The 54070-nt window shown below is 71.4% G+C and carries 62 protein-coding genes (1 of these 62 cut by a window edge); 34 read left to right on the plus strand and 28 right to left on the minus strand.

The window, feature by feature from the left end:
- Positions 1-63: 63 nt before the first annotated feature.
- Positions 64-399 (minus strand): RNA recognition motif domain-containing protein, encoded by a 336-nt coding sequence (locus IE295_RS23530; RefSeq protein ID WP_190065737.1) that lies wholly within the window; start codon positions 397-399, stop codon positions 64-66.
- A 244-nt stretch (positions 400-643) separates the two neighbouring features.
- Here IE295_RS23530 and IE295_RS23535 point away from each other — a divergent pair, with 244 nt between their 5' ends.
- Complete coding sequence (locus IE295_RS23535; protein ID WP_190065738.1) at positions 644-949, plus strand: cupin domain-containing protein; 306 nt, start codon at positions 644-646, stop codon at positions 947-949.
- 48 nt (positions 950-997) lie between these two features.
- On the opposite strand, the gene IE295_RS23540 is transcribed toward IE295_RS23535, so the two are convergent.
- Positions 998-1678, minus strand: a complete 681-nt coding sequence (locus IE295_RS23540) for a hypothetical protein (protein WP_190065739.1) — start codon at positions 1676-1678, stop codon at positions 998-1000.
- 157 nt (positions 1679-1835) lie between these two features.
- On the opposite strand from IE295_RS23540, the gene IE295_RS23545 reads away from it, so the two are divergent.
- Both IE295_RS23545 and IE295_RS23550 read left to right on the plus strand, forming a co-directional pair.
- Entirely contained in the window at positions 1836-2276 is a 441-nt protein-coding gene (locus IE295_RS23545) for a GNAT family N-acetyltransferase (protein WP_190065740.1), read from the plus strand.
- Positions 2277-2293: 17 nt separating this feature from the next.
- The gene (locus IE295_RS23550) at positions 2294-2776 is read left to right on the plus strand and encodes a DUF2867 domain-containing protein (RefSeq protein ID WP_190065741.1); all 483 of its coding nucleotides are present in this window, start codon (positions 2294-2296) and stop codon (positions 2774-2776) included.
- Positions 2777-2852: 76 nt separating this feature from the next.
- Here the strand turns inward: IE295_RS23550 and IE295_RS23555 are convergent, their stop codons facing one another.
- On the minus strand, positions 2853-3035 hold the full coding sequence (locus IE295_RS23555) for a hypothetical protein (protein WP_190065742.1): 183 nt from the start codon (positions 3033-3035) through the stop codon (positions 2853-2855).
- Between the two features lie 166 nt (positions 3036-3201).
- Positions 3202-3927: a hypothetical protein gene (locus IE295_RS23560; protein ID WP_190065743.1), complete on the minus strand. Its 726-nt coding sequence runs from the start codon at positions 3925-3927 to the stop codon at positions 3202-3204.
- 266 nt (positions 3928-4193) lie between these two features.
- On the opposite strand from IE295_RS23560, the gene IE295_RS23565 reads away from it, so the two are divergent.
- Complete coding sequence (locus IE295_RS23565; RefSeq protein ID WP_190065744.1) at positions 4194-4610, plus strand: hypothetical protein; 417 nt, start codon at positions 4194-4196, stop codon at positions 4608-4610.
- 19 nt (positions 4611-4629) lie between these two features.
- Here the strand turns inward: IE295_RS23565 and IE295_RS23570 are convergent, their stop codons facing one another.
- Together IE295_RS23570 and IE295_RS23575 are read right to left on the minus strand one after the other, a co-directional pair.
- Positions 4630-4851, minus strand: a complete 222-nt coding sequence (locus tag IE295_RS23570) for a DUF397 domain-containing protein (RefSeq protein WP_190065745.1) — start codon at positions 4849-4851, stop codon at positions 4630-4632.
- A gap of 11 nt (positions 4852-4862) precedes the next feature.
- Positions 4863-5714: a helix-turn-helix domain-containing protein gene (locus IE295_RS23575; RefSeq protein WP_190065746.1), complete on the minus strand. Its 852-nt coding sequence runs from the start codon at positions 5712-5714 to the stop codon at positions 4863-4865.
- A gap of 154 nt (positions 5715-5868) precedes the next feature.
- Here IE295_RS23575 and IE295_RS23580 point away from each other — a divergent pair, with 154 nt between their 5' ends.
- Both IE295_RS23580 and IE295_RS34485 read left to right on the plus strand, forming a co-directional pair.
- A complete protein-coding gene (locus tag IE295_RS23580; protein ID WP_190065747.1) occupies positions 5869-6435 on the plus strand; it encodes an ATP-binding protein in 567 nt (188 codons plus the stop codon).
- Positions 6432-6719, plus strand: coding sequence for a DUF6255 family natural product biosynthesis protein (locus IE295_RS34485; RefSeq protein ID WP_224322901.1), 288 nt, complete (start codon positions 6432-6434; stop codon positions 6717-6719). The genes IE295_RS23580 and IE295_RS34485 overlap by 4 nt, the downstream gene beginning before the upstream one ends.
- On the opposite strand, the gene IE295_RS23590 is transcribed toward IE295_RS34485, so the two are convergent.
- Entirely contained in the window at positions 6697-7884 is a 1188-nt protein-coding gene (locus tag IE295_RS23590) for a DUF1266 domain-containing protein (RefSeq protein WP_190065749.1), read from the minus strand. The two genes, IE295_RS34485 and IE295_RS23590, sit on opposite strands and share 23 nt — an antisense overlap.
- A gap of 253 nt (positions 7885-8137) precedes the next feature.
- Here IE295_RS23590 and IE295_RS23595 point away from each other — a divergent pair, with 253 nt between their 5' ends.
- The 4 genes from IE295_RS23595 (at position 8138) to IE295_RS23610 (ending at position 11028) form a co-directional block, all read left to right on the plus strand.
- On the plus strand, positions 8138-8629 hold the full coding sequence (locus IE295_RS23595; protein WP_190065750.1) for a hypothetical protein: 492 nt from the start codon (positions 8138-8140) through the stop codon (positions 8627-8629).
- 80 nt (positions 8630-8709) lie between these two features.
- On the plus strand, positions 8710-9066 hold the full coding sequence (locus tag IE295_RS23600; protein ID WP_190065751.1) for a histidine triad nucleotide-binding protein: 357 nt from the start codon (positions 8710-8712) through the stop codon (positions 9064-9066).
- Positions 9067-9070: 4 nt separating this feature from the next.
- Entirely contained in the window at positions 9071-9979 is a 909-nt protein-coding gene (locus IE295_RS23605; RefSeq protein WP_190065752.1) for a ribonuclease Z, read from the plus strand.
- A gap of 110 nt (positions 9980-10089) precedes the next feature.
- Positions 10090-11028, plus strand: a complete 939-nt coding sequence (locus IE295_RS23610; RefSeq protein ID WP_190065753.1) for a helix-turn-helix domain-containing protein — start codon at positions 10090-10092, stop codon at positions 11026-11028.
- A gap of 57 nt (positions 11029-11085) precedes the next feature.
- Here the strand turns inward: IE295_RS23610 and IE295_RS23615 are convergent, their stop codons facing one another.
- Positions 11086-11886, minus strand: coding sequence for an HAD family acid phosphatase (locus IE295_RS23615; protein ID WP_190065754.1), 801 nt, complete (start codon positions 11884-11886; stop codon positions 11086-11088).
- A 152-nt stretch (positions 11887-12038) separates the two neighbouring features.
- On the opposite strand from IE295_RS23615, the gene IE295_RS23620 reads away from it, so the two are divergent.
- The gene (locus IE295_RS23620; protein WP_190065755.1) at positions 12039-13124 is read left to right on the plus strand and encodes an S-(hydroxymethyl)mycothiol dehydrogenase; all 1086 of its coding nucleotides are present in this window, start codon (positions 12039-12041) and stop codon (positions 13122-13124) included.
- Between the two features lie 242 nt (positions 13125-13366).
- Positions 13367-13786: a hypothetical protein gene (locus IE295_RS23625; RefSeq protein ID WP_190065756.1), complete on the plus strand. Its 420-nt coding sequence runs from the start codon at positions 13367-13369 to the stop codon at positions 13784-13786.
- 120 nt (positions 13787-13906) lie between these two features.
- Here the strand turns inward: IE295_RS23625 and cyaB are convergent, their stop codons facing one another.
- Genes cyaB through IE295_RS33705 form a run of 3 tightly spaced genes read right to left on the minus strand, consistent with a single transcriptional unit; the run spans position 13907 to position 15339 of the window.
- Positions 13907-14470 (minus strand): class IV adenylate cyclase, encoded by a 564-nt coding sequence (gene cyaB, locus IE295_RS23630; protein WP_190065757.1) that lies wholly within the window; start codon positions 14468-14470, stop codon positions 13907-13909.
- 16 nt (positions 14471-14486) lie between these two features.
- A complete protein-coding gene (locus tag IE295_RS23635; RefSeq protein WP_224322919.1) occupies positions 14487-15125 on the minus strand; it encodes an XRE family transcriptional regulator in 639 nt (212 codons plus the stop codon).
- Positions 15019-15339, minus strand: coding sequence for a helix-turn-helix domain-containing protein (locus tag IE295_RS33705; protein WP_308437407.1), 321 nt, complete (start codon positions 15337-15339; stop codon positions 15019-15021). Before IE295_RS33705 ends, IE295_RS23635 begins: the two co-directional genes overlap by 107 nt.
- Before the next feature lie 155 nt (positions 15340-15494).
- Between IE295_RS33705 and IE295_RS23640 the strand changes: the two genes are divergently transcribed.
- Positions 15495-15821, plus strand: coding sequence for a hypothetical protein (locus IE295_RS23640; RefSeq protein ID WP_190066023.1), 327 nt, complete (start codon positions 15495-15497; stop codon positions 15819-15821).
- Positions 15821-16117 carry a DUF6255 family natural product biosynthesis protein gene (locus tag IE295_RS34490; RefSeq protein WP_224322900.1) on the plus strand — a complete coding sequence of 99 codons (297 nt, stop codon included), beginning with the start codon at positions 15821-15823 and terminating at the stop codon, positions 16115-16117. Before IE295_RS23640 ends, IE295_RS34490 begins: the two co-directional genes overlap by 1 nt.
- Before the next feature lie 277 nt (positions 16118-16394).
- Here IE295_RS34490 and IE295_RS23645 read toward each other — a convergent pair whose 3' ends face one another.
- The gene (locus tag IE295_RS23645) at positions 16395-16736 is read right to left on the minus strand and encodes a carboxymuconolactone decarboxylase family protein (RefSeq protein ID WP_190065758.1); all 342 of its coding nucleotides are present in this window, start codon (positions 16734-16736) and stop codon (positions 16395-16397) included.
- A gap of 87 nt (positions 16737-16823) precedes the next feature.
- Between IE295_RS23645 and IE295_RS23650 the strand changes: the two genes are divergently transcribed.
- Positions 16824-17687 (plus strand): LysR family transcriptional regulator, encoded by an 864-nt coding sequence (locus tag IE295_RS23650; RefSeq protein ID WP_224322917.1) that lies wholly within the window; start codon positions 16824-16826, stop codon positions 17685-17687.
- Here IE295_RS23650 and IE295_RS23655 read toward each other — a convergent pair.
- From IE295_RS23655 to IE295_RS23675, 5 genes are all read right to left on the minus strand, one after another.
- Positions 17678-18112 carry a DoxX family protein gene (locus IE295_RS23655; RefSeq protein WP_224322899.1) on the minus strand — a complete coding sequence of 145 codons (435 nt, stop codon included), beginning with the start codon at positions 18110-18112 and terminating at the stop codon, positions 17678-17680. The genes IE295_RS23650 and IE295_RS23655 overlap by 10 nt on opposite strands.
- A gap of 59 nt (positions 18113-18171) precedes the next feature.
- A complete protein-coding gene (locus tag IE295_RS23660; RefSeq protein ID WP_190065760.1) occupies positions 18172-19473 on the minus strand; it encodes a hemolysin family protein in 1302 nt (433 codons plus the stop codon).
- On the minus strand, positions 19470-19967 hold the full coding sequence (gene ybeY, locus IE295_RS23665) for an rRNA maturation RNase YbeY (protein WP_190065761.1): 498 nt from the start codon (positions 19965-19967) through the stop codon (positions 19470-19472). Before ybeY ends, IE295_RS23660 begins: the two co-directional genes overlap by 4 nt.
- Positions 19968-19979: 12 nt before the next feature.
- Positions 19980-20972 (minus strand): PhoH family protein, encoded by a 993-nt coding sequence (locus IE295_RS23670; RefSeq protein WP_190065762.1) that lies wholly within the window; start codon positions 20970-20972, stop codon positions 19980-19982.
- 105 nt (positions 20973-21077) lie between these two features.
- A complete protein-coding gene (locus IE295_RS23675) occupies positions 21078-22247 on the minus strand; it encodes a carbohydrate kinase family protein (RefSeq protein WP_190065763.1) in 1170 nt (389 codons plus the stop codon).
- Between the two features lie 77 nt (positions 22248-22324).
- Between IE295_RS23675 and IE295_RS23680 the strand changes: the two genes are divergently transcribed.
- Positions 22325-23671, plus strand: a complete 1347-nt coding sequence (locus IE295_RS23680; RefSeq protein ID WP_190065764.1) for a 6-phospho-beta-glucosidase — start codon at positions 22325-22327, stop codon at positions 23669-23671.
- A 78-nt stretch (positions 23672-23749) separates the two neighbouring features.
- Here IE295_RS23680 and IE295_RS23685 read toward each other — a convergent pair whose 3' ends face one another.
- Complete coding sequence (locus IE295_RS23685; RefSeq protein ID WP_190065765.1) at positions 23750-25204, minus strand: MFS transporter; 1455 nt, start codon at positions 25202-25204, stop codon at positions 23750-23752.
- Positions 25205-25351: 147 nt separating this feature from the next.
- Here IE295_RS23685 and IE295_RS23690 point away from each other — a divergent pair, with 147 nt between their 5' ends.
- Genes IE295_RS23690 through era form a run of 4 tightly spaced genes read left to right on the plus strand, consistent with a single transcriptional unit; the run spans position 25352 to position 27968 of the window.
- Positions 25352-26173, plus strand: coding sequence for a helix-turn-helix transcriptional regulator (locus tag IE295_RS23690; RefSeq protein WP_190065997.1), 822 nt, complete (start codon positions 25352-25354; stop codon positions 26171-26173).
- A 34-nt stretch (positions 26174-26207) separates the two neighbouring features.
- Positions 26208-26558, plus strand: coding sequence for a cytidine deaminase-like protein (locus tag IE295_RS23695; protein WP_190065766.1), 351 nt, complete (start codon positions 26208-26210; stop codon positions 26556-26558).
- Positions 26559-26561: 3 nt separating this feature from the next.
- On the plus strand, positions 26562-26981 hold the full coding sequence (locus IE295_RS23700) for a hypothetical protein (protein ID WP_190065767.1): 420 nt from the start codon (positions 26562-26564) through the stop codon (positions 26979-26981).
- A 45-nt stretch (positions 26982-27026) separates the two neighbouring features.
- The gene (gene era / locus IE295_RS23705; RefSeq protein ID WP_190065768.1) at positions 27027-27968 is read left to right on the plus strand and encodes a GTPase Era; all 942 of its coding nucleotides are present in this window, start codon (positions 27027-27029) and stop codon (positions 27966-27968) included.
- Between the two features lie 149 nt (positions 27969-28117).
- Here the strand turns inward: era and IE295_RS23710 are convergent, their stop codons facing one another.
- Positions 28118-28384, minus strand: coding sequence for a protealysin inhibitor emfourin (locus IE295_RS23710; RefSeq protein ID WP_190065769.1), 267 nt, complete (start codon positions 28382-28384; stop codon positions 28118-28120).
- 39 nt (positions 28385-28423) lie between these two features.
- A complete protein-coding gene (locus IE295_RS23715; protein WP_190065770.1) occupies positions 28424-29497 on the minus strand; it encodes a M4 family metallopeptidase in 1074 nt (357 codons plus the stop codon).
- 288 nt (positions 29498-29785) lie between these two features.
- Between IE295_RS23715 and leuA the strand changes: the two genes are divergently transcribed.
- The 7 genes from leuA (at position 29786) to IE295_RS23750 (ending at position 36345) form a co-directional block, all read left to right on the plus strand.
- Positions 29786-31555: a 2-isopropylmalate synthase gene (gene leuA / locus IE295_RS23720; protein WP_190065771.1), complete on the plus strand. Its 1770-nt coding sequence runs from the start codon at positions 29786-29788 to the stop codon at positions 31553-31555.
- A 199-nt stretch (positions 31556-31754) separates the two neighbouring features.
- Positions 31755-32480 carry a tellurite resistance TerB family protein gene (locus tag IE295_RS23725; RefSeq protein WP_190065772.1) on the plus strand — a complete coding sequence of 242 codons (726 nt, stop codon included), beginning with the start codon at positions 31755-31757 and terminating at the stop codon, positions 32478-32480.
- A 175-nt stretch (positions 32481-32655) separates the two neighbouring features.
- Positions 32656-33291, plus strand: a complete 636-nt coding sequence (locus IE295_RS23730) for a DUF4956 domain-containing protein (RefSeq protein WP_190065773.1) — start codon at positions 32656-32658, stop codon at positions 33289-33291.
- Positions 33288-34118, plus strand: coding sequence for a polyphosphate polymerase domain-containing protein (locus IE295_RS23735; RefSeq protein ID WP_224322898.1), 831 nt, complete (start codon positions 33288-33290; stop codon positions 34116-34118). The genes IE295_RS23730 and IE295_RS23735 overlap by 4 nt, the downstream gene beginning before the upstream one ends.
- Positions 34119-34184: 66 nt before the next feature.
- Positions 34185-34931 (plus strand): DNA repair protein RecO, encoded by a 747-nt coding sequence (recO, locus tag IE295_RS23740; protein WP_190065774.1) that lies wholly within the window; start codon positions 34185-34187, stop codon positions 34929-34931.
- Positions 34932-34963: 32 nt separating this feature from the next.
- A complete protein-coding gene (locus IE295_RS23745; RefSeq protein WP_190065775.1) occupies positions 34964-35785 on the plus strand; it encodes an isoprenyl transferase in 822 nt (273 codons plus the stop codon).
- Positions 35782-36345, plus strand: a complete 564-nt coding sequence (locus IE295_RS23750) for a YcxB family protein (RefSeq protein WP_190065776.1) — start codon at positions 35782-35784, stop codon at positions 36343-36345. Before IE295_RS23745 ends, IE295_RS23750 begins: the two co-directional genes overlap by 4 nt.
- A gap of 61 nt (positions 36346-36406) precedes the next feature.
- On the opposite strand, the gene IE295_RS23755 is transcribed toward IE295_RS23750, so the two are convergent.
- The 4 genes from IE295_RS23755 to IE295_RS23770 form a co-directional block, all read right to left on the minus strand.
- Positions 36407-36817 (minus strand): Fur family transcriptional regulator, encoded by a 411-nt coding sequence (locus IE295_RS23755; RefSeq protein WP_190065777.1) that lies wholly within the window; start codon positions 36815-36817, stop codon positions 36407-36409.
- A gap of 84 nt (positions 36818-36901) precedes the next feature.
- Positions 36902-37801 carry a metal ABC transporter permease gene (locus IE295_RS23760; protein ID WP_190065778.1) on the minus strand — a complete coding sequence of 300 codons (900 nt, stop codon included), beginning with the start codon at positions 37799-37801 and terminating at the stop codon, positions 36902-36904.
- Positions 37801-38568 (minus strand): metal ABC transporter ATP-binding protein, encoded by a 768-nt coding sequence (locus tag IE295_RS23765; RefSeq protein ID WP_190065999.1) that lies wholly within the window; start codon positions 38566-38568, stop codon positions 37801-37803. The genes IE295_RS23760 and IE295_RS23765 overlap by 1 nt, the downstream gene beginning before the upstream one ends.
- A 35-nt stretch (positions 38569-38603) precedes the next feature.
- Positions 38604-39602: a metal ABC transporter substrate-binding protein gene (locus IE295_RS23770; RefSeq protein ID WP_224322897.1), complete on the minus strand. Its 999-nt coding sequence runs from the start codon at positions 39600-39602 to the stop codon at positions 38604-38606.
- A gap of 164 nt (positions 39603-39766) precedes the next feature.
- On the opposite strand from IE295_RS23770, the gene IE295_RS23775 reads away from it, so the two are divergent.
- From IE295_RS23775 to IE295_RS23785, 3 genes are all read left to right on the plus strand, one after another.
- Complete coding sequence (locus IE295_RS23775; RefSeq protein WP_190065780.1) at positions 39767-41149, plus strand: glycine--tRNA ligase; 1383 nt, start codon at positions 39767-39769, stop codon at positions 41147-41149.
- A gap of 185 nt (positions 41150-41334) precedes the next feature.
- On the plus strand, positions 41335-42537 hold the full coding sequence (locus tag IE295_RS23780) for a sensor histidine kinase (RefSeq protein ID WP_190065781.1): 1203 nt from the start codon (positions 41335-41337) through the stop codon (positions 42535-42537).
- Complete coding sequence (locus tag IE295_RS23785; RefSeq protein WP_190065782.1) at positions 42525-43169, plus strand: response regulator transcription factor; 645 nt, start codon at positions 42525-42527, stop codon at positions 43167-43169. Before IE295_RS23780 ends, IE295_RS23785 begins: the two co-directional genes overlap by 13 nt.
- A gap of 12 nt (positions 43170-43181) precedes the next feature.
- Here the strand turns inward: IE295_RS23785 and IE295_RS23790 are convergent, their stop codons facing one another.
- From IE295_RS23790 to IE295_RS23800, 3 genes are all read right to left on the minus strand, one after another.
- Positions 43182-43763, minus strand: coding sequence for a TetR/AcrR family transcriptional regulator (locus tag IE295_RS23790; protein ID WP_190065783.1), 582 nt, complete (start codon positions 43761-43763; stop codon positions 43182-43184).
- A 106-nt stretch (positions 43764-43869) separates the two neighbouring features.
- Positions 43870-44874, minus strand: a complete 1005-nt coding sequence (locus IE295_RS23795; RefSeq protein WP_190065784.1) for an aldo/keto reductase — start codon at positions 44872-44874, stop codon at positions 43870-43872.
- A gap of 135 nt (positions 44875-45009) precedes the next feature.
- Positions 45010-46479, minus strand: coding sequence for an MFS transporter (locus IE295_RS23800; RefSeq protein WP_372478780.1), 1470 nt, complete (start codon positions 46477-46479; stop codon positions 45010-45012).
- 103 nt (positions 46480-46582) lie between these two features.
- Between IE295_RS23800 and IE295_RS23805 the strand changes: the two genes are divergently transcribed.
- The 4 genes from IE295_RS23805 to IE295_RS23820 all read left to right on the plus strand — a co-directional run bounded on the left by IE295_RS23805 (position 46583) and on the right by IE295_RS23820 (position 53429).
- The gene (locus tag IE295_RS23805) at positions 46583-47485 is read left to right on the plus strand and encodes a helix-turn-helix transcriptional regulator (RefSeq protein ID WP_190065785.1); all 903 of its coding nucleotides are present in this window, start codon (positions 46583-46585) and stop codon (positions 47483-47485) included.
- Between the two features lie 148 nt (positions 47486-47633).
- Positions 47634-48776 carry a tRNA dihydrouridine synthase DusB gene (gene dusB, locus IE295_RS23810; RefSeq protein WP_190065786.1) on the plus strand — a complete coding sequence of 381 codons (1143 nt, stop codon included), beginning with the start codon at positions 47634-47636 and terminating at the stop codon, positions 48774-48776.
- A 384-nt stretch (positions 48777-49160) separates the two neighbouring features.
- Positions 49161-51881 (plus strand): pyruvate, phosphate dikinase, encoded by a 2721-nt coding sequence (ppdK, locus tag IE295_RS23815; RefSeq protein WP_190065787.1) that lies wholly within the window; start codon positions 49161-49163, stop codon positions 51879-51881.
- A 498-nt stretch (positions 51882-52379) separates the two neighbouring features.
- Positions 52380-53429: an ArsR/SmtB family transcription factor gene (locus IE295_RS23820; RefSeq protein ID WP_190066001.1), complete on the plus strand. Its 1050-nt coding sequence runs from the start codon at positions 52380-52382 to the stop codon at positions 53427-53429.
- Positions 53430-53466: 37 nt separating this feature from the next.
- Here the strand turns inward: IE295_RS23820 and IE295_RS23825 are convergent, their stop codons facing one another.
- Positions 53467-54070, minus strand: partial view of a carbohydrate ABC transporter permease gene (locus IE295_RS23825; protein WP_190065788.1) — the 3' portion only. It continues 233 nt past the right edge of the window; only the last 604 of its 837 coding nucleotides appear in the window; its start codon lies off the right edge, out of view — the gene reads right to left on this strand; its stop codon occupies positions 53467-53469.

Below are 54070 nucleotides of genomic sequence, written 5' to 3' on the forward strand. Positions count from 1 at the left end.
TCAGTCAGCTCATGACGACGCACCACGACCAGACAACGCGCTCACCGACTTTGCGGACACGCCCTAGTAGCCGCGGCCGCCACCGCCGTAGCCGCCCTGGTGGCCACCGCCGCTTCCGCCGCCGTAGCCGCCCCTGCCTCCGCCGCCGCTGGGCTTGGCGTTGGCCACGTTGACCTTGAGGCGGCGCCCGTCGAGTTCCTGCTCGTTGAGGCCGTTGATCGCCGCGTCGGCCTCGCCGGCGGAGCCCATGGTGACGAAGCCGAAGCCCCTGGACCGGCCCGTGTCGCGGTCGCGCATGATGATGGCGTCGAGGACCTGGCCGAACTCCGCGAACGCCTGCCTGAGCGTGTCGTCCGTCGTGTTCCAGCCCAGGTTGCCCACGTACAGCTTTGTCGTCATGGCCGGTCTCTCCTCAGGTGATCCACGGGTGATCCACGTGCTGATCCACAGGGCGCCGGAGGCAACACTCCCAGGAGTTCGGCGTTCGCGCCACGGTGCGGTGCCCAACCGAACTCGTCGCACCCGAGAGGTTTTGCCGAACGGTCGACCACCCGTCGTCCCTGGCCGGATAGCGTCCAGGCATCCATTGATCGCGATGCGGACTCCTCCCGGATGACCGGAGGGGCCCGTGAGGAGGCATGCCATGAGTGTGGTCGACCTGGTCCGGACCGCGGACGCGCTGCCGGAGGCGTGGAGGTCCCGTGCGCTGGCCGAGGTGGGAACGGCCCGCGTCAAGGTGCTGCGCATGGACGCGCTGCCGGTCGAGGAGGAGGCGCACGGCGTCACCGAGGTGCTGCTCGTGCTCGACGGCCGGTTGGAACTGACGGTGGAAGGCCTCGAGGTGACGGTGGGGCCGGGGGAGATGTACGAGGTGGTGGCCGGCACCCGGCATGCCGTCCGCGCCGGGAGCCGAGGAACCCTGGTGATTGTGGAAGTGCCCGAGGAGTAGGGGCGGTTCAGGCCGGCCCGGCGGGCGCGGGCGCCGTTGGCGGACGGTCTATCGCGTCGGCGGCTTGGGGAAGTCGGTCGGGAAGCCGGTCGGAGCGCCCGGCAAGTCGGTCGGAAAGCCGGTGGGGAAGTCGTCCGGCGGGCCGCTGGGGAGCGGGGGAAGCGAGGGCATGGAGGGAGGCGCCGGGGCTGCCGGGGGCGCCGGAGACTCAGGTGACGTGGGGGACGAGGGTGACGCCGGCGGCTTCATGTCCCGGGTCCTCTCGAACACGTCCGTCATGATCTGCGTGGTCAGGGAGAACACGGCCGTAGCCGCCAAGCACAGCAGCGTGGCGAAGGCCAGAAAGCCCAGCTGCAGACGGAACTTGCCCCGGGTCCCGCGGTCGCCCGGCGGCAGGGCCGTCGCCAGGTCCGGCCGGCCCTGCGGGTAGCGCACGGGGACGACGTCCCCGTCGAAGACCGTCGAGGGCCCGTCCTCCTCGAAGCGCAGCGTCCGGCCGTCCGGGGTCGTGAACTCGTACGCGTGGCTGACCGTGCTGTTCGTGTGCTGGTGCAGGCCGCGTCGCCACGTCGCCGTGGTCACGAACGTCCGCAGGCAGCGCCCCTCGACGGTCACGCCCCTGTACCAGGCCTCATTGAGGCGTCGGCGCCGTACGATCACGCGGGCCGCGGCGGCGAGCGCACCGGCCGCCATGAGCCCGGGGACGGCCGGGAGGATGTACTGGATCACGAGCACCTCGATAGGCGGGACGGCGGCGCGCTGGTCCATACCAGGCTGTAAGTGATCTTGCCGTCCCGTGTCGTCGCGATCAAGGCATATCCGCGACGGCGTACGCCCGCTGAATTCGATGGCGATCGGCGCGCGGCGTGTGCGCATACTGCGGTTCATGACTGCTGTGGACAAGCCTTTGCTGACCGTCGGCGGAAATGACGCCGAGCTCACCGAGCGGCTCGAGAGCGAACTCGACGCGTTCAACGACGCGGCCACCGGCGGCGTCGCCCACGACGAGTTCTCGGTGCGGGCCACGGGCGACGACGGCGAGCTGATCGGCGGCCTCACCGCCTGGACATGGGGCGGGCTGTGCGGGATCCAGCTGCTGTGGGTGCGGGAGGACCGCCGCGCGGACGGCTGGGGCACGAAGCTGCTGCGCGAGGCCGAAGCCGAGGCCGTACGGCGCGGCTGCGACCGCATGACCGTCTCCTCCTACACCTTCCAGGCGCCGGGCTTCTACGAGCGTCACGGGTACGCGGAAGTCGGCCGCGTGCCGGGCATGCCCGGCGGGCACGCCGACGTCTACCTGTTCAAGGTGCTGACCGCCGGCCGGTGACGAAGGAGGGGCCCTCCATGACCACGACCACCTCGCACGTCCGTCGCGCGGAAGTCCCGCGCGAGACGCGGACCGGGAAGGACTTCTCCAAGCCGCACTACGCCTCGGCGTTCGAACTCCCCGCCCCCGGCGCCGCCACGTCCATGACGCCCGAACAATGGGCGCGGGCCGTCTTCGAGGGTGCTCCCCCTCCACTGCGAAGGGTGTTGTCGTTCGGGTGGCGACGGGCGCTGGGGCTCAGGATGGCGCCAACGTCCCCCCAGTGCGTCCTGGGGTGGCACGTCGCGGAATCCGGACCCCGGTCGGTCGTCCTCGAAGCGCGTTCGCCTCTCATGGCCACCCGTAACACCGTGCTGGTGCGGGAGGCGAGCGTCGTGTGGGTCACCCTCGTCCGCTTCCACCGGCCTCTCGCCCGCCCCGTCTGGGCCGTGGCCGCCCCGGTCCACCACACGGTCGTCCCCTGGCTGCTGAAGCGTGCCCTCGCCCGGGCGGCGGCCTGACAGAGGCCGGCGGGCCCGGCCGTCCCTGACGGGGCGTCCGGGCTGCCGGTCCGGCGCGCCAGAGCTGTGCGGGTCGCTACTCCCTGTGGTGCGCCGCCTGCAGCACCAGGGCGATCCTCGACCGTATCCAGCGGAACAACTCCTGACCTGGAGTCGTGGCAGCCGACTGCAGCACTTTGGTGATGTAGGCATCCGTGGATTCCTGGCCTGCCATCCAGCGATGCCCTGATGCGATGATCGCCGATTCACGCTCAGGCATGACGGTTCCCCCAACCTGTCTCTAGATGCCCATCGACTCTAGTGAGCCGCGAGCGGGGCTCGCTCGGTTTGCAGCATCTTCGCTGTTTCTTACCCTGCCCGGGCCGCCGTCACCCGGGCGTTCGCCGCCCGCCTGCGGCGATAAAGTGGAATATTCGCCGCCGTAGTCAATTCCTGAGGGCATTGGAAACGCCGAACAAGGATGCGAACACCCATACGTATGTTTCGGGCACCTTCGCCCTCGACAGATCCCCGGGATTCGGCGCGTCGATAATCAGGACCCCCTGGAGCTCGTCCCCCGCCCATGCCCCATGGGCGATGATGGATTTGTAGCCGCTCCCCAGCGTGAAGTTCAAATTCGCATCGGGATCCTGGATGTCCTTCGTATATACCGGGACTTTCTGCCCCATCGCATGTCGCAGGTTACGAAATTCATCGGAACCGTTGGCGAACTCCACCGGCGTCCCGTTCGGTCCGCCCGAGACCACCTCGCGCTTCAGGCGCTCGTTCTCCTGGTCGTACGAGTAGAACGAGCACCGCGCCCCGTCGCCCAGGCTCTCCGCCAGCAGCGGTGCCAGGCGCTCGTGAATCTGCCCCACCTTCGCCTGCGCATCGCCCGGCTTCGTGATGCTCTCGCCGATGTAATCGATGATCGGCGCCAGGAGTGCCTCCCGGCGCGCTCTCTCCTGGATCCGCGACTTCTTGTGCAGCCAGAACCCCCAGAGCGGAGGGGCTGTCGCCAGCAGCGCCATGAGGACAATCAGGGCAACCGTCACCGTGCCGTGGGTGCCCTTGGCTATCCAGCCGATGATCAAAATCGCGCCGGGGGGCAGGACGGTGAATGCAAGGATGAGCATGTCCTGCTTTTTGGAGCCGCTCTGGAGATCGGGCATTACACCTTCTTCGGGGGGTTTTCGATTATCCCTGGTGAGGATTTACGCTTCGGGCGGCATCATTATCCCGAACCCCTTCCCTGCCCAGTCGGTACAGTCACCGTTTTTGTGACGTGAGGGCCAGAGCTTGCAGCAATTTGGGGGCGCAATTCGTCGGCGGTGCGCCGTGGTCCCGAGGGTGCGCCCGGTCGGCAGGGCCATATGCCTCGCGGAGCGGACCGGACATAGGTGAGAATGTTCCCTGCTCACCCCTGACCAGGAGATTCATGCACAAGCGTCTTACCCCGCTCGCCCTCTGCCTCGTGGCTGCCGCCGTTCTCGGCACCTCGGCGTGCGACTCGTCCGGCGACAGCCGTGCGAACGGCCCCTCTGCCGCACCGTCCGGCGCGTCCGCGCCCGCCGGCGCCGCGCCCTCCGCGAGCCCGTCGTCCAGCCCCGCGAAGGTACGTACGTTGACCGGCATCATGTCGAAGCTCTACGTCCGGTCCGTCCGGAAGAACTACCCGGACGTGGACCACATCAGCGACGACTCGCTCATCACCTACGGCAATGCCATCTGTGTTGCCCGGAGCACGTCTCCCGACGCCTTCGGCAAGCAGGCCAAGAAGACCATGCAGGACCTCGGCACCACGCCGACGCAGACCGCGCACATCCTGGGCAGCGCGGACGCCTTTTGCCGGTAGGCGACTTGGCGCTCGGTGCTCAGGGGGCGGCAGCTACGGGTTGGGCTGCCGCCGCCCGCGCCAACGTTCCGGCCTTGATGCGGGATATGAGGGGGCGGAGTTTGGCTGGGGTGGTCGTGACGATCACGTTCGGGGCGTCGCTCTCGCGGAGGTGGATCGTTCCGGCTCCCACCGTGGCGATGTACAGGCAGGCGTCGCCCTCGCCGCTGTAGGAGGACTTCTGCCAAAGGAGGGTGGACATCATCATTCTCCTTACAGGGACTGCATGATGCTGCGGATCACGTCGCGTGACTGGCTCACCGGGAGAGCGATCGCCTCCATGCGATCGAGCACGACGCGATATCGCGCGAGTTGCGCATCCGAGTCGAGGAAGACGGAACCCACCTCGGTGTCGAGATGCACGGTGTCGAGCTGATGCACGGGTCCGGTCGCATACAGGATGGATTGACCGGCGCCGGGAAAGTCGCCGGCGTCGAAGGGGATGACACGCACTGTGATGTGTTCCTGCTCGGACATCTTGAGGATGTGCTGAAGCTGGCTGGCTGCCGTGGATGCCCCTCCAAAGCGCATGCGTAGCGCTGCCTCGTGGATCACCGTCGCGCAGGGAGTCGGCTTGTCCCGGTAGAGGACCGCCTGCCGCTTGATGCGGTGGGAAACGCGGTGCTCCACCTCGGGCGGTGAGAGCTCGGGGACGACCTGGCGAAAGATCGCACGTGCGTGTTCCGGGGTCTGGAGCAGGCCGGGTAGATGGGCCACGTATGCCCCGCGCAATGAGGTCGCATGGTGTTCGAGTTCAGCGAGGTTCAGCAGGCCGGCGGACAGAATGCCTCGGTACTGCTCCCACCAGCCGCGTTTGCGCTCACCCGTCATTCCGGCGAGTGCATCGATCAAGGCATGGTCGGAGCATTCGTAGTTCCTGGCCAGTGCTCGTACGCGGTCCGCGCTCACCCCGATACGGCTGGCTTCGATGTTGCTGATCTGCGCCTGGTTGGTGCCGAGCAGTCTGCCTGCCTCGGTCGAGGACATGTCCGCGCGTTCACGCAGCTTTCGTAGCTCGGCGCCGAGGCGGAGTTGACGTCCGGTCGGGTTGCTTCTGACGGGCATGCACTGTCCCTCTGTTCGTACGCGCTACGCAGGCGTCACCCATGGGAGTGGTGGCTGAATCAATTGGGCGCTTACGGCTCAATATCTTCAGCGGTAGCGCTACGGTCTCAGCCAACCGCTTCACGCCAACTCCACCTCCCGCCAGGAGACTTCCATGGCCACCGTATCGCCGTCACAGCCCTGGACGTACACCCTCGAACTGCCGCACGATCCCCGCTCGCCGGGCGTGGCCCGCCTCGCGCTGCGGGCCGTGCTCGACAGTCACGGCATGTCGGAAATCGCCGAGACGGCCGAGCTGTTGGCCTCCGAACTCGTCACCAACGCGTACGTGCACACCGAGGGCCCCTGCTCCCTCCGGCTGCGCGGGCGGGAGGGTGAACGCGTGCGCGTGACCGTGTGGGACACGAGTCCGGTCGTTCCCTCGGAGAGGGCGGCGGGGCCGGACAGTGAGGCCGGTAGAGGGCTGATGCTCGTGCGGGAGTGGGCCGACGACTGGGGGAACTCCACCTCTCATCACGACGGCAAGTCGCTGTGGTTCGAGCTGATGTGCCCGGGGCGCAGTGCGGCGTGCGGGGAGTGTGTGGCGCTGGGGGCCGCGCAGCGGCGGGCCGTGGATGGTGGGGGCAGGCGGAAGGCCGTGGACGCGACCGTCGCCGTGCGGCGGCACGTGCTCGACGCCCACCTCGAGGACGGGACCGAGACCGAGGGCGGTGCGTGGTGAGAGCCAAGTGTGCGCACCCGCAGGGGTGGACGCAGACCGGGGCCGGGGCCGGAGCGTGGCGGTGCGAGCGGTGCGGGACCCGGCGGTTCACGCATTACGCGTCGCTGCGGCCGCCGGGGTTGCCCGCCGCCGTCACGCCGAGCCCCGCCGCCCGCCGCGCCGCCGACCGTGCGGCGGCGCGGAACGTGGCCGGAGCCTGGGCCCGGCCCCGGCGGCCCCGCTGGGCCTCGTACGCCGGCAAAAATGCGTGGCACGCCTGCTTCACTGCCGCCACGGCAGGGTGAGCCAGGGGCTGTCCGGGTTCTCGGCGGCGTCCATGAGGATGCGGTGGGGTTCGAGGACGCTGGTGTACCAGGAGCCGAATTCCTCGGTGTCGAAGCGCATGACGCGCCCGAGCGCGTAGCCGGCCGAGAAGTCCGCCCACGAGGTGTGGTGTTCCCGGCTCAGCGCGCCTGCCCGCCGGATCGCCTCCTCCGCCGCGGCTTCCGAGCAGAGCCGGGCGCCCAGGCCCCAGCGGGCGAAGCTGACGGCGCGGCCGTAGTCGTAGGCGAGCGCGCTGCGTACGTAGCCGTCGGGCTCGATCAGGCCGTCGGCGCGGAAGCGGGCCTCGTAGCGGAGGATGCGGCCTATGAGGGGCTGGATCACGGCCTCGTCGAGGGGCCGTTCGTCCAGCTGGTCGAGTATTTCGGTGCAGGCGCGGCGCCAGGTGTCCGCGTCGAGGTGCGTGTCCGTGCCGCGGGAGAGCTCGCGGCGGACGCGGAGGGCGAATTCGGGTTCCCCGGGGCTGTTGCGGCCTTCCAGCAGGGCGTCCATCTGCTCCTGCCAGGCCTGAGGGGTGGTGGTGGCCCATCCGTCGCGCAGGATCTCGGCGTCGCGCTCGTAGTCGTCGTAGACGTCGCCGAGGTCGTTCCACAGCACGCCGTTGCGTACGGACAGGTGGGCTCCGCAGGCCAGCGCGTGGGCGAGGGGGCCGGTGCGGTAGCCGGTGGCCTTGGTGAGGAGGGAGACGGGGCGGTCGCCGAGCAGGTGGCGCTTCGCCGTGCGCTTCCAGCGGCGGACGTCCCAGGGGCCCGAGGTCAGGAGCATGGCGGCGGGTGTGCCGGGGTTGACGTGCAGGGAGAAGCGGCGGCCCGGCCAGTCGTGGGCGAGGTCGTGCAGCGACGTGCGGACGGCGACGAACTGGGCCCGGCGCGGCAGTCGTTCTCCCGCCGTGCGGACCACGATGCACCAGTTGCCCTGGCCGTCCTCGTAGGGGATCCACGCGGGCCGGCCGCCCGAGGCGTCCCTGTGGTCCTTCGGCAGGTACAGGAACAGGTCCGCTTGCGCGAGGACGCGCAGATAGCGCGCCCGGTCGCCGGCCTTCGCCGCGTCGTGCAGGTCTCGCTCGATCCGGGTCGGCGGCGACCACGACCGGGACGCCGCCATCGCACGTGGTTTCGAAGTGCTCACGGGCTCCGACTGTACGACCCCGCCGGTGACGGCATGTTCGCGGTTCTCCCACGCGCCGCCCGCCGCCTCCCGGGTATGGCCCAGAGGCGTTCTTCCCCATGGATCGGGCCAGTGGGACACTCCCGCTATGGGTGCGTTGAGGCGCATACGTCTTTCACGGCGTCATTCCCGGGGTCTTTCCCGGCGTCTTTCCGGACGTCTTTCCCGGGCGCGGTACGCGGCGGGTGCCGCCGCGCTCACCGGCGCGGCCGTCATGGCCGTCGCGGGCTGCGAGCCCGTCGGCGGGCTCGACGCCGTGACCGTCGCCGTCACCACGCAGAAGCTGGCCGCCGGCGCGCTCGACCACGAGGGCGTGAAGACGGCCTGGCTGAACTGCCACGGCAAGGCCGAGAACGGCGGCCCGGACGGCGGCGGTGCCACCCAGCCCGTGACCGTCGTCGGCGTCGACTGCGAGGGCCGCACGGACACCGGCAAGAAGATCATCGTCTTCGGCAGGGTCACCGGCATCACCGGCCAGTCCTGCGTACGCGGCCTGCTCACCGCCAAGGTCGACGGGCGCACGGTGTTCTCGCTGAGCGTCCTCGGCGACTGCGGTCACACGGGCGGGGACAAGCCGCCCGGTCAGCCGAAGCCGCCGGACGGGCCCAGGCCGCCGGACGGGCCGAAGCCCCCGTCGGGCCCGCACGTCCCGGCGCCCGGCCCCTCGGCGAGCTGCACCGACAAGGCGCCGGTGCAGGGCAAGTGACGGGCCGGGTCATCACGCCCGTACGGACGGACCGGTAACATCCGGACCGTACGAGCCGATGACCCGGGAGGAGCCCACCGGTGGCGGGAGAACCGCAGGCCGACTGCCTGTTCTGCAAGATCGTCTCGGGTGATGTGCCCGCGACGGTCGTCAAGGAGACCGAGACGACCCTCGCGTTCCGCGACATCAATCCCCAGGCGCCCGTGCACTGCCTGGTGATCCCCAAGGTGCACTACCCCGACGCCGGCTCCCTCGCCGCCGCCGCGCCCGAGATCGCCGCCGACGTGCTGCGAGAGGCCGGCGAGGTCGCCCTCCAGGAGAACGGCGACAAGGGCTTCCGCATCGTCTTCAACACCGGCGCCGGCGCCGGGCAGACCGTCTTCCACGCGCACGCCCACGTCCTCGGCGGCCGTGGCTTCAACTGGCCCCCGGGATAACCCCTTGTCCGTCCGCGAACTCGTCGTCCTCGGCACCGCCAGCCAGGTGCCCACCCGGCACCGCAACCACAACGGCTACGTCCTGCTCTGGGACGGCGACGGCCTGATGTTCGACCCCGGCGAGGGCACCCAGCGGCAGATGCTGCGCGCCGGGGTGGCCGCCCACGACATCAACCGGATCTGCGTCACGCACTTCCACGGCGACCACTCCCTCGGCCTCGCCGGGGTGATCCAGCGCATCAACCTCGACCGGGTGCCGCACCCCGTCACCGCGCACTACCCCGCCAGCGGCGAACGCTTCTTCAAGCGGCTGCGGTACGCCACGGCCTACCGCGAGACGGTCAAGCTGGTCCAGGAGCCGGTGGCGGGCACGGGCGCGGTGCTGGCCGACACGCCGTCGTACGTCCTCGAGGCGCGCCGGCTCTCGCACCCCGTGGAGTCCTACGGCTACCGCCTCGTCGAGCCCGACGGGCGCCGGATGCTGCCGGAGCTGCTGGCGGAGCGCGGCATCAGCGGTCCGGACGTCGGCCGGCTGATGCGCGAGGGCGCGGTCGGCGGGGTCAGCCTGGACGAGGTGAGCGAGGTGCGGCGCGGGCAGCGCTTCGCGTTCGTGATGGACACCCGGCTGTGCGACGGCGTCCACCAGCTGGCCGAGGGCTGCGACATGCTCGTCATCGAGTCGACCTTCACGGACGAGGACGAGGCCCTGGCCACCGAGCACGGCCACCTGACGGCGGGCCAGGCCGGCCGGGTCGCGGCCGCGGCGGGTGTACGGCATCTGGTGCTCACCCACTTCTCGCAGCGCTACGACGACCCGTCGGTCTTCGAACACCAGGCGCGGGCGGCGGGCTTCGACGGCGAGCTGACCGTCGCCCGGGACCTGATGCGCGTACCGGTGCCGAAGCGGCGCTGAGCGGTCCGCGTGACTCCGGCGTACTGGATGGCCGGACGGACGGCCGGGCGGCCGGGCGCGTGGCGGAAAGCGGGGTTGCGGCTTCGCGCGCGCCTGCCACCATGTGCACCATGAGCGAGCAGGGGGGACCGGATCCGGCCCGTGCGCGTGACGCGGCCGATCTGGTGGGGCTGATGCGAGAGCTGCGGGACCGTTCCGGGCTCACCTACCGCCAACTTCAGGAGCGGGCCGCCGAACAAGGGAGGGTGCTGCCGCGCAGCACCATCTCCGCCGCCCTCGCCAGGACCGCCGTGCCGCGCGCCGAGGTCCTCGAGGCCCTGGTGACGGCATGCGGCGACGAGCCGCGGCTCGGGGCGTGGCTGGAGGCCAGGGAGCGGATCGCCGGGCAGGAGCGGGGCGTTCCGGGTGGTGATGGTGATGGTGATGGTGATGGTGATGACGGCGGTGATGGCGGTGACCGCGGTCACGGCGGGACGGCCGTGGATACCGCCCCGGCGGTGGGACGGACCGGGCGCAGACGGAGATGGCGCGGCCTGCCGGGGGCGGCGTTACGGCCGCGGCTGATGTGGCTGCCGATGGCGGCGGCCGTGCTGGCCCTCGGCTACGGGGCGTTCGGCGTGGTGCTGCCGCGGACGAACGGCGACGAGCGGTCGTCCGCCAGGACGAGCGCGGCCGAAACGCTGCGGGACCACGGCGGCCCGTTCAGTCTCTTCGAGGCGCGGAGCACCAAGGGCGCGACGATCGCGAGCGTGGGGTACCGCTACTGGGACACCGGAGACGGGTGGTACGGCATCGAGTATGTGATGCCGCAGTCCCGGGACGACCGCGACGCGTACGACGACGGCTGGGGCGGTCGGCTGATCATGCACTACGAGGACAGCCGCGGCAGTCACACGGCCGCCCTGGTCGACAACCCCGACGGCGCACAGGACGTCGGCAGGAACGGCGTTCGTTACGGCCTGAAGAACGTGTGGTTCGAGGTCTGCGACTCCAACGGGCGGGAGCTGCACAGCTGCCAGCGGCTGCGCAAGGCCCGGACCCGGACCTGAGGTCCGGGCCGCGGGTCGCGGGCCGCTGGTCGCTGGACCGCGCCGAGCCGGGAGGGCTTACGGCAGGTAGTACATCGGGTTGGGGAGCTTGTACGTGCGGTCGGCGTAGCCGCCCTTGAGGTCGCTGTGCTGGTCGCCGAAGTTGGCGACGATGTCGAAGCCCTTGGACTCGATGTACTTGCGGGTGCCCGACTTGTACTCGACGGTGGTGCACTTCGCGCCGCACGGGAGGTAGGCGGGCGGGTTCTGCTTGTTCTTCAGGAAGAAGTGCCCGGTGTCGGCCACGGGCTTGTAGCCGACGTTCTTGAGGTTGCGGGCGCTCCACTCGCGCTGGTGCTCGCCGCGGCCGGTGACGTAGAAGACCTCGATGCCCTGGGACTTGGCCCAGTTGACGAGCTTCGGCATGCCGAAGACGGCCGCCATGTCGGTGGACTTCAGGTACGCGTCCTGCGACTCGGGCGTGAAGTGGAAGCCCACCTGGAGCTCGTAGTTGTACGTCAGCAGCGTGGTGTCGTCCAGGTCCAGCACGATGGCGGGCTTCTTCGCGCCCTTCTTGGCGTGGGCGCGGTTCTTGACGACCTTCTCGAGCTGGGCCTTGGCCTTCTTCTCGATGTCGGCGACCTGCTTGGCGTAGTTGCTGTCCGGCGAGGCGTAGTGCTGGCCGGAGGCGTCGACCGTGTCGCCGTAGAAGGCCTTGATCTTGTCCTGGACCTGGGTGAGGTTCGGGATCCCCTTGTCCGTGCGGGGCACCGAGTGGTCGGCCGAGGCCGCGCCGGCGGTGTAGAGGCCGGCGCCGACGGCCAGCGCGGCGGTGGCCGCGGCGATGCGCACGCGGGTGGACTTGAGGGAGAGCGACACTTTAGTGACTCCTGGGTAACAAGGAAGGTGCAGCGCGAAGCTAAGGCGCTCGACACGTGCCGGTCAAGGGTCCTCTACGCGCGGAGAAAGATCCTTGGGCGTACCGTGACCATGTCGGACAACGCAGCGACGAGAAGGGTGGGGCGCTGACCATGGCGCAGGAAGTTCGCGGAGTCATCGCACCGGGGAAGAACGAACCGGTCCGGGTCGAGACGATCGTCGTACCGGACCCGGGTCCCGGCGAGGCCGTGGTGAAGATCCAGGCGTGCGGCGTGTGCCACACCGACCTGCACTACAAGCAGGGCGGCATCAACGACGACTTCCCCTTCCTCCTCGGCCACGAGGCCGCGGGCGTGGTCGAGTCCGTCGGCGAGGGCGTCAGCGAGGTCGCCCCCGGCGACTTCGTCATCCTCAACTGGCGGGCCGTCTGCGGCCAGTGCCGCGCCTGCCTGCGGGGCCGCCCGCAGTACTGCTTCGCCACGCACAACGCCAAGCAGAAGATGACCCTCACCGACGGCACGGAGCTCTCGCCCGCCCTCGGCATCGGCGCCTTCGCCGAGAAGACCCTGGTCGCCGCCGGGCAGTGCACCAAGGTCGACCCGGCCGTGTCCCCGGCCGTCGCGGGCCTCCTCGGCTGCGGCGTGATGGCCGGCATCGGGGCCGCGATCAACACCGGCGGCGTGGGGCGCGGCGACTCCGTCGCCGTCATCGGCTGCGGCGGCGTCGGCGACGCGGCCATCGCAGGCTCCCGCCTGGCGGGCGCGGCCCGCATCATCGCCGTCGACGTCGACGACCGCAAGCTCGAGATGGCCCGCGGCATGGGCGCCACCCACACCGTCAATTCGCGGACCACGGACCCCGTCGAGGCCATCCGCGAGCTCACCGGCGGCTTCGGCGCCGACGTCGTCATCGAGGCGGTCGGCCGCCCCGAGACGTACGAGCAGGCCTTCTACGCGCGCGACCTGGCCGGCACCGTGGTCCTGGTCGGCGTGCCGACGCCCGACATGAAGATCGAGCTCCCGCTCCTGGACGTCTTCGGCCGGGGCGGCGCCCTGAAGTCCTCCTGGTACGGCGACTGCCTCCCCTCGCGGGACTTCCCCATGCTGATCGACCTCCACCAGCAGGGCCGCCTGGACCTCGGCGCGTTCGTCACGGAGACGATCGGACTCGACGACATCGAGAAGGCGTTCGAGCGCATGCACACGGGTGATGTGCTGCGGTCGGTGGTGGTCTTCTAACCCGGCACGTGGGGGCGGGCCGGCGTGGCGGCCCGCCCCGCGTTCCGGCTTTCGGAGGGGGCCGAGAGGCCATGGGGGAGGGGTGGAGCGGGGTGGAGCGGCGGGCTCGGACTCGGAGGGGTGTCGAGGCGGCAGCGCGGGCGGCGATGGCCACCTGCGTGGCTGGCGCCCTCGCCGGCTGCATCGCAGGGGAAGCCCGTCCCGCGGAGCGCACGCCCGGCCCCGCGGGAGCCGAAGTCACCGTGATCCGCGGCGACAGGACGTACCCCCTGACCGCCAAGATCACGAACTGGGAGGTGAAGCCGCACCCCCAGGTTCCCGAGCGAGGGAACGCGGTGCACTACGCCTACCGGCTGACCAGGACCGGCACCCTGCCGGAAACCATGGTGCAAATCGAGGCGTGCGCGGTGGACTCGGCGGATGTCGTGCTCCTGTGCGACACCATCAGCGTGCACCAGACACCCGAGACTCCCGTGGAAGACCGCGACTCCTGGATCGGCCCCGGCTCCGATTCCCATCTGTCACGCACGGCCCGCGTCGTCGTCATCCCCGACCAGATGCTCGACGACGGCCACGCCCATGACCCCAAGGACCACGACGGCTACACCCCGCCCCGCCGCCCGGGACCAGGGGACAAGCTGCGCACTTTCGGTGCGCGGTGACATCGGCGAGCTGACCTTGGCGGTCAGCCCAGCCGCGCAGCGGCCCGGGCGAAGCCCGGCACTCCACCGGGGGCTAGAGCAGCTTGTCGGCGTCGTCGAGTTCGTAGCCCCACCTGTCGCCTATCGCCGAGTGCCGCGGCGTGCGGCAACAGCCTCGGTGTACAACTCCCGCGTCAGGTCCTCGGGACCGATGCCGAGCTCGGCCAGCACGGAGCGAAGGTCGTCGAGTGCCTCGACGACGTCGGCCTCGTCCACCAGGGTCTCCAGCTCCAGGAACGTGCCGTCGATCTCCGGCACGCGAACAAGCGTCGCCAGCATTCGCCGGCCGACGGCCTCGACATCGTAATTCCGGCACCGTTTCTCGAATGCGATCACGGGCCGATACCCAAGGCCGAGCAACATCGCGTGTACGGCGGCGGCGTTCGCCACCTCGGTCTCGTGCTCGGGCTTGGACCCGGAAGCCTCCTCGACCACGGCATCCTTGAAGGTCAGCACCGTCCGGGTGGCGTCGGCGCCGTGCACAGTGCGTAGGCGGAGCTCCTGGTCGGCCTTCTGCAGGGTCTTGTCCGGCCGGTCGTAGTAGGTGTCCTTGTACACCTCGAAGCGGGCGGTGGCACGCTCGTCGAGTTGCCGCATGACCGCCTCGGGAGCGTGCACTCGGGCCTTCAATTCCGCCTCGATCACACTTGCCTCTTCCAATTCAGACCGTGCGGTCGGCCCCCTGCACAACCGCCTCGAACATCCTTCTGAAGCCCCGGAACAAAGGGCCGTTCGGCGTCTCCATTACCTTGTACGTCGCCGATTCGTGCCCCTCCCAGCCGGCGTCGAAGGCACCGACGAACATGGTGCTGTCCATACGGATGAGCCGCCAAGTGGGCAACATGCCGTATCGGTACACCTGGATGTCACAGGTGCCGGCCAGCTCGCGCAATCTCGTCTCTGCCCAGAGGACGCCGCTCGCCAGCGACTCAGTACTCTCGCCGATCTCCGCGGCCCGCTGCACCAGGGACTCCGAGTCAGGGCCCAGGAGCAGAACGCGCACCCGCAAGCCCGTACCGCCCTGATCGCGAGGGAGACAGGCGCGCAGAAGCGAGTCGTTCAATCCGATCAGCCCAAGGCCACGCACGGCGAGGACGTCCAGCTCTTCGGCTTCGCAAGCGTGTTGCTGGATCTCCTGAGCGGCCGAGCCCTGAGCGGAGTACACCCGGACGACCTCGGGAAACGCCGCAAGGTCAAAGGCAACGCCGCCGCTCCGTTTCTCGCGTCCCGGCAGCCGGCCCGAGAAGGTGACGGGCGTCGTCAGGCATGCACAGGCCGTCTGCAATGCGCTCGTAGACATCGAGCCGCGCCACCTCGCGTCGCCCGTTGATGATCTCGTTCACACGCGCCTGCTGCATACCCACTGCTGTGGCGATACGCGCCTGACTCGCACCGGCGTACTGCTGGACGTAGCGGAACACGGCCCCAACGTTCCGTGCGCGCAACGCCTGCCGGACTTCCGCTCGCTCCCAGGCCCAGCTGGGCATTTCAACCGGCACCAGTGCTGGCGGCATCAAGCCTCCTGTCCACGCAGGAAGTTATCGCACGGTGAGATTACCGGTCGGATATGGGCTGGGCAGGCAGTCTCGGCGAATCCTGGCAGCGACCTGCCGGACTCTTCCCGAAGACGCCGGAGTTCGAAGTGAGAACAGACCCGAAGGGAAGCATCGTGCACGACAACCCCAGCCCGCCGGAGGCGATGACGTACCGCGAAGGTACGTACGTGATCGACACGCGCAGCGGGCGGATGGCACAGGTGATGGGAACCGTGGGCCCGCGGGTACAGCTGCGGCGACCCGGTGGTGGGCGGGAGTGGGAGGTGACGCCCGTGGCGTTGCGGCTGGCGACGCGGGAGGAGCGGGCGGTGGTGTCCGGGTGCGCGGAATGCGTCGCACTGCGGGCCGCGCAGCGGCAAGCCGTGGACGAGGGCGGGACCCAGCAGGCGGTGGAGGCCACGACGGCGGTGCGTCGGCATGTGCGCGAGGTGCACGCGTGATGAGTGTGAGGACCGGGATCAACTGCCCGCATCAGGCGGGGTGGACGCAGTCCGAGGACGGCGTGTGGCGCTGCGCGAGGTGCGGTACGCGGCGGTTCACGGACTACGGGGCCTTGCGGCCACCGGGGTTGCCGGAGGCGAAGGCGCCGAGGCCTGGCGCACGGCGAGCGGCGGATCGCAGGGCGGCGAATTTCATCACGTTCCGCCTGCCGCGTGGCCTCCGGTGGGGCCGCACGGAGGCGGAGTGCCGGGCTTCGCCCGGGGCTGCTCCGCTGCGCTTCGCAGCGGCTAAGTGATTCTGCGCCGCTGTGCGGCTTGGGCGGGGAGGCGCGGGGCTGCGCCCGGGGCCGTCCGCTGGCGCGGCCGGAGTGCGAAGCCCGGCGCCGGGACGGGCACCCCGGACGTAGCGCCCTCAGTGCCGGGCTTCGCCCGGGCCCGCTGCGCTGTGCTGCGCGGTGGGGAGCGGGGATGCGTCCATGCTGAGATCGGTGCGGCCGGCTCTGCCCGGGCGGCAGGCGTTCGCGCATCGTCGGCACAGGCCGAACACTCGGCGTAGTGCTCGCAGTACTGCGGTCATGAGCGTCCCTCCTGGTTCTCCTCGTGCAGGCGGTGGGCCAGCAGGGAGTGGGCCATGGCGCCTCCCGCGCTCACCGCGGAGGCGACGAAGGCGGCTTCCGTCATTTCGTGGGGGGTCGCGCCGGCTTCGGCGGCGCCGCGGGTGTGGGTGTCGATGCAGTAGGCGCAGCGGGTCGCGGTGGCGACTGCCAGGGCGATGAGCTCGCGGTATTTGAGCGGTATCGCGCCGCCGTCGCGGAAGACGGCCGCGTGGAAGGCGAGGAAGGCGTTGGCCTCGGTCTTCGCCAGCTCTCGGACGGCGGGGACGCGTTGCAGGTCGGAGGGGTGTTGGTAGGTCATGAAGTGATGGAATCAGGGTGCCCGCGGCCTGGTCCAAGACCGTTTTGGTCGACGTGCCGACGCGTTCGATATCGTCATGGCGTGGACATGCGCAGGCTCCAGTACTTCGTCGCGGTCGCGGAGGAGGGCAACGTGGGCCGGGCCGCCCGCCGGCTGCTCATGTCGCAGCCGCCGCTCAGCCAGCGCATCCGCGAGCTGGAGGCGGACCTGGGCTGTGCGCTGTTCGTCCGTACTCCGCAGGGCATGACGCTCACCCCGCCCGGCGAGGTGCTGCTGGAGGAGGCGCGCCGGCTGTTGGAGGGTGTCGAGCGTGCCCGCGACCTGGTGCGCCGGGCGGCCGGGCAGCGGGTGCTGCGCGTGGGTGTCGTCGGCCCCGGTGAGGCTGCGCTGTCGGCATCCATGGCGCACGCCTTCACGCGGCGACACGACGATGTCGAGGTCACTCTGGTTCAGGGCGATCTGAGCGATCCGACCGTCGGGCTGCCGGCCGGGAACGTGGATGCGGCGATCACCTTCACCCCCTTCACCCGGACCGGCCTGTCCACACGCACCGTGCGACAGGACCGGTGCTACGCCGCCGTGCCGGCCTCCAGCCCCCTGGCGGACGCCGCCGTTCTCTCCCGTGCGGATCTGCGCGGCCACCTCTCGGTCCGTCTGGCCGACGGCACCGACCCGCTGTTCCGCGCGCACTGGCAGCCCGGCACCTCACTCGAGGGCCCGGTGGTCCGCTCGATGGACGAGTGCTTGCACGCCGTGCTGTGGCGCAAGGCCGTGGCGCTGGTTCCCGAGCAGGTGGTGCGCGGCCATCCGGTCGAGGGCATCGCCTACGTCCCCGTCGGCGACCTGCCGCCGGCCGACCTGGTGGTGGCCTGGCGCCGCTCGGACCGCAACCCGCTCGTCGCCCACTACGTCGACGCCTTCTGTGCCGCCGTCGCGCCCTCTCATCCTTGAGTCCGCCGCGCGGCCCATACGCACGGCGGCCGGGGGCGTTCCGTGGCCGCGATGAGGAGGCCGCCCAGCATCGACATGTTCTTGAAGAAGCCGATCCGCGACTGGGCGCGCTTTCCGGGGTCGGATTCCTTCCAGTACGCGTGGCCCGCCAGCGTCGTGGGGACGAGGCTGGCGGCCAGGACGAGGGCGGAGAGGCGGGGGAGGCGGCCGAGGGCCAGGAGGGCCCCGGCTCCTACGTGGACGGCGCCGTTGAGGCGGACCAGGGTCGCCGCGTCGCTGGGAAGGCCCGGGACGCGGTTCGCGATGGCCAGGGCCACGGGGGCGGCCATGCCGGCCAGCATCTCCGGGTGCTGGATCGTCTGCACGCCGCTGGTGAGGAAGGCCGACGCCAGCAACGGGCGCGCGAGAGGGGTGACCACTGCCATTTCGCGTACGTTCCCGGCGCGGGCCGGGGGGAATCCCCGGCCCGGCGGGATTCGCCCGGTCAGTCGTCGTCCGTCCGTACGGGCTCGACCAGCACCGTGACGATGCGGTTGCGGCGGCCGGCCGCCGCCTCGGCGGTCAGGCGCAGGGCGACCAGCTCGGGGTCCCGGCCCCGCTCGGAGAGCGGGATCTGTGCCGTCGCGCCGGCGATCGGCACCCGGCCCAGGGACTTCGCCAGCAGGCCGCCGACCGTCTCGACGTCCTCGTCGTCGAACTCCTCCAGGCCGAAGAGCTGGCCCAGGTCGCCGAGGTCGAGCCGGGCGGTGACGCGGTAGTGGTCGTCGCCGAGCTCCTCGACGGGCGGCAGCTCGCGGTCGTACTCGTCGGTGATCTCGCCGACGATCTCCTCGAGGATGTCCTCGATGGTGACGATGCCGGCCGTGCCGCCGTACTCGTCGATGACGACCGCGCAGTGGTTGCGCTGCTGCTGCATCTCGCGCAGCAGGTCGCCGGCGTTCTTGGTGTCGGGGACGAACACGGCGGGCCGCATGGCCGTGGAGACCAGCTCGCTCTCGGCGTCGCGGTTGATGTGGGTCTTCCGGACGAGGTCCTTGAGGTAGACGATGCCCACCACGTCGTCCTCGTTCTCGCCGGTTACCGGTATGCGCGAGAAGCCCGAGCGCAGCGCGAGGGTGAGCGCCTGGCGGATGGTCTTGCCGCGCTCGATGACGACGAGGTCCGTGCGCGGCACCATGACCTCGCGGACGAGGGTGTCGCCGAGCTCGAAGACGGAGTGGACCATGCGCCGCTCGTCGTCCTCGATCAGCGACTCCTTCTCCGCCAGGTCCACCATGGACCGCAGCTCCGCCTCCGAGGCGAAGGGGCCCATGCGGAATCCCTTGCCGGGGGTGAGGGCGTTGCCGATGAGGATCAGCAGCCGGGGCACGGGCCCCATGATGCGGGCCAGCGGCAGCAGCACGTACGCCGCCGCGGTGGCGGTGTTCAGCGGGTGCTGGCGGCCGATGGTGCGCGGGGAGACGCCGACGGCCACGTACGAGACGAGGACCATCACGCCGATGGCCACGGTCAGCGCCTGCCAGGTGGCGTCGAACTCCTCCAGGCAGACGTAGGTGACGAAGACGCCCGCGGCCATCTCGCACGCGACGCGCACCAGCAGCGCCACGTTGAGGTAGCGGGTGGGGTCGGCCGCGACGGCCATCAGCCGCGCGCTGCCGCGCCGCCCGGACCGTACGGCCTCCTCGGCCCGGAACCGGGTGGTCCGGGCGAGGCCGGCCTCGGCGCAGGCGGCGAGCCAGGCGACGACGAGCAGCAGGACCGCGGCGGCGATCAGCCGGCCGGTCACGTGAACGTGGGAGCCGGGGAGGGCCCTTCGATGCCGCGCTCGGCGCGCCAGCCGTCGATGATCGCCGCCTGGAGGCCGAACATCTCGGACTTCTCGTCGGGCTCCTCGTGGTCGTAGCCCAGGAGGTGCAGGACTCCGTGGACGGTCAGGAGCTGGAGCTCCTCGTCCATGGAGTGCCCGGTCGGGGCCTCCTGGCCCTGCTTCTTCGCGACCTCGGGGCACAGCACGATGTCGCCGAGGAGGCCCTGCGGCGGCTCGTCGTCGTCCTTGGCCGGCGGGCGCAGCTCGTCCATGGGGAAGGACATCACATCGGTGGGGCCGGGCAGGTCCATCCACTGGATGTGGAGCTGCTCCATGGCTTCTTCGTCGACGACGATGACCGAGAGCTCGGAGAGCGGGTGGATACGCATCCGGCTGAGGGCGTAGCGGGCGACGTCGAGGATCGCCTGCTCGTCGACCTCAGTGCCGGATTCGTTGTTGACGTCGATTGCCATCGTGGTTGCGCTTTACTTTCCGTTGCGGCTGTCGTACTGCTCGTACGCGTCGACAATACGTCCCACGAGCTTGTGCCGGACCACGTCGTTGCTGGTGAGCATGGAGAAGTGGACGTCCTCGACGCCGTCGAGGATCTCCCGCACCTGGCGCAGGCCGCTCTTCGTGCCGCCGGGGAGGTCGATCTGGGTGACGTCACCGGTGATGACGATCTTGGAATCGAAGCCGAGGCGGGTCAGGAACATCTTCATCTGCTCGGGGCTGGTGTTCTGCGCCTCGTCCAGGATGATGAACGCGTCGTTCAGCGTCCGGCCGCGCATGTAGGCCAGCGGTGCGACCTCGATCGTCCCGGCGGCCATCAGGCGCGGGATGGAGTCGGGGTCGAGCATGTCGTGCAGGGCGTCGTACAGCGGCCGCAGATACGGGTCGATCTTCTCGTAGAGCGTGCCGGGCAGGAAGCCGAGCCGCTCGCCCGCCTCGACCGCCGGCCGGGTGAGGATGATGCGGTTGACCTGCTTGGACTGCAGTGCCTGGACCGCCTTGGCCATGGCCAGATAGGTCTTTCCGGTGCCGGCGGGGCCGATGCCGAAGACGACCGTGTGCTTGTCGATGGCGTCGACATAGCGCTTCTGGTTGAGCGTCTTGGGACGGATGGTGCGGCCGCGGCTGGAGAGGATGTTCTGGGTGAGGACCTCGGCGGGGGTCTCGGCCCCCTTCTCCTCGTTCTTGAGCATGGCGATCGAGCGTTCCACCGCGTCCTCCGTCATCGGCGCCCCCGTGCGGAGCACCAGCATCATCTCGGCGAAGAGGCGCTGGACGAGGGCCACTTCCCGCTCGTCGCCCGTCACGCTGACTTCGTTGCCCCGTACGTGGATGTCCGCCGACGGGAAGGCGTTCTCGATGACGCGCAGGAGCGTGTCCCCGGAACCCAGGACCGTCACCATCGGGTGCTTGGCCGGGATCGTGAAGTGGGCGCTCGCCTGCGGTCGTGTGGGTGTCTGAGTCATGGGCCGGCACTGAAGGCCTGCTCATCCCCTCTTTCCTGCGTTCCGGTATCCGAAGAACCTTGGAATACCAAGGGTACGACGGTGCCCCCGTGAGCCCGAAGGCTTTTACGGGTGCCGGAAGCCCAGCGTGGGCACGGCCCGGCGCAGCGGCCAGGGCCGGGGGGCGGCGGGCAGCAGGCCGTCGAGGAAGGCGTAGCGGCGCAGGGTGACGGCGGACTGGTCGTTGAAGGACCGCACGTGCTGCCACCAGGCCGCGATCTCCACCCAGCCGGGCGCGGACAACGACCCCCCGAACTCCTGCACCGACAGCGCGGCGGTCAGCCCCGCGAACGCGAGCCGGTCCGCGAGCGGCCACTCGGCGAGGGTGCCGGTGACGAAGCCCGCCACGAAGACGTCCCCCGCGCCGGTCGGGTCCAGCGCCTCCACGACGATGGCCGGCACCTCGGCGCACTCGCCCGTACGGCCGTCCACCGCGTACGCGCCCCGCTCGCCCATCGTCACCACGGCGAGCGGCACCTTGTCCGCCAGCGCGCGGGCGGCGGCGCGCGGACAGTCGGTGCGGGTGTAGCGCATCGCCTCCTCGGCGTTGGGCAGGAAGGCCTCGCAGTGCTCGAGGTCCGCCAGGTCCGACGGGTCCCACCGGCCGGTGTCGTCCCAGCCCACGTCGGCGAAGACGCGGCTGCCGCGCCGGGCCGCCGTCGCGATCCACTCCTCCTGCTTGCCGGGGACCAGCAGCGCCACGCAGGCCCGGGCGGGGGGCGGGCACTCGGGGGCGGGCTCCTCCGGCGGCGGGGCCTCGTGCCCGTGCGAGACCATCGTCCGCTCGCCCTCGTACGCCATGGAGACGGTGACCGGCGAGTGCCAGCCGGGCACCGTGCGCGACAGGCTCAGGTCGATGCCCTCGCCCCTCGAGAGGCCCTCCCAGCAGTACTCCCCGTACATGTCGTCGCCGAAGGCCGCCGCGAGCGAGGTGCGCAGGCCCAGGCGGGCCAGGGCGGTGGCCATGTTGGCGATGCCGCCCGGGCTGGAGCCCATGCCGCGCGCCCAGGACTCGGTGCCGCGCACGGGGGCGGAGTCAAGCCCCGTGAAGATGATGTCGAGGAAAACGGTCCCGGTCAGGTAGACGTCGGTTGCCGGATCACTTTCCGAACGCAGGTCCGCGAGCGGGTCGAGGACCGGTGCCGCGCCCTCGTTGCGTTCGACGGGGACGCACCCGCCCTGACCGGCTGCCTGCGCTGTGACATGCGGTGTCGTGTGCGGCGAAGAGACCGTCATGCTCGCTCGTTGCTCCTCTCAGGGATGCACGGGTGCGGGTCCGGACAGTGTGCCCGATGCTGCGGTACGTTCCGGCCATGAGGCTGACGATTCTCGGCGGTGGCGGATTCCGGGTGCCGTTGGTGCACCGGGCCCTTCTCGACGACGCCCGGCGTGACGCGCCGGGCCGCTGTACGGAACTCGTGCTGTACGACACCGACTCGACCCGCGCCAGAGTGATCGCGTCCGTGCTGGCCACCCAGGCCGCAGGCGTGCCGCGCGCCCCCGCCGTGCGCATCGCCGACGACCTGGACCAGGCGTTGCGGGGCACGGACTTCGTCTTCTCCGCGATCCGCGTCGGCGGCACGGCCGGCAGGGTGATGGACGAGCGCATCCCGCTCAGCGAGGGGGTGTTGGGACAGGAGACGGTCGGCGCGGGCGGCGTGCTCTACGGCCTGCGGACGGTCCTGGTGGCGCTGGACATCGCCGAGCGGGTGGCGGCGGTGGCCCCGGACGCGTGGGTCATCAACTTCACCAATCCGGCGGGCATGGTGACCGAGGCGATGTCCGCCGTCCTCGGCGACCGCGTGATCGGCATCTGCGACTCGCCGGTGGGCCTGGTGCGCCGCGCCACCCGCGCGGTGGGCGCCGACCCCGAGAGGGTGACGTTCGACTACGTGGGGCTCAACCACCTCGGGTGGCTGAGGACGTTGGAGGTGGACGGGCGGGACCTGCTGCCCGGCCTGCTGACGGACGAGCGGGCGCTCGGCTCCTTCGAGGAGGGCAAGCTCTTCGGCGCCGAGTGGCTGCGGGCCCTGGGCGCGCTGCCCAACGAATACCTGCACTACTACTACTTCCGCCGCGAGACCCTGCGCTCGGTGCGGGAGGCCGCCAAGACCCGCGGCGAGTTCCTCGACCAGCAGCAGAGCGGCTTCTTCCGGGAGGCGGCGGCCACCCCGCACCGCTCGCACGAGCTGTGGGAGCGGACCCGGCTGCAGCGCGAGGTGACGTACATGGCGGAGAGCCGCGCCGCCAGCGGCGGCTGGCAGCGCGACACCTGCGACCTGGACGGCGGCGGCTACGACCGCGTGGCCCTGGCCCTGATGCGGGCCGTCGCGGGCGACGAGGGCACCCGCCTGATCCTCAACGTCCGCAACGGCACGACCGTGCCGGCGCTGGCCCCCGAGGCCGTCATCGAGACGGTGTGCGTCGTGGACGCCAAGGGCGCCCGCCCGCTGCCGTGCGCGCCCCTGCGCGAGGACCAGCTGGGGCTGATGCTGCAGCTCAAGGCCGTGGAGCGGGCCGCCATCCAGGCGGCCGTCCACGAGGACCGCGACGCGGCGCTGCGCGCCCTGGCGCTGCACCCGCTGGTGGACTCCCCGGCGGTGGCGGCCCGCATCCTGGCCCGGGCCCAGGGGGCGAGGTCCGTGGCCACGGTCGGGTAGGGGAGCACCGGGGGAACGTGAAGACGCCGGGCGGGCCGCTCACGCGACCCGCCCGGCTCCCGGACACACCCCGCGCCGTCAGCGCGCGGCCCGCGCCCGCGCGCCGTGCAGCCCCACCGCCGTCAGGACGGCCACCACGGCCACCACGGCCGCGTCCACGCCGAGCCCCAGCCTCACGCCCCCCAGCGTCGCGGAGGCGAAGGACGAGCCGCCGTCCCGCAGGGCGGTGACGTGCGCCGACGCCAGGGCGCTCAGCAGCGGGATGCCGATGGTGATGCCCACCTGCTGCGAGCTGGTGACCAGGCCCGTGGCCAGCCCCTGCTCCGCGTCCGGCAGGCCCGACGTCGCCGTCACCCCGTAGGCGACGATCGCCCACAGGTGGCCGACGCAGCCCAGCGAGACCGCGACCAGGCCCAGCAGCGCGCCGGAGGACAGGCCCACCCCCAGCAGGGCCGCCGTGAAGACGGCCTGGATCACCAGGCCGGCGACCAGCGTGCGGTGGGCGCCCAGGCGGGCGATGACCCTGGGAGCGGTCATGCCGGCGACGACCGCGAGCAGACCCTGGACGCCGAAGACCAGCCCCGTGCGGAAGGCGGAGAGCTCCAGCACCTCCTGCAGGTAGAGGGTGAGCAGGAAGACGACCGTGCTCATCATCGCGAACGTCATCAGGCCGGCCAGGTTGCCCCAGGCGACCGTGCGCCGCCGCAGCATCGCCAGGGACACCAGCGGCTCGGCCGCCCGGGACTCGACGATCACGAAGGCCACCAGCAGCAGCACCCCCGCCACCAGCGTCACCAGCACGTCCGCGCCGCCGAAGCCGCGCTGCGCCGCCGTCGACAGCGCGTAGATCAGGGCCAGCAGACCACCGGTCACGGTCACCGCGCCCGGCACGTCCAGCCGGGGCCGGTGAGGGTGCCGGGACTCGGTGAGCAGGCCGGGAGCCGCCAGCAGCACGAGGACGCCCGCCACCGCGAGCAGCCCCATCGTCGAGCGCCAGCCCAGCGCGTCGGTCATCACGCCGCCGAGCACCATGCCGACGGTGAAACCCAGCGAGAGCAGCGTGCCGCTGATGCCGAGCGCCTTCTCGCGCTCCGGCCCCTCGGCGAACGTCGTGGTCAGCAGGGACATGCCGGTGGGGACGAGCACGGCCGCACCCATGCCCTGCAGGGCCCGCCCGGCCAGGAAGGAGGCGGGGTCCCAGGCGAACGTGGCGAGCACCGAGGCCGCGGTGAACAGGCCCAGGCCCACCAGGAAGAGCCGGCGCCGCCCGTACAGGTCGGCGATCCGGCCGAAGAACAGCAGGAAGCCGCCGGACGGCAGCGCGAACGCGGTCACCGCCCACTGCAGGTCGGCCTGGCCCATGCCCAGGTCGTCGCCGAGGACGGGCAGCGCCACGTTCAGGATGGAGAAGTCGAGCGCGACGATGAACTGCGCGGCGCACAGCACCAGCAGGATCAGCCTCGCGCGGCCGGACAGGACGGGGGCGGGGGCAGGGGTGCGGGGTTCCGCCCGGGTGGGGGTGTCGATCGCCATGCCCCCACCCTCCGGCGGCAGGAACAACCGTGGGGAGAGCGTGCTTATGGTGGTGGCCGCACCACCAGGCAAGGGGGAGAGTTGACCATCGCGTCGCAGGAAGCAGACACCAAGCCGCGCCGCCGCCAGGAACTGCGCGACTTCCTGATGAGCCGCCGGGCCAGGGTCTCGCCCGCGGAGGCCGGCCTGCCGGACGGCGGCGGCCGCCGCCGCACGCCCGGGCTGCGCCGCGAGGAGGTCGCGGTGCTCGCCGGGGTCGGGGCCTCCTGGTACCAGTGGCTCGAGCAGGGGCGCGACATCACCGTCTCGCCGCAGGTGCTGGACGCCGTCGCGCGGGTCCTGCGGCTGGAGAACGCCGAGCGCCGCCACCTGTACGTCCTGGCCGGGCTCAACCCGCCGCTGCCGGAGGCCGTGCAGGGCCCGGACTACCTGTGCGACGGCCTGCACCGCCTGATCGAAGGCTGGATGCCGTCCCCGGCGCACATCATGGACCCCTACTGGAACATGGTCGCCTACAACGAGGCCGCCGGGCTGGTCCTCGGTTTCCGGCCCGAGACCCGGCAGAACTGCCTGATCGACTTCTTCACCGACCCGGTCTACCGCTCGCGCGCCGTGGACTGGGAGGCCAACGCCCGCCGCGTCGTCGCCACCTACCGCGCCGCGTGCTCGGAGCGCCCCGGCGACGAGGGCTTCGAGGAGGTCGTGGCCGAAGCGGCGGCGGAGAGCCCGGAGTTCGCAGAGCTCTGGGCGCGCGGCGACGTACAGCCCGGCGGCCTGGTGGTGAAGGAGATCCACCACCCGCTCGTCGGATCGCTCCTCTTCGAGAGCACCCAGCTGCGCGTCCCGGCCCGGCCGGACCTGACCATCGTGCTCCACAACCCCGTCCCGGACACGGACACGGCCGGGAAGGTGGCCTGGCTGAGCTCGCCCGAGGCCCGGCGCGGCAGCATGTACTCGGTGGCCGGCTGACCGGGCGGGCCGGGGCGGCTTCTATGCTCCCGGTATGACGGATGCTGCCCTGGACCCCGAAGACCGCAAGCTCATCACGCTCGCCCGCGCCACCCGCGCCCGCAACGCCGTCCCCGAGGGCGCGGCCGTCCGCGACGAGACGGGCCGTACGTACGTCGCCGGGACCGTCGCGCTGGAATCGCTGCGGCTGAGCGCCCTGCAGACGGCCGTGGCGATGGCCGTGGCCAGCGGCGCGACGTCCCTCGAGGCCGCGGCCGTGGTCTCCGAGGCAGGCTCCGTCCCCGACGCCGACCGCGCGGCCGTACGGGACCTGGGCGGCGCCGGCACCCCGGTGCTGCTCGCGGGCCCCGACGGCGCCCTGCGTGACACGCTCGGCGCGGGCTGAGCCGTGGCACGCGAGCGGACGTCGGCCCGCGCGGCCTGGTTCATCTGCGTGGTGTCGGCCGGCCTCACGTTCACCCTGGTCGTGGACTGGGCGGTGTTCGGCAAGGGCTTCAGCTGGACGACGGCCGCCATGCTGTTCGTCCTGTGGCCGCACGCCCTGAGCGACCTGCTGCGCGTACGCGGCCACCACCGGGCCGCCGGCCGCGCCCGCGCCGCGGGGTCCTGGAGCCCGTTCCTGGCCACCGCCGCCCTGTGGGCCGGGCTCGTCCTGGGCTGGACGCGCGGCGAGGGCACGGACTGGCTCGCCCTCGCGGCCGGCCTGCTGCTGCCCGCCGCCGGGGTCCTGTGGCTCGCCGGCAGGCTGACCGGGCGGCGCCCGCGCCGGGCCCGGGGCCCGTCCGGTGATCGCCCCGCGCGGGCCTGAGGGCGCTGGTCGGCGGCGGCCGGACGATCGGGGAGAATATGAGGCATGGACAACGCCTCCGCTCCCTCCCAGGCCCCCCACCGCGCGGGCTTCGCGTGCTTCGTCGGCCGCCCCAACGCGGGCAAGTCGACCCTGACCAACGCACTGGTGGGGACGAAGGTCGCGATCACCTCGAACCGCCCGCAGACCACCCGCCACACCGTGCGCGGCATCGTGCACCGCCCGGACGCCCAGCTCGTCCTCGTGGACACCCCCGGTCTGCACAAGCCGCGCACCCTGCTCGGCGAGCGGCTCAACGACGTCGTGCGCACCACGTGGGCCGAGGTCGACGTGATCGGCTTCTGCCTGCCGGCCGACCAGAAGCTCGGCCCGGGCGACAAGTTCATCGCCAAGGAACTCGCGGGGATCAAGAAGACCCCGAAGATCGCGATCGTCACCAAGACGGACCTGGTCGACTCCAAGCAGCTTGCCGAGCAGCTGATCGCCATCCAGCAGCTGGGCGAGGAGCTGGGCATCCAGTGGGCGCAGATCGTCCCGGTCTCGGCCGTCGGCGACAAGCAGGTCTCCCTGCTGGCCGACCTGATCGCCCCGCTGCTGCCCGAGAGCCCGCCGCTGTACCCCGAGGGTGACCTCACCGACGAGCCCGAGCAGGTCATGGTCGCCGAGCTGATCCGCGAGGCCGCGCTGGAGGGCGTCCGGGACGAGCTGCCGCACTCCATCGCCGTCGTGGTCGAGGAGATGCTGCCGCGCGAGGACCGGCCCAAGGACAAGCCGCTGCTGGACATCCACGCCAACGTCTACATCGAGCGCCCCAGCCAGAAGGGCATCATCATCGGCCCCAAGGGCGCCCGCCTGAAGGAGGTCGGCATGAAGTCCCGCAAGCACATCGAGGCGCTCCTGGGCACGCCGGTCTTCCTCGACCTGCACGTCAAGGTCGCCAAGGACTGGCAGCGCGACCCCAAGCAGCTGCGGAAGCTGGGCTTCTAGAGGTACCCGACACCGCCGGCCGGAGGCCGGCGCAGCCGCCCGAAGCCCGCGAGGCCCCTCGGGCCGAGCGGTGCGAGTGCGGCAGAGGGGAGAGGTCCCCAAGCAGCTGCGGAAGCTGGGCTTCTAAGGCTTTTCGGGCCGGGCGGCCCCTACGCCCCCTCCTTCAGCACCGTGCGGATCAGTTCGCGCTGGTCCTCGGTGAGGTGCGGGTCGGCCAGGTGGACCGAGCGGCCGTCCACCTTGATCTCGTAGCGGAAGCCGTCCGGCACCCCCCTCGCCGGTGCCTCCCGGCCCGGCGCGAGCGCGCGGTGGGCCAGGGCCTCCAGATGCGTGGCGTCGGGCCGGCCGCAGGTGTCCAGCTCGGCCCGGCGCTCGATGCCGGCGAAACCGCCGGTTCGGGTGATGACGATACGCATGCTGTCACCTCTACCCCCTCAGCGGCGGTCTACCGGCCGCTAGGCCGCGGGGACCCCCACCTGGCTCCAGGCCTTGAGCACGGCCTGGACCTCGTCGCCCTCGCCGTACAGGGACCGGGCCGAGGCCAACGTCAGCCGGGCGAAGTCCGCGAACTGGGCGTCGTCCTCCAGCTCGCCCCCGGTCAGCGTGGCGTACCAGATCTTCCCGGCCCGCTCCCAGGCATTGCCGCCGAGGGCGGTGGCCAGCAGGTAGAAGGCGTGGTTGGGGATGCCGGAATTGATGTGCACGCCGCCGTTGTCACGGCTGGTGCGGACGTAGTCGTCCATGGTGGCGGGCTGCGGGTCCTTGCCGAGGACGTCGTCGTCGTAGGCGGTGCCGGGGGCCTTCATCGAGCGCAGGGCCGTGCCCTTGTCCACGCCCGGCCCCAGCAGGCCCGACCCGATCAGCCAGTCGGCCTGTCCGGCGGACTGTCCCAGGGAGTACTGCTTGATCAGCGAGCCGAAGACGTCCGCGAGGGACTCGTTCAGCGCGCCCGACTGGCCGTAGTACTCCAGATTCGCCGTGTGCTGGACGACGCCGTGGGTCAGCTCGTGGCCGATGACGTCCACGGGAATGGTGAAGTCCAGGAAGACGTCGCCGTCGCCGTCGCCGAAGACCATCTGCTCGCCGTCCCAGAAGGCGTTGTTGTATTTCCGTCCGTAATGGACGGTGGCGTTCAGCGGCAGCCCCGCGTCGTCGATGGAATGCCGGCCGTAGACCTTCAGATAGAGATCGAAAGTGGCCCCGAGCCCGGCGTAGGCGCGGTTGACCGTGGCGTCCTTGCCCGGCTCCGAGCCCTCGGCGCGCACCTGGGTGCCCGGCAGGGTCTCGTGGCAGCGGGCGTCGTAGATCGTGCGACGGGGCGTGTCGGACGGGGTGCCGGCCGAGGAGTCCGCGTAGACCATGCGGCGCGCGGTGAGGCGGCGGCGGGTGCGCAGGGAGCCGTCGTGCTCGAGGGTGCGGCGGGCGTGTTCGTAGAACCGGGGGTCGTCGGTCTGGGCGAGGCGGTCCAGGACGTGCGGCGGAATGATGGTGCAGAAAACCGTCTTCTCTGACTTCTCTGATTCGGCCATGCGTGCAATCTGGCACCGGCCCCCGGCCTTGTCATTGGCCGGTGCCGCGATTAACACAAACGAGTGGCGGGGTTCCGTGTCCCGCATGCTGGAACGCCGCTGCGGCCCCTCACGGACCTCGGTTAGTGTGCTGTGCATCATGCGTGACGTGCTGCTTCTTCTTAGCCGCCGCGGCGAGGGCCTGTAGACGTAGGCTGACCCCCTCCCCGCGGAGTTCGGCGTTGCGGAAACGCCCCGGAAAACAGCCCGTCGGCCGTATCCCGCGGATCACCGAGGAGCCCTCCGCAGATGTCCGAGCACGCCCCGTCCGTCGGCCGCCCCACGCCCGTCACCGCCGCCACCGTCACCCAGCGGCCCTCCGGGATGCCGGTCCACAAGTACCGCCCCTACGACGCCGTGGACCTCCCCGGCCGCACGTGGCCGGACAACCGCATCACCGCCGCGCCCCGCTGGCTGTCGACCGACCTGCGCGACGGCAACCAGGCGCTGATCGACCCCATGTCGCCCGCCCGCAAGCGCGAGATGTTCGACCTGCTGGTGCGCATGGGCTACAAGGAGATCGAGGTCGGCTTCCCCTCCTCCGGAGCCACGGACTTCGAGTTCGTCCGTTCGATCATCGAAGAGGGGGCCGTCCCCGAGGACGTGACGATCTCCGTCCTGACCCAGGCGCGCGAGGAGCTGATCGAGCGGACGGTGGAGTCCCTGCGGGGCGCGCACCGCGCCACGGTCCACCTCTACAACGCCACCGCCCCGGTCTTCCGGCGGGTGGTCTTCCGCGGCTCGCGGGAGCAGGTCAGGCAGATCGCGGTGGACGGCACCCGGCTGGTGATGGAGTACGCCGAGAAGATCCTCGGCGACGAGACGGTCTTCGGCTACCAGTACAGCCCGGAGATCTTCACCGACACCGAGCTGGACTTCGCCCTGGAGGTCTGCGAGGGCGTCATGGACGTCTGGCAGCCCGAGGCCGGCCGCGAGATCATCCTGAACCTGCCGGCGACCGTCGAGCGCTCGACGCCCTCCACCCACGCCGACCGCTTCGAGTGGATGTCGCGCAACCTGTCCCGGCGCGAGTTCGTCTGTCTGTCCGCCCATCCGCACAACGACCGGGGCACCGCCGTCGCCGCCGCCGAGCTGGCGGTCATGGCGGGCGCGGACCGCGTGGAGGGCTGCCTGTTCGGCCAGGGCGAGCGCACCGGCAACGTCGACCTGGTCACCCTGGGCATGAACCTCTTCTCCCAGGGCGTCGACCCGCAGATCGACTTCTCGCAGATCGACGAGGTCCGCCGCACCGCCGAGTACTGCAGCCAGATGGAGGTCCACCCGCGCCACCCCTACGCGGGCGACCTGGTCTACACCGCCTTCTCCGGCTCCCACCAGGACGCCATCAAGAAGGGCTTCGAGGCGATGGCGGCCGAGGCGTCCGCCGCCGGGAAGACCGTCGACGACATCGAGTGGGCCGTTCCCTACCTGCCCATCGACCCCAAGGACGTCGGCCGTTCGTACGAGGCCGTCATCCGGGTCAACTCGCAGTCCGGCAAGGGCGGCATCGCCTACGTGCTGAAGAACGACCACAAGCTGGACCTGCCGCGCCGGATGCAGATCGAGTTCTCGAGGATCATCCAGAACAAGACCGACGCCGAGGGCGGCGAGGTCACCCCGCAGGAGATCTGGTCCGTCTTCCGGGACGAGTACCTGCCCACGGACGACAACCCCTGGGGCCGGATCACCCTGCGCTCCGCCCAGACCTCGACCACCAGTGCGGGCACCGACGCGCTGACCGTCGAGGCCGTCGTGGACGGGGTGGAGACGGTCCTGACGGGTACGGGCAACGGCCCGATCTCCGCGTTCTTCGACGCGCTGGCCGGCACCGGGGTCGACGCCCGCCTGCTGGACTACACCGAGCACACGATGAGCGAGGGCGCCAGCGCCCGGGCGGCCTCGTACATCGAGTGCGTGATCGACGGCAAGGTGCTGTGGGGCATCGGCATCGACCCCAACACCACCCGCGCCTCGATCAAGGCCGTCGTGTCGGCGGTGAACCGGGCGTACCGCGGCTGACGGGGGCGGTCCCCGGTCGTCAGACGGTTCGTCCGTCAATGTCGCGCCGCCGAAAGCACCGCATCCGGGTGGGCCGGGCGGTGCTTTCGGCCGGGAGTCGCGTCCCTGTGCGTGACGAGGTACTGACGCAGCATCACGGATGTGGCTAACATCACGTCAACGCGGCGACGAGGCCGTGGCGTTATGGAGGTGCGCCGTGATGCACGCGCAAGGCCGACACAGCCCGGACCGGTGTGTGGTGGGCGTACGCACCGTATGGCGCACCGTCGGGGACGGCGAGTTCTTCTGCCCGGGCTGCGGCGGCGACCGCAACTACCACCGCCGCACGGGCCGCCGTCGCCTTGTCGCCTTCGGGGTGCCGCTGCTGCCGCGCGGGCCGGTGGGGCCCATCGTCGAATGCACGGCCTGCCGGGGCCGGTTCGCCATGGACGTCCTGGACCACCCGACCACGACCCGCTTCTCGGCGATGCTGCGCGACGCCGTGCACACCGTCGCCCTGGCGGTGCTGGCCGCGGGCGGCACGGAGGCGCGTACGGTCCGGCGCGCGGCGGTGGGCGCGGTGCGGGCGGCCGGCTTCGCCGACTGCAGCGAGGAGCAGCTGGTCACGCTGATCGAGGCGCTCGCCGCGGACACCGGGCGGCTGCCGGGGCGGTACGCGGCGCCGCCGGACGGTGCGAGCCGCGGCGGCTTCGACCCGTGCGGCACGGCCCTGGCCATCGAGCTCCACGAGTCCCTGGAGCCCCTGGCGCCCCACCTGGCTCCGGCCGGGCGGGAGTCGATCCTGCTGCAGGGGGCCCGCATCGCCCTGGCGGACGGGCCGTACCGCCCCGCCGAGCGCGAGGTCCTGGCGACGGTGGGCCGGGCGCTGCTGCTGTGCCCCGAGGACACCGACCGGCTGCTGGCGGCGGCGCGCACCCCCTCGTAACCCCCTCGCGGCGGGTGCGGCACAAGAGTGCGAATCGGGACGTGCTCCCTCCGGATCCGGTCAGGAGTCGCTCGCTTTCGTCAAGAATCCGCATGGTTTCCCTAAGTGACGGGCCGTGTTCATCCAGAGTTCTCCTTGATTCTGTGATCGTTCGATCGCACAGAGAGAGGGAGCGATGGAAACCGTGCGTCACCTTGCCGCGCATCTGGGCCTCGACCTGATCGCCGTGGGCCTGCTGACCTTCGCGATCTACTACCCGCGCCACCGGCGACGCGACCTGGTCCCCGCGTATCTCGCGCTGAACGTCGCGCTGTTCACGGTGGTCGCGGCCCTCGCCGAGGTGGGCGGCAACGGCGGCCTCGCCCTCGGCTTCGGTCTCTTCGGCGTCCTGTCGATCATCAGGCTCCGCTCGGACGCCGTCCAGCACGAGGAGGTGGCCTACTACTTCACCACCCTCGTCCTCGGCCTGGTCTGCGGGCTGCCCCACCTCGCCGTCGGCCTCGCCGCCGCGCTCAGCGCGATCCTGCTGCTCGTGGTCTACGGCGCCGACCACCCCCGGCTCTACGCGCGCTCGCGCCGCTCGGTGATCACCCTCGACACCGTGCACGCCGACCCGGCCGGCCTGCGCGCCGACCTCGCCCGGCGGCTCGGCGAGCCGCTCCACTGGACGGTCATGGAGATCGACTACGTCCGCGACCTGACCGTCGTCGACGTCCGCTACCGCGAGCCCGAGCCCGGCACGCCGCCGCAGGCCGCCACGGCCGACCGGCCCGTACGCCAGTCCGCCGCGCCCTCCTGGGAGACCGTGTGAGCGCCCCGGCCCCCGCCCTCGACGTCACGGCGGCGGCGAGAGCCGTCGAGGAGGCCGCCGGCGCCGCCCGGCCGATCGCGCTGGAGGAGGTCAACGCGCGCGCCGAGCTGCTCACCCGCTTCGACCGCAGCTACCTGGTCCCCGCGGAGACGTTCGCCCGGGTCGCCACCCTCCTCACCGACCCCCACCGCCCCGGCGGCCCCTTCCGCGCCCTGACCATCGGCGACCACCGCGCCTTCGCCTACCACTCCGTCTACTACGACACCCCCGGCCTGCGCTCCTTCCACGACCACCGGCAGGGCCGCCGGCTGCGCTTCAAGGTCCGCGAACGCGTCTACCGGGAATCGGGCGAGCGGCAGTTCGAGATCAAGCTCAAGGGGCGGCGCGGCGACACCGTCAAGCACCGCCGCCCGCTGACCGGCGCGGACGGCCCGCTGGACGGCCCCTGCCGCGCCTTCCTCGCCGCCACCCTGCGCGAGGCGTACGGCATCGAGGCCCCCGAGGCGCTCACCCCCTCCCTGAGCACCGACTACCGGCGGGCGACGTTCGTGGCCGACGGCGAGCGCGTCACCTGCGACGCCGGGCTGCTCTGCACCGACCTGCGCACCGGGCGGAGCGTGCGCTGCGACGACGGCCTGGTGCTGGTGGAGACCAAGAGCGCGGGCCACCTGACGGAGACGGACCTGCTGCTGCACGGCCACGGGCTGCGCCCCGCCGTCTTCACCAAGTACTGCGGCGCCTTCGCCGCCCTGCGCCCCGCCCTGCCGGCCAACCGCTGGCGCCGCGCCGCCGGCCGCGCCTTCCCGGACGGCGCCGGGCACCCCTGACCCGCGCGGCCCCGAGCCGGGCGCCCCTCGGCCCCGGGCACCCGCCGCGTACGGGACAATGCATGCATGACTCTGTTCCGCGACGACGGCATCGTGCTGCGCACCCAGAAACTGGGAGAGGCGGACAGGATCATCACCCTCCTCACGCGCGGCCACGGCCGGGTGCGGGCCGTGGCGCGCGGCGTGCGCCGCACGAAGTCGAAGTTCGGGGCGCGGCTCGAGCCGTTCTCCCACGTCGACGTGCAGTTCTTCGCCCGCGGCGGCGAGCTCGTCGGGCGCGCGCTGCCGCTGTGCACCCAGAGCGAGACCATCGCCCCCTACGGCGGCGCCATCGTCACCGACTACGCCCGCTACACCGCCGGCACCGCCATGCTCGAGACCGCCGAGCGCTTCACCGACCACGAGGGCGAGCCGGCGGTGCAGCAGTACCTCCTGCTGGTCGGCGCCCTGCGCACGCTCGCCTCCGGGGAGCACGCCCCGCACCTCGTCCTCGATGCGTTCCTGCTGCGCTCGCTCGCCGTCAACGGCTACGCGCCCAGCTTCGGCGCGTGCGCGAAGTGCGGAATGCCCGGCCCCAACCGGTTCTTCTCCACTGCGGCCGGCGGCGTGGTGTGCGGGGAGTGCCGGGTGCCAGGATGCGTCGTACCCTCCTCGGAGTCGATCGAGCTCCTCGGCGCGCTGCTGACCGGGGACTGGGCGACGGCGGACGCCTGCGAGGCGCGCCACGTGCGCGAGGGCAGCGGCCTCGTGGCCGCGTATCTGCAGTGGCATCTGGAGCGGGGGCTTCGTTCCCTCCGCTACGTCGAGCAATAAGCGAAAACAGGCATCAAGGAGAAGTGGCACCCATGGCACGACGCGGGATTCTGGGCCGTTCCCGACGCGAGTACCGCACCCCCGAGCTCCACCCGTCGGGCGCGCGGCCGCCGAAGATCCCCGGCGAGCTGGTGCCCGGGCACGTGGCGATCGTCATGGACGGCAACGGCCGCTGGGCCAAGGAGCGCGGCCTGCCGCGCACCGAGGGCCACAAGGTCGGCGCCGAGCGCGTGCTGGACGTCCTGCAGGGCGCGATCGAGATGGGCGTCGGGAGCATCTCCCTCTACGCCTTCTCGACCGAGAACTGGAGGCGCTCGCCCGACGAGGTGCGCTTCCTGATGAACTTCAACCGCGACTTCATCCGCAAGACCCGTGACCAGCTCGACGCGCTCGGCATCCGGGTGCGCTGGGTCGGCCGGATGCCCAAGCTGTGGAAGTCCGTCGCCAAGGAGCTCCAGATCGCCCAGGAGCAGACCAAGGACAACGACCGGCTCACGCTGTACTTCTGCATGAACTACGGCGGCCGTGCGGAGATCGCGGACGCGGCGCAGGCGATGGCCGAGGACGTGAAGGCGGGCCGGCTCGACCCGTCGAAGGTCTCGGAGAAGACCCTCCAGAAGTACATGTACTACCCGGACATGCCGGACGTGGACCTCTTCCTGCGCCCCTCCGGCGAGCAGCGCACGTCCAACTACCTGATCTGGCAGAGCGCCTACGCCGAGATGGTCTTCCAGGACGTCCTGTGGCCCGACTTCGACCGCCGCGACCTGTGGCGCGCCTGCCTGGAGTACGCCCAGCGCGACCGCCGCTTCGGCGGCGCGATCCCCAACGCCGTCGAGGACGGCGGCGCGTGAGCGAGGCGATGACGGCGCCGGCACCCGCGCCGGCGCCGGCGCCGGTCGAATCCCTGACGTTCGAGTACGAGCTGACGGTCGACGACATCCGGTCCGCGCTCAAGGCCCGTACGCGCGTCGTGCCCGCCGCCCGGCGGACGAGAGTGCTGGTGGTGCTCCTCGCCGTGGGCGCCGCGGTCCTGCAGGCGTTCGCCTCCCAGGGGGGCCTGACGGCCCCGCGCGCCTGGGTGCCGGTGCTGGTGGTCGGCCTCTGGATCGTCGTGGTGCTGGCCTACGCGCCCACCCGGCAGGCCCGCGCCTTCCACAGGACCGCCCGGCTGCAGGGGCGGATGCGCACGACGGTGGGGGCCGGGGGCCTGGCCAGCGCGTCGGCGCAGTCGTCCCAGTCGATGGGCTGGTCGCTCTTCGGCCGCTACGCCGAGACGAAGGACGTCTTCGCGCTGCTGAGCGCCGACAGGCGCGCCGGGTGCCTGGTGATCCTGCCCAAGCGGGCACTGACCGCCCCGGGCGACTTGGACCGGCTGCGGGCCCTGCTGGAGGCGGGCGTGCCGCGCGCGTAGGGCGGATACGGCAGTGGCCCCGGGCGTCGGACGACACCCGGGGCCACTGCCGTGTACCGGCTCAGCTCTTCGCCGCGCACTCCCCGCACGTACCGAAGATCTCGATCGTGTGGGCCACGTCGACGAAGCCGTGTTCCTCCGCGATGGAGTCGGCCCACTTCTCCACGGCCGGGCCCTCGACCTCGACCGCCTTGCCGCACACCCGGCACACCAGGTGGTGGTGGTGCCCGCTGGAGCAGCGGCGGTAGACCGCCTCGCCCTCGCTGGTGCGCAGCACGTCGACCTCGCCGGCGTCGGCGAGGGACTGCAGGGTGCGGTAGACCGTGGTCAGCCCGACGGAGGCGCCACGGTGCCTGAGCATGTCATGGAGCTCCTGCGCGCTGCGGAACTCGTCCACCTCGTCGAGCGCGGCCGCGACCGCTGCCCGCTGTTTGGTGGCTCGTCCGCGTACCGGGGGTCCGGCGGTCGCCACAGTTGCCTCCTCAAGACGGCCAGAACATCGCACGTGTTGCCACGCCAATTGTGCCAGGCCCGGAGTGCGGGCCCGGCAGGCTCGTCAGACCCGGACGTCGTCGGCCGTCCCGGGGGCACCCGGGGCGGCGGCGTCCTCGAGGGTGCAGCGCTCGGCCAGGGCCGCCTTGTCGGCCCGTTTCCTGGCCAGCGGGGCGGCCAGCAGGGTCAGGGCGATGAAGACGCCGATGGCCAGCAGCACGATGGTGGCGCCGGACGGCACGTCCACGTAGTACGAGGTGACGGTGCCCGAAAGGGTCACCAGCACCCCGATGGCGACGGCCATCGCGAAGGTGGTGGCGAAGCTGCGGGTGATCTGCTGGGAGGCCGCCACGGGAATCACCATCAGGGCGCTGACCAGCAGCAGGCCGACCACGCGCATGGCGACGGTGACGGTCACGGCGGCGGTGACGGCTACCAGCAGGTTCAGCAGCCGCACCGGCAGCCCGGTGACGCGGGCGAACTCCTCGTCCTGGCAGATGGCGAACAGCTGCCGGCGCAGTCCGACCGTGGTGACGATGACGAACGCGGCGAGCAGGCAGATCGCCACGATGTCCTGCTCCGAGACCGTGGTGATCGACCCGAAGAGGTACGTGGTGAGGTTGGCGTTGGAGCCGTTGGGGGAGAGCGCCATCAGCATCACGCCGCCGGCCATGCCGCCGTAGAAGAGCATGGCGAGCGCGATGTCGCCGCGCGCCTTGCCGTAGGAGCGGATGAGCTCCATCACCACCGCGCCCACCACGCAGACGGCCGTGGCCACCCACACGGGGCTGGTGTTGAGGAGGAAGCCGAGGCCGACGCCGGTGAGGGCGACGTGGCCGATGCCGTCTCCCATCAGCGCCTGGCGGCGCTGGACGAGGTAGATGCCGATGGCGGGGGCGGTGACGCCGACGAGGAGGGCGGCCAGCAGCGCCCGCTGCATGAAGGCGAGTTCGAGGATGTCCATCAGCTCAGCAGCCCTGTCCGGATCGGTTCCGCGGCCGGGTCGGCGTGCGGGTGTACGTGGTCGTGGCCGGGCAGCGCGTGCTGGCCCACGGCCTTGGGCGGGGGTCCGTCGTGGACGACGCAGCCGTCGCGCAGCACGACCGCGCGGTCGATGAGCGGCTCCAGCGGGCCGAGCTCGTGCAGGACCAGCAGGACCGTGGCGCCGCGGGCGACCTCCTCGCGCAGGGCGCTCGCGAGCACCTCCTGGCTCGCGAGGTCGACGCCGGCCATCGGCTCGTCCATGATCAGCAGCTCGGGCTCGACGGCCAGCGCGCGGGCGATGAGCACCCGCTGGTGCTGGCCGCCGGAGAGGGCGTCGACGGAGTCCTTGGCCCGGTCCGCCATGCCGACCAGCTCGAGGGCCTTGTGCACGGCCTCGCGGTCGGCCCTGCGGGAGGGGCCCAGCTTGGTGCGGGCCAGCCGCCCGGCCGAGACGACCTCGCGGACGGTGGCGGGCACGCCGCCGGCCGCGGTGGTGCGCTGCGGTACGTAGCCGACGCGCGACCACTGGCGGAAGCGGCGGCGCGGGGTGCCGAAGAGCTCGAGCTCGCCGCCGGTGAGCGGGACCTGGCCGACGATCGAGCAGACGGCCGTGGACTTGCCGGAGCCGTTGGCGCCGAGCAGCGCGACGACCTCGCCGCGGCGCACGGTCAGGTCGACGCCGCGGAGCACCGGGCGCGAGCCCAGCGAGGCGGTGGCCCCGCGCAGGGATATGACGGGCTGCTCCATGCTGATCTCCTCGTGACGGGTCTCCTCGGGTGCGCTCACTTGGTGCCGAGCGCCTTCTGCAGGGCGGCGAGGTTGGATTCCATGACGGCGAAGTAGTCGCTTCCCTTGGAATCGTCGGTGATGCCCTCGACGGGGTCGAGCACGTTCGTCTTCAGGCCGAGGTCCTTGGCCAGGGTCCGCGCGGTCTTGGGGCTGGCGAGGGTCTCGAAGAAGACCGTGCCGACGTGGTGGTCCTTGGCGAGGGCGTGCAGGTCCTTCATCCGGGCGGCGCTGGGCTCGGACTCCGGGTCGACGCCGCCGATGGCCTCCTGGTCCAGGCCGTAGCGCTCGGCGAGGTAGCCGAAGGCGGCGTGCGTGGTGATGAAGGTGTCCGAGGCGCGGTTCTTCAGGCCCTCGGTGTACTTCCGGTCCAGCGCGCGGAGGCGGTCGGCCAGGGCGGCGGCGTTCTTGTCGTAGTCGCGCCCGTGGTCGGGGTCGGCCTCGGAGAGGGTCCTGGCGACGCCCTTGGCGACCTCGGCGTACTTCAGCGGGTCGAGCCAGACGTGGGGGTCGGTGCCGCCCTCGTCGTGGTGCTCGTGGCCCTCGTGGCCGCCTTCGTCGTGGCCGTGCTCGTCGCCCTCGACCTCGGTGCCGTGCTCTTCCAGGCGGGTGAGGGCGGCGGCGTCGGCGACGTGCTTGTTTCCGGACTGTTTGATCGCCGTGTCCACGGCGGGCTGGATGCCCTTGAGGTAGACGATCGCCCCGGCGTCGGCGAGGGAGCCGGTCTGGCGGGGGGTGAGCTCGAGGTCGTGGGGCTCGACGCCCGGCTTGGTGAGGCCGGTGACGGCGACGTGCTCGCCGCCGATCTCCTTCGCCAGGAACTCCATGGGGTAGAACGACGCCACGACCCGCAGTTTCCCGTCCTTCGTCCGGCCGTCGGAGCTCATGGCCGAGCACGCGGTGAGGGAGACCAGGCCCAGCGTCGCGGCGAGGGCGACGGCGGCGGTGGTTATTCGGCGAAGGGGCCGAATGGGGCGGATCGGACGTACGTTCATGACACTCATTTTCAACAAAAGTGGAAACGATTGTCAACAGCGGCCCGGGTCGTCCTGGTCTGGCTGGATGGGTCAAGCCAAGGCCAGAGCCGATTTGATTAGGGGGGTGTGGGCGCCGGTAACCTGAACCATTCGCTGTTCGTCGTCGCAATGAAGAGAGCACCGTGGCCGCCGACAAGATCGACACCATCGTCAGCCTGAGCAAGCGCCGTGGCTTTGTTTTTCCGTGCAGTGAGATCTACGGCGGCCAGCGAGCCGCCTGGGACTACGGACCGCTCGGTGTGGAGCTCAAGGAGAACATCAAGCGCCAGTGGTGGCGCTACATGGTCACCTCGCGCGAGGACGTCGTCGGTATCGACTCGTCGGTGATCCTTGCCTCCGAGGTCTGGGTGGCCTCCGGTCACGTGGCCACCTTCTCCGACCCGCTGACCGAGTGCACCTCCTGCCACAAGCGCTACCGCGCGGACCACCTGGAGGAGGCGTACGAGGCCAAGCACGGCAAGCTCCCCGAGAACGGCCTGGCCGACATCAACTGCCCCAACTGCGGCAACAAGGGTCAGTTCACCGAGCCCAAGCAGTTCTCCGGCCTGCTCTCGACGCACCTCGGCCCCACCCAGGACTCCGGCTCGGTCGCCTACCTGCGCCCCGAGACCGCCCAGGGCATCTTCACCAACTTCGCCCAGGTCCAGCAGACCTCCCGCAAGAAGCCGCCCTTCGGCATCGCGCAGATGGGCAAGTCCTTCCGCAACGAGATCACGCCCGGCAACTTCATCTTCCGCACCCGCGAGTTCGAGCAGATGGAGATGGAGTTCTTCGTCAAGCCGGGCGAGGACGAGACGTGGCAGGAGTACTGGATGGAGCAGCGCTGGAACTGGTACACCGGTCTCGGCCTGCGCGAGGAGAACATGCGGTGGTACGAGCACCCCGCGGAGAAGCTCTCCCACTACTCCAAGCGCACCGCTGACATCGAGTACCGCTTCCAGTTCGGCGGCAACGAGTGGGGCGAGCTCGAGGGCGTCGCCAACCGCACCGACTACGACCTCGGCGCCCACGCCAAGGCCTCCGGCCAGGACCTGTCGTTCTTCGACCAGGAGGCCGGCGAGCGCTGGACCCCGTACGTCATCGAGCCGGCGGCCGGTGTCGGCCGCACCATGCTCGCCTTCCTGCTCGACGCCTACGTCGAGGACGAGGCCCCCAACGCCAAGGGCAAGCTGGAGAAGCGCACCGTCCTGCGCCTCGACCCGCGCCTGTCCCCGGTCAAGGTCGCGGTCCTGCCGCTGTCCCGCAACCCGGAGCTCTCCCCGAAGGCCAAGGGCCTGGCCGCCGACCTGCGCAAGCACTGGAACATCGAGTTCGACGACGCCGGCGCCATCGGCCGTCGCTACCGTCGCCAGGACGAGATCGGCACGCCGTTCTGCGTCACCGTCGACTTCGACACCCTCGAGGACAACGCGGTCACCGTCCGCGAGCGCGACACCATGAAGCAGGAGCGCGTCTCGCTGGACCAGATCCAGTCCTACCTGGGCGCCCGCCTGCTGGGCTGCTGACCCTCGCGGGCCACAGCCCGCAGCACGACCGGAAGGCCCCGGCCCCCCGCCCGATGGGGGGCCGGGGCCTTCGGCGTATCCGGGCGGCTGATGGCGTGCCGCTGTGGAGGGGGCACCAGCTACACCCCGGGTACGGATGCCTCCTCCCTCGCACGGCGCTGACCTGCGCACATACCGTGTGACGCATGCGAATCCCCACCCCGTTCCGCCGGCCCTTCGAGGGCGCGGGCCGTGCCGTCGCCTTCCACGCCACCGGCGCGCTCATCCAGTCCGCCGGGCTGTTCGTCCTGTCGGTGCCGTGGCTGGACGGCGGGCCCACGAAGACGCTGAGCTGCCTGGCGGCCCTGCTGGCGGGTCTCGCGGCGCTGGGGGCCGCCACGCCCGTGCTCACCACCGTGCAGCGGGCGCGCTTCCAGGGGCGGCTGGGGGTGGCGATACCGGCGCCGGGGCGGCGCTGGTCGTGGCGGCAGGTGCGGTACCACCTGGTGATGGGCCCGCTGATCGCGACGGGCGGCGCCTGCGCGCTGACGCTGTGGGCGGCCTCCGCCGTGGCCACCACCACCTATGTGTGGGTGTGGGCGCTGCCGCCCGGGTGGCGGCTCGCGCAATGGGGCTACGCGGTCCAGGCCGGCTATCTCACCGCCGTCGGGATCGCCGGGCTGTACGCGTCGGCGTGGCTGTCCGGCGCGCTCGAGCGGGCCGACACCCGCGCCGCACGGGACCTCCTGGGGCCCAGCCCGGCCGACCGGCTGCGGCGCCGGGTGGAGGAGGTCACCGAGAGCCGGGCCGGCGTCGTGGACGCGGCGGACGCCGAACGCCGGCGCATCGAACGCGACCTGCACGACGGCGCCCAGCAGCGGCTGGTGTCGCTGGCGGTCAACCTGGGCCTGGCCAAGGTCACCATGCCCGGCCTGCCCGAGGACGCGCGCAAGGTGATCGACGAGGCGCACCGCGAGGCGAAGGAGGCCATCGCCGAGCTGCAGGACCTGGTGCGCGGGCTGCACCCGGCCGTGCTGGAGGACCGGGGGCTGGACGCCGCGCTGTCCGGGCTCGCGGAGCGGGCGCCGCTGCCCGTACGGGTGCGGGTGGACCTGCCGGAGCGGCCGGCCCCCGCGATCGAGGCCGTGGCCTACTTCGTCGTCTCCGAGGCGCTCGCCAACGTGGTCAAGCACGCGCGGGCGGCGGGGGCGGAGGTCCGGGTCGAACGCACGGGCGGGATACTGATCGTCGTCGTCTCCGACGACGGCGTGGGCGGTGCCGATCCCTCGGGCGGCACGGGGCTGGCCGGGCTGGCCAAGCGCGTCGCGTCGGTCGACGGCACGTTCTCGATCAGCAGCCCCGTGGGGGGCCCGACCGTAGTGACCGTGGAGCTGCCGTGCGCGCCGTGATCGCCGAGGATTCCGTTCTGCTCCGGGTGGGCCTGGTGAAGGTCCTGGAGGCGGCCGGATTCGAGGTGGTGGCGGAGGCCGGTGACGCGGAGGCCCTGCTGGCGGCGGTCGAGCTGCACGAGCCCGACCTCGCCGTGCTCGACGTGCGGATGCCGCCGGGCTACACCGACGAGGGCGTACGGGCGGCGCTCACCCTGCGCGCCCGGTGGCCCGCGACGGCGGTGCTGCTGCTGTCGCAGTACGTGGAGGAGCGGTACGCCACCGACCTGCTGACCGGGGACACGGCCGGCTTCGGCTACCTGCTCAAGCAACGGGTCGCGGACGTCGAGGAGTTCATCGAGGCGCTGCGGCGGGTGGCGGCCGGCGGCACGGCGCTCGACCCGCAGGTGGTCTCGCAGCTGCTGACGCGGCGGCACAGTGACCCGCTGGACCGGCTGACGGCGCGTGAGCGGGAGGTGCTCGCGTCGATGGCCGAGGGCCGGTCCAACGCGGGCATCGCCGGGCACCTGGTCATCAGCGAGAGCGCGGTGGCCAAGCACATCAACAGCATTCTGGCGAAGCTCGACCTGCCGAAGGCCGAGGCCGACCACCGGCGGGTGCTGGCGGTGCTGCGCTTCCTCGGCGTGGGCTGACGGGCCGTCCGCCTACGCGTGCAGGCCGCGCAGGACCAGGTCGCACACCGCCTCGAACGCCGTCTCGATGCCGGGCTGCGACCACTCCGGCGCGTAGGCGGGGTCGTGGAAGCGATTGCTCGCGTCCCAGACCGCGCGGGCGGCCGTCGTGGGCTCGACGGGCCGGAACTCGCCCTCGTCCACGCCGCCTTCGATGATCCGGGCGAGCTGCTCGATCATCGTTTCTATGTGCCGCTCGACGGTGGTGCTGTTCTCGCCGACCAGGACCATGTACGTCGCGAACAGCTCCGGGTCGTCGCCCGCCTTGCGGCGCTTGGCCGCGAAGAGCGCCGCCAGCCACTCCCGCAGCCGGCTGTCGGCCGGGCCCCGCGCGTCGGCCAGGGCCGAGAGCTCGGCGTGCGACTGGTCGAGCCAGCGCCCGGTGACCGCCTCCCGCAGGGCCGCCTTGCTGCCGAAGTGGCGGTAGACGCTGCCGTGGCTGACGCCGAGCGCGCGGGCGACGTCCACCACGGTGGCCTTGGCGGGGCCGTAGCGGCGCAGCACGTCCTCGGTGGCTTCGAGGATGCGGTCCGGGGTCAGGGGCTCGGCGGGCATCGGGATGCGGGGTCCCTTCGGGGTGCGGTTGGCTTGTACGACCGTACCCGCGTGGTGGCGCGCGCGGTGGCCCGGGTCGTCATCCGGCTGCGGGGCACCCCTGGGCTCAGTGCTCGCTGTCCAGGTGGGCCATCTGGCTCGCCGGATAGCGTTCGCCGGCCGCGGCGCCCGCCGGGACGGCCTCCTCGATGGCGGCGAGGTCGTCGGCGCCGAGGGTGACGTCCAGGGCGCCGAGCGCCTCGGTGAGGCGGTCGCGGCGGCGGGCGCCGACCAGGGGGACGATGTCCTCGCCGCGCGAGAGGACCCACGCGATGGCGGTCTGGGCGACGCTCGCGCCCCTGCCCTCGGCGACCTTGCGCAGCGCGTCGACCAGGTCGAGGTTGCGCTGGAGGTTCTCGCCCTGGAAGCGCGGGCTCATGCCGCGGAAGTCATTGGCCGCCAGCTGCCGGTCGCGGCTGAAGTGGCCGCTGATCAGGCCGCGCGAGAGCACGCCGTACGCCGTGACGCCGATGCCCAGCTCGCGGCAGGTGGGCAGGATCCGCTCCTCGATGCCGCGCGAGATCAGGGAGTACTCGATCTGGAGGTCGCTGATGGGGGCGACGGAGGCGGCCCGGCGGATGGTGTCCGCGCCGACCTCCGACAGGCCGATGTGGCGGACGTGGCCGGCCTGGACCAGCTCGGCGATCGCGCCGACGGTCTCCTCGACCGGGACGTCCGGGTCGACGCGGGCGATGCGGTAGACGTCGATGTGGTCGACGCCCAGGCGCTGCAGGGAGTAGGCGGCGAAGCTCTTCACGGCGGCGGGGCGGCCGTCGTAGCCGGACCAGCCGCCGTCGGGGTCGCGCAGGGCGCCGAACTTGACGCTGGTGAGGGCCTTCTCGCGGTGGGCGGCCGTGGTGGAGCGCAGGGCCTCGCCGATGAGCATCTCGTTGTGACCCATGCCGTAGAAGTCGCCGGTGTCCAGCAGGGTGACGCCGGCGTCCAGGGCGGCGTGGATGGTGGCGATCGACTCGGTGCGGTCGGCGTCGCCGTAGAGGGCGGACATGCCCATGCAGCCGAGGCCGAGGGCGGAGACCTGGGGGCCGGTGGTGCCCAGAGTGCGGTGCAGCACGGGGAACTCCTGGGGGAGGGGTGGGGGTGCCTCCCGGCGGTGGGTCCGGGAGGCGGGTACACCAGAAGCGTGACACATGGACTGACAGATTTCAATATCTGTCAGTCCATGTGTGTCCTCACCCTCAGGTCCGGATCAGCGCACCGACCTCGGCAGCCGCAGGCTCAGCAGCACCGTCGCCACCACCAGCAGCAGCTGTGCCCCGAACGTGATCAGCAGCGCCTTCCGCATCCCGGTCGACGGCGCCAGCGACAGGAACAGCGAGCCCATCGTCGCCACGCCCAGCGCCATGAACGCCTGCTGCGTCGTGACCATCACCCCGCTGCCCACGCCCGCCCGGTCCACCGGCACCTCGCTCAGCACGATCCGCAGCGTCGGAGGGATCAGCAGCCCCTGCCCCAGCCCCTGGATCGCCAGGCCCGCCGCGGGGCCCGCCGCGCCCAGCCCGTCCCAGCCGAACCAGAACGTGGCGATCACCGTGGTCAGCCCCGTCAGCTGGATGAGGGATCCGGCCGTCACCACCCGCCGCCCGAACCGGGCCGCCAGCCGCGGCCCCGCCATCGAGCCCGCGAAGTACGTGGCGCACATCGGCAGCAGCGCCAGCCCCGCCGCCATCGGCCCCAGCTGCAATCCCTCCTGCAGCACCACCGCCAGCACGAACATGAAGCCGCCCCAGCCGACCGAGAAGGGGGCGATCACCGCCAGCCCGCTGCGCACCGAGTGCACCCGCAGCAGCGACGGCGGCACCAGCGGCGTACGCCCGGCCCGCTCCTCGCGCCGCTCCACCACGACGAGCGCCACCGTCGCGAGGGGGAACACCCCCAGCAGCACCCACGACCACAGCGGCCAGCCCGTCGAGCGCCCCTCCGTCAGCGGCACCAGCAGCGACACCAGGCTCAGCGTCAGCAGCAGCGTGCCCCGCGCGTCCACCCGCGTCGGGTTCGCCGACCGGGTCTCGGGCACCGACCGCAGCGCGAGCAGCAGCGCCGCCGCCGCGATCGGCGCGTTGATCAGGAAGATCGACCGCCAGCCCGTCCCGGCCGGGTTCACGGAGACCAGCACCCCGCCGAGCACCTGCCCGACCGCGCTGGCCACCCCGGCCGTGCCGCTGTACAGGCTCATCGCCCTGGTCCGCCGCTCCCCGCTGGTCGTGGCCTGGATCGTCGCCAGCACCTGCGGCAGCATCAGCGCCGCGGCCGCGCCCTGCGCCACCCGGGCCGCCACCAGCGACCACGCGTCCGGCGCCAGGCCGCACGCCACCGACGTCACTCCGAACGCGGCCGTCCCCCACAGGAACAGCCGTCGCCGGCCCACGGTGTCGCCGAGCCGCCCGCCCAGCACGAGCAGCACCGCGTAGGCGACGCCGTAGCCCCCGACCACCATCTCCAGCAGCGCGGGACCGGCGTCCAGGTCGTCGTCGATGGTCGGCAGCGCGACGTTGACGATGAAGAAGTCGAGGAACGGCAGCGCGGCACCGATGAGCACGGTGAGCAGGCCCACGCGGCCGATCGAGGGGGAGGCGGGGGAGGGGCCGCTGGGGAGGACGGCCGGGGCGGGAGGCGGTACGGGGAGGGGAACGGGACGGGGTATGCGGATTTCGTTCACGGGACACGACGATGGCAGCGCCGTGAGCCTGGTACCAGAGTGCCCTTATCCTGGTATTCGAACTACCTGGCAACTGGATCAGCGGTACCGCACCCTGGAGCACATGACCACGATGGTGATCGAAAGCAGGGCGGCCGCCTACGCCGCCGCCCGGCCCGACGAGGTACGGCGCCACGAACTGGCGGCCTTCCTGCGCAGCCGCCGCGAACGCATCAGCCCCGAGCGGGCCGGCCTGCCGCGCGGGCCCCGCCGCCGCACCCCCGGCCTGCGCCGCGAGGAGGTCGCCCAGCTCGCCGCCGTGGGCGTCACCTGGTACACGTGGCTCGAGCAGGCCCGTGACATCCAGGTCTCCGCGCAGGTCCTGGACTCCGTCGCCCGCGCCCTGATGCTCGACCGCGCCGAGCGCGCCCACCTCTTCGCCCTGGCGGGCTCCGCCGATCCCCGGGCGGACACCGAGTGCGGGACCATCACCCCCGCGCTGCGCCTGATGCTGGAGCGGCTGGAGCCCTTCCCCGCCTGCCTGCAGAACGCCCGCTACGACATCCTCGCCTACAACCGCGCGTACGGGCAGCTGCTCTGCGACCTCGACGAGATCCCGCCGGAGGACCGCAACTGCCTGTGGCTGTACTTCACCCACCCCGCCTGGCGGACCGGCACCGTCGACTGGGAGGAGGCCACCCGCGCGATGGCCGCGAAATTCCGGGCCTCGATGGCCGACCACCTCGCCGAGCCCGCCTGGAAGTGCCTCCTGAAGCGCCTGCAGGACGCCTCGCCGGAGTTCCGGCGGGTGTGGGAGCGGCACGAGGTCGTCCAGCCCACCGCCCACCGCACGCGCGTCCTGCGCCAGCCGCAGGTCGGCCCGTTGCGGCTGGACTACACGAGCCTGTGGACGGGCCCCACCCCCGGCGCCCGGGTGCTGACCTTCACCCCGGCCGACGAGGAGACCCACGACCGGCTGCTGAAGCTGAGCGAGCTGACCTCGGCCATGACCTCGGTCATGGCGTGACGGAGGGAGGACGGGACGGCGTGACGCCGGAGCACGGCATGGCGTGGCGGAGAGAGGACGGGACCTTCGGCGGATCGTCCGTTCGCCCGGATGAGGGACAATTAACGGTCCGCCCAACCGCCCGCATGACTTCGAGGAAGCACCCTCCATGACGCTCCAGATCGGTCCGCACCCGGTGCAGCCGCCGGTGGTCCTGGCCCCGATGGCGGGGATCACCAACGCTCCCTTCCGCACGCTGTGCCGTGAGTTCTCCGGTGGCAAGGGGCTCTTCGTCAGCGAGATGATCACCACGCGGGCGCTCGTCGAGCGGGACGCCAAGACGATGCGGCTGATCCACTTCGACGGGACCGAGAAGCCGCGCTCCATCCAGCTCTACGGCGTCGACCCGGTGACCGTCGGCAAGGCCGTCCGCATGATCGTGGACGAGGACCTGGCCGATCACGTCGACCTCAACTTCGGCTGCCCCGTCCCCAAGGTCACCCGCAAGGGCGGCGGCTCCGCCCTGCCGTACAAGCGGAACCTCCTGCGCTCGATCCTGCGCGAGGCCGTCGGCAACGCCGGCTCCCTGCCGGTGACCATGAAGATGCGCAAGGGCATCGACGACGAGCACATCACCTACCTCGACGCCGGACGGATCGCCGTCGAGGAGGGCGTCACGGCCATCGCCCTGCACGGCCGCACCGCCGCCCAGCACTACAGCGGCACCGCCGACTGGGAGGCCATCGCCCGCCTGAAGGAGGCGGTGCCCGAGATCCCCGTCCTGGGCAACGGCGACATCTGGTCCGCCGACGACGCCGTGCGCATGATGCGCGAGACGGGCTGCGACGGCGTCGTGGTCGGGCGCGGCTGCCTGGGCCGGCCCTGGCTCTTCCGGGACCTGGTCGCCGCCCTCGAGGAGGGCCCGGACGGGACGCCCACCGCGACGCCCACCGCGCCGACCCTGCGCGAGGTGGCGCGCGTGATGCTGCGCCACGCGGAGCTGCTGGGGCAGTGGCTCGAGAACGAGCAGCGCGGCGTCATCGACTTCCGCAAGCACGTCGCCTGGTACACCAAGGGCTTCTCCATCGGCTCGGAGCTGCGCAAGAAGCTGGCGATCGCCTCATCTCTGGACGAACTGGACGCTCTTTTGAGCGAACTGGACCTGGATCAGGCCTGGCCGGTGGGTGCCGACGGCCCCCGCGGCCGTACGTCCGGCCGCGACCGGGTGGTGCTTCCTGACGGGTGGCTGAACGACCCGTACGACTGCGCCGTGGTCGGCGCGGATGCCGAACTCGATACTTCGGGCGGGTGAAACGCCGTCGAACACGGCGTGATTCTCGCCACCTCTGATAAGGGTCTCGCTCAGATGAGCACCGGAATCAGGGGTGCACCTTTCCAAGGGGTGGCACTGCGTGCCACCCCTTTTGGTTTCAACTCTTGACGACAGAGGGTGGAGTTTTTCGACGGGCCGTGATCGGTCGATCATTTTCGGTCATGTTGAGTTCAGAGCCTGAAAGAAGGGAGGTAGGGCCTCATTTGAGCGCGCAACTTTCGATCTGCTGGCGGACGGGTGGTTGCGCCCCCAAGTTGGCGGAGTAGACCTCCTCAGATGCCTTCGATCTGGGTACGCTCCCCGCCGTCAGGGCAGTCCTCCCCCCTCAGCGTCCCGGGAGGCCCGAGTGAGGAGTCGATTCCCGTGCCGGTATCCGAAGATCGCCAGAAGTTCGTCTACGACTTCACCGAGGGCAACAAGGACCTCAAGGACCTGCTCGGCGGGAAGGGCGCCAACCTCGCCGAGATGACCAACCTCGGACTGCCCGTGCCCCCCGGCTTCACCATCACCACCGAGGCATGCAAGGTCTACCTCGAGGGCGGCGAGGAGCCGTCGTCGATGCGCGACGAGGTCACCGCCCACCTCGAGGCCCTCGAGCAGCGCATGGGCAAGAAGCTCGGCCAGGCCGACGACCCGCTGCTGGTGTCGGTGCGCTCGGGCGCCAAGTTCTCCATGCCCGGCATGATGGACACCGTCCTGAACATCGGCCTGTCCGACGAGTCCGTCACCGGCCTCGCCACCCAGGCCGGCGACGAGCGGTTCGCCTGGGACTCCTACCGCCGCCTCATCCAGATGTTCGGCAAGACCGTGCTGGGCGTCGACGGCGACCTCTTCGAGGAGGCGCTGGAGGAGACCAAGCGGGCCAAGGGCGTCACCACGGACGTCGACCTCGACGCGGCCGACCTCAAGCGCCTGGTGGAGGAGTTCAAGGTCATCGTCTCCAAGGCGACCGGCCGCGACTTCCCGCAGGCCCCGCGCGAGCAGATGGACCTCGCCATAAGGGCGGTCTTCGACTCCTGGAACGGCGACCGCGCCAAGCTCTACCGCCGCCAGGAGCGCATCCCGGGCGACCTGGGCACCGCCGTCAACATCTGCTCGATGGTCTTCGGCAACCTCGGCCCCGACTCCGGCACCGGCGTCGCCTTCACCCGCGACCCCGCCAGCGGCCACCAGGGCGTCTACGGCGACTACCTGCAGAACGCCCAGGGCGAGGACGTCGTCGCCGGCATCCGCAACACCATGCAGCTCGCCGAGCTCGAGCAGCTCGACAAGGCCTCGTACGACCAGCTGATGCAGATCATGGAGACGCTGGAGACGCACTACAAGGACCTGTGCGACATCGAGTTCACCATCGAGCGCGGCAAGCTGTGGATGCTGCAGACCCGCGTCGGCAAGCGCACGGCCGGTGCGGCCTTCCGCATCGCCACCCAGCTGGTGGACCAGGGCCTGATCGACGAGGCCGAGGCGCTGCAGCGCGTCACCGGCGCGCAGCTGGCGCAGCTGATGTTCCCGCGCTTCGATGAGAAGGCGCAGACGGAGCTGCTGGGCCGGGGCATCGCCGCCTCGCCGGGCGCGGCGGTCGGCAAGGCCGTCTTCGACTCGTACACCGCGGTGAAGTGGTCGCGCTCGGGCGAGAAGGTCATCCTGATCCGCCGCGAGACCAACCCCGACGACCTCGACGGCATGATCGCCTCCGAGGGCATCCTGACCTCGCGCGGCGGCAAGACCTCGCACGCGGCCGTCGTCGCGCGCGGCATGGGCAAGACCTGTGTCTGCGGCGCCGAGGAGCTGGAGGTCGACACCAAGCAGCGCAAGATGACCGCTCCGGGCGGGGTCGTCATCCAGGAGGGCGACGTCGTCTCCATCGACGGCTCCACCGGCAAGGTCTACCTGGGCGAGGTCCCGGTCGTGCCGTCCCCGGTCGTGGAGTACTTCGAGGGCCGCATGCACGCCGGCGCCGACGACGCGGACGAGCTGGTCCAGGCCGTGCACCGGATGATGGCCTACGCCGACCGCACCCGCCGCCTGCGCGTGCGGGCCAACGCCGACAACGCCGAGGACGCCGCGCGCGCCCGCCGCTTCGGCGCCCAGGGCATCGGCCTGTGCCGCACCGAGCACATGTTCCTCGGCGAGCGCCGCGAGCTGGTCGAGCGCCTCATCCTGGCCGACACCGACGCCGAGCGCGAGGAGGCACTCGGTGCCCTCCTCCCGCTGCAGAAGGCCGACTTCGTCGAGCTGTTCGAGGCCATGGACGGGCTGCCGGTCACGGTCCGCCTGCTCGACCCGCCGCTGCACGAGTTCCTGCCCGACATCACCGAGCTGTCGGTGCGCGTCGCGCTGGCCGAGGCCCGCGAGGACGCCAACGAGAACGACCTGCGCCTGCTGCAGGCCGTGCACAAGCTCCACGAGCAGAACCCGATGCTGGGCCTGCGTGGCGTCCGTCTGGGCCTGGTCATCCCCGGCCTGTTCGCCATGCAGGTGCGGGCGATCGCCGAGGCCGCGGCCGAGCGGATCGGCCGCCAGGGCGACCCGCGCGCGGAGATCATGATCCCGCTGGTGGGCACCGTCCAGGAGCTGGAGATCGTCCGCGAGGAGGCCGAGCGCGTCATCGCCGACGTCGAGGCCGCCAGCGGCACGGACCTCAGCCTGCCGCTCGGCACGATGATCGAGCTGCCGCGCGCCGCCCTGACGGCCGACCAGATCGCCGAGGCCGCCGAGTTCTTCTCCTTCGGCACGAACGACCTGACCCAGACCGTGTGGGGCTTCTCCCGCGACGACGTCGAGGCCAGCTTCTTCACCGCGTACCTGGAGAAGGGCATCTTCGGGGTCAGCCCGTTCGAGACCATCGACCGGGACGGCGTGGGCTCGCTGGTCCGCGCGGCCGCCAAGGCCGGCCGGGCCACCCGCCCCGACCTCAAGCTCGGCGTGTGCGGCGAGCACGGCGGCGACCCGGAGTCGGTGCACTTCTTCCACGAGGTGGGCCTGGACTACGTCTCCTGCTCGCCCTTCCGCATCCCGGTCGCCCGCCTGGAGGCGGGCCGCGCCGCGGCGCTGAACGGGACGGCGGGCAGCGACAGCCGCTGAGTGGCGGCCTGTTGAACTCCGGAGCCGGTGTGGGATGACCTCGACCCTCGGACCTCGGCGGCTCCGGTAGAAGAGAAGGGACGGCGCTCGCGCGGGCGCCGTCCCTTCCTCATGTCCTCGTGCCCTGGTGTCCTCGCGCCCCGTGCCTTCGTGTCCCCGGGCGCGGACACCGAGATCGTTAACCTGTTCGTAACGTGCTGTTGCACGGCGAAGGGGCGGCGCCCGTGCGGGAGCGCCGCCCCTCTTTACTCCCCCACCGGGAGTTGTTGCCGCCCGCATCGGCTCGGGCGGCAACTCGCATACCCAGCGGCCGCTTTTTCGCTCGCCACCCCCCACGGGAACGAGCGGGGCGGCCCTGAGTGCGTGAATAGCATTTCGCTTCTGCGATGTTCGCCGCGAGTCCTTTCAACTGTGGCCAAAAGGGCGTGGTAACACCTCGTATCGGTGTGCATACTCAGTGAGCGGGGGGTGGTTGCGGATGTCTCATGTGGGGGTTTGGTGCTGCGTGTCCATTTCACTGGACTCGATCTGGCCCGGTTGCGCCTGGCCGGAGACCCGGACGTGCTCTGGGAAACCGTATTGAGCCTGCACCGGCTTCGGGACAAACAAGGCGAGTCGATCTTCGGGGATTGGCGCTCGGAAACCCGAGCTCGGTTGAATGGTGAAACGCGGCTACTGGCGCCGCTGGTTCCGTCCCGTGGATATTTCCCGGACTTCCTGACACCGCCCGAAGGGTTAGACGGACTCGAGTCCGGCATAGCCGCCCTGCGGGCCACCCCGGCCGACCGGGTGCACGACGAACTGAGCCGGCTGCCCACCGTGCGGACCCTGCCGGCTTGGATACGATCGCTGGCCGAGGGCGACGCCCGGGCGTTCGGGAAGCTGATCAGCGCCCTCCACACCTATCACCAGGCCGCCATCGCCCCGTACTGGGCCCACATCCAGGCCCAGATCGAGGCGGACCGCGCCGTGCGCGGCCGGGCGCTGCTGGACGGCGGCGCGGACGCGCTGCTGTCCTCGCTGCCGCCCACCATGCGCTGGCGGGCCCCGGTGCTCGAGGTCGACTACCCCGTCGACCGCGACATGTACCTCGGTGGCCGGGGGCTGCTGCTCCTGCCGTCGTTCTTCTGCCGGCGCACGCCCGTGACCCTGCAGAACACCGAGCTCACGCCCGTGCTGGTCTACCCCGCGCGGGCCATGTCCGAGTCGGCGCCCGCCGTCCCGGACGCCCCGCGCTCGCTGGGCAAGCTCGTCGGGCACACCCGTTCGGCGGTCCTGGGCTCCATCGGCGGCGGCTGCACCACCAGTGAACTCGCCCGCAGGGTCGGCGTGTCGGCCGCCTCGGCCAGCCAGCACGCGGGCGTGCTGCGCGAGGCCGGGCTGGTGCTGACGCTGCGCAACGGCAGCGCGGTCATGCACACCCTCACGCCGCTGGGCGCGGCGTTACTGCGCGGCGGGCACCGGGGGCCGCAGTCCCGGGGCAGGGTGCAGTCGTCGATGCCGGCGCGCTCGACGCCCGCCACGATGCTGCAGTTTCCCGGGGGGTGACCCGCGGACCCCCAGCCGGACGGAAGTGCCGGCCGTCTCAGTCGTCGATCCCCGAGCGCTCCACGCCCGCCACGATGTACCGCTGCAGCAGCACGAAGACCAGCAGCAGCGGCACGATCGAGACGGCGGCCGCGACGAACAGTTCGTGGAGGTTGACGGTCTGGGCCGTCGTGAACGTCGACAGCGCCACCTGCACCGTCCACGAGCTCCGGCCCTGGCCGATGACCAGCGGCCACAGGAAGGAGTTCCAGGCGCCGATGAAGACGATCGTGCCGACGGCCGCGAAGACCGGCCGTGAGTTGGGGACGACGACCCGCCAGTACGTGCGCCAGTAGCCCAGCCCGTCGACCTGCGCGGCGTCCTCCAGCTCCCGGGGGAAGCCGAGGAAGTACTGGCGGAAGACGAAGCAGGCGAAGGCGCTGAAGAGCGTCGGCACGATCAGCCCGCGCAGCGTCGAGACCCAGCCGAGCGACGACACCAGCACGAACGACGGCACGAACGTCACCGCCGCCGGGACCATCAGGGTGCCCACGACGGCGTAGAAGACGGCGTTCGCGTGCCGGTAGGGGATGCGGGCCAGGCCGTAGCCGGCGAGGGAGGCGAGCAGCAGGGTGCCGGCGGTCGTGGCCACCGCGATCAGC

The sequence above is a fragment of the Streptomyces griseocarneus genome, assembly GCF_014655595.1.
Classification (GTDB): Bacteria; Actinomycetota; Actinomycetes; order Streptomycetales; family Streptomycetaceae; genus Streptomyces; species Streptomyces griseocarneus.

Excerpts from the sequence above, each read along its gene's own strand:
- IE295_RS33705 (WP_308437407.1), bottom strand. The coding sequence starts at position 15,339 with ATGCCGCCAGCACTGGTGCCGGTTGAAATGCCCAGCTGGGCCTGGGAG.
- IE295_RS23560 (WP_190065743.1), bottom strand. The coding sequence starts at position 3,927 with ATGCCCGATCTCCAGAGCGGCTCCAAAAAGCAGGACATGCTCATCCTT.
- IE295_RS23535 (WP_190065738.1), top strand. The coding sequence starts at position 644 with ATGAGTGTGGTCGACCTGGTCCGGACCGCGGACGCGCTGCCGGAGGCG.
- IE295_RS23555 (WP_190065742.1), bottom strand. The coding sequence starts at position 3,035 with ATGCCTGAGCGTGAATCGGCGATCATCGCATCAGGGCATCGCTGGATG.
- IE295_RS23725 (WP_190065772.1), top strand. The coding sequence starts at position 31,755 with ATGCACGCGCAAGGCCGACACAGCCCGGACCGGTGTGTGGTGGGCGTA.
- IE295_RS23610 (WP_190065753.1), top strand. The coding sequence starts at position 10,090 with ATGAGCGAGCAGGGGGGACCGGATCCGGCCCGTGCGCGTGACGCGGCC.
- IE295_RS23675 (WP_190065763.1), bottom strand. The coding sequence starts at position 22,247 with ATGACGGTCTCTTCGCCGCACACGACACCGCATGTCACAGCGCAGGCA.
- IE295_RS23680 (WP_190065764.1), top strand. The coding sequence starts at position 22,325 with ATGAGGCTGACGATTCTCGGCGGTGGCGGATTCCGGGTGCCGTTGGTG.
- IE295_RS23685 (WP_190065765.1), bottom strand. The coding sequence starts at position 25,204 with ATGGCGATCGACACCCCCACCCGGGCGGAACCCCGCACCCCTGCCCCC.
- ybeY (WP_190065761.1), bottom strand. The coding sequence starts at position 19,967 with ATGGCAATCGACGTCAACAACGAATCCGGCACTGAGGTCGACGAGCAG.
- leuA (WP_190065771.1), top strand. The coding sequence starts at position 29,786 with ATGTCCGAGCACGCCCCGTCCGTCGGCCGCCCCACGCCCGTCACCGCC.
- IE295_RS23690 (WP_190065997.1), top strand. The coding sequence starts at position 25,352 with ATGAGCCGCCGGGCCAGGGTCTCGCCCGCGGAGGCCGGCCTGCCGGAC.
- IE295_RS23650 (WP_224322917.1), top strand. The coding sequence starts at position 16,824 with ATGCGCAGGCTCCAGTACTTCGTCGCGGTCGCGGAGGAGGGCAACGTG.
- IE295_RS23550 (WP_190065741.1), top strand. The coding sequence starts at position 2,294 with ATGACCACGACCACCTCGCACGTCCGTCGCGCGGAAGTCCCGCGCGAG.
- IE295_RS23695 (WP_190065766.1), top strand. The coding sequence starts at position 26,208 with ATGACGGATGCTGCCCTGGACCCCGAAGACCGCAAGCTCATCACGCTC.
- IE295_RS23645 (WP_190065758.1), bottom strand. The coding sequence starts at position 16,736 with ATGACCTACCAACACCCCTCCGACCTGCAACGCGTCCCCGCCGTCCGA.
- IE295_RS34490 (WP_224322900.1), top strand. The coding sequence starts at position 15,821 with ATGAGTGTGAGGACCGGGATCAACTGCCCGCATCAGGCGGGGTGGACG.
- IE295_RS23770 (WP_224322897.1), bottom strand. The coding sequence starts at position 39,602 with ATGAACGTACGTCCGATCCGCCCCATTCGGCCCCTTCGCCGAATAACC.
- IE295_RS23580 (WP_190065747.1), top strand. The coding sequence starts at position 5,869 with ATGGCCACCGTATCGCCGTCACAGCCCTGGACGTACACCCTCGAACTG.
- IE295_RS23765 (WP_190065999.1), bottom strand. The coding sequence starts at position 38,568 with ATGGAGCAGCCCGTCATATCCCTGCGCGGGGCCACCGCCTCGCTGGGC.
- IE295_RS23655 (WP_224322899.1), bottom strand. The coding sequence starts at position 18,112 with ATGGCAGTGGTCACCCCTCTCGCGCGCCCGTTGCTGGCGTCGGCCTTC.
- IE295_RS23595 (WP_190065750.1), top strand. The coding sequence starts at position 8,138 with ATGGCCGTCGCGGGCTGCGAGCCCGTCGGCGGGCTCGACGCCGTGACC.
- IE295_RS23745 (WP_190065775.1), top strand. The coding sequence starts at position 34,964 with ATGGCACGACGCGGGATTCTGGGCCGTTCCCGACGCGAGTACCGCACC.
- IE295_RS23780 (WP_190065781.1), top strand. The coding sequence starts at position 41,335 with ATGCGAATCCCCACCCCGTTCCGCCGGCCCTTCGAGGGCGCGGGCCGT.
- IE295_RS23670 (WP_190065762.1), bottom strand. The coding sequence starts at position 20,972 with ATGACTCAGACACCCACACGACCGCAGGCGAGCGCCCACTTCACGATC.
- IE295_RS23710 (WP_190065769.1), bottom strand. The coding sequence starts at position 28,384 with ATGCGTATCGTCATCACCCGAACCGGCGGTTTCGCCGGCATCGAGCGC.
- era (WP_190065768.1), top strand. The coding sequence starts at position 27,027 with ATGGACAACGCCTCCGCTCCCTCCCAGGCCCCCCACCGCGCGGGCTTC.
- IE295_RS23565 (WP_190065744.1), top strand. The coding sequence starts at position 4,194 with ATGCACAAGCGTCTTACCCCGCTCGCCCTCTGCCTCGTGGCTGCCGCC.
- dusB (WP_190065786.1), top strand. The coding sequence starts at position 47,634 with ATGACGCTCCAGATCGGTCCGCACCCGGTGCAGCCGCCGGTGGTCCTG.
- IE295_RS23545 (WP_190065740.1), top strand. The coding sequence starts at position 1,836 with ATGACTGCTGTGGACAAGCCTTTGCTGACCGTCGGCGGAAATGACGCC.
- IE295_RS23730 (WP_190065773.1), top strand. The coding sequence starts at position 32,656 with ATGGAAACCGTGCGTCACCTTGCCGCGCATCTGGGCCTCGACCTGATC.
- IE295_RS23570 (WP_190065745.1), bottom strand. The coding sequence starts at position 4,851 with ATGTCCACCCTCCTTTGGCAGAAGTCCTCCTACAGCGGCGAGGGCGAC.
- recO (WP_190065774.1), top strand. The coding sequence starts at position 34,185 with ATGACTCTGTTCCGCGACGACGGCATCGTGCTGCGCACCCAGAAACTG.
- IE295_RS23760 (WP_190065778.1), bottom strand. The coding sequence starts at position 37,801 with ATGGACATCCTCGAACTCGCCTTCATGCAGCGGGCGCTGCTGGCCGCC.
- IE295_RS23790 (WP_190065783.1), bottom strand. The coding sequence starts at position 43,763 with ATGCCCGCCGAGCCCCTGACCCCGGACCGCATCCTCGAAGCCACCGAG.
- IE295_RS23715 (WP_190065770.1), bottom strand. The coding sequence starts at position 29,497 with ATGGCCGAATCAGAGAAGTCAGAGAAGACGGTTTTCTGCACCATCATT.
- IE295_RS23575 (WP_190065746.1), bottom strand. The coding sequence starts at position 5,714 with ATGCCCGTCAGAAGCAACCCGACCGGACGTCAACTCCGCCTCGGCGCC.
- IE295_RS23805 (WP_190065785.1), top strand. The coding sequence starts at position 46,583 with ATGACCACGATGGTGATCGAAAGCAGGGCGGCCGCCTACGCCGCCGCC.
- IE295_RS23635 (WP_224322919.1), bottom strand. The coding sequence starts at position 15,125 with ATGTCTACGAGCGCATTGCAGACGGCCTGTGCATGCCTGACGACGCCC.
- IE295_RS23530 (WP_190065737.1), bottom strand. The coding sequence starts at position 399 with ATGACGACAAAGCTGTACGTGGGCAACCTGGGCTGGAACACGACGGAC.
- IE295_RS23620 (WP_190065755.1), top strand. The coding sequence starts at position 12,039 with ATGGCGCAGGAAGTTCGCGGAGTCATCGCACCGGGGAAGAACGAACCG.